Origin of the sequence: Pseudophaeobacter sp. TrK17, assembly GCF_042192375.1 — a bacterium.
Taxonomy (GTDB): Bacteria; Pseudomonadota; Alphaproteobacteria; order Rhodobacterales; family Rhodobacteraceae; genus Pseudophaeobacter.
Genome location: NZ_CP071701.1, coordinates 113,545 through 170,026, shown reverse-complemented (window position 1 = coordinate 170,026; position 56,482 = coordinate 113,545). Strand labels below are relative to the sequence as shown.

Below are 56,482 nucleotides of genomic sequence, written 5' to 3'. Positions count from 1 at the left end.
GTCAGCACCCGACGACGCGCCAAAATCAGCTCTGAAGATACCTCTTGCGTTAGGGGCGGTTACATATGTTGCACAAATGGGTTGATGGGATTCACTGTATGAATCCAGCGTGATAGCTGCAGGGGATGAGCAGCTGGTCCCCTACTAAATATAAGACCAAGAATTGGTCGTCTTACAATGACAGTTTGAAGCGGCGCGGATCGTTGTCGGTCTGGTTTGATCCAGAGATGGTGTGGACGCCGCCGCCAAACGGCAAACGCGGTCGGCAACAGCAATTCAGTGACGCCGCTATTCAAACGTGTCTGATGCTCAAAGTCCTTTTCGGCATGCCGCTCCGCCAGACAACCGGGTTCGTTCAGAGCTTGCTGCAGTTGGTCGGGCTTGATTGGTCAGTGCCGGATTTCAGCACTCTTTGCCGCCGCCAGAAAACGCTGAACGTGAGCCTGCCCTATCGTGGCGGTGCTGGCCCGTTGAATCTTCTTATCGATAGCACGGGGATCAAGGCCGAGGGTGAAGGCGAGTGGAATGCACGTAAGCATGGCGGCTCTAAACGCCGCATATGGCGCAAGATACACATAGGTATCGACGAAGAAACGCTGGAAGTGCGGGCAGTCGAAGTCACGGGCAGCAACATCGGGGATGCTCCCGTGCTGCCCGAACTCCTGAACCAAATCCCGCTTGATCAGGACATCGGCAGCGTCACCGCAGACGGGGCGTATGACACGCGTAAATGTCACGAGGCAATTGCCGCCCGAGGTGCCCATGTAGTGATCCCGCCACGCAAGAATGCAAAGCCCTGGAAGCCCACCAGCGCCGGAGCAATTGCCCGCAACGATGCGGTCAATGCACAACGATATCTGGGCCGCACGGTGTGGCGACACTGGAGCGGATATCTGCGGCCCAATCGGCAGACTTAACACCTCACCCGCCATTTGGCGTGCAAGCGGAAAAGCGTCAGCGGTCATGCACAGCTCTGCATAGGCTTCCTGCATATGCGGAGGGATCGGGTAGTGGATCAAAGTGCCGATATCAGCTGCTCCAAGGCGCTGTTGCAGCGCATCCCGTTCGCTGCTGCGAACGATATACAGATGCCACACAGGATCGGCCCAGTCGGGAACATGGGGCAGGATCAGCCCGCTGTTTTCCAGCCCTTTGGTATAGAAGTCCGCGATCGTCCGGCGACGGTCTGTCCACTCGTCAAGATGTTTTAGCTTCACCCGCAGCACTGCCGCCTGGATCGGATCAAGGCGCGAGTTCACGCCCTGCACCTCGTTCACGTATTTCACGCGGCTGCCGTAGTTGCGGAGCACTTGAACTTTGTCCGCGAGGTCGGCGCGGTTCGTGGTGATGGCACCACCATCGCCCAGGGCGCCAAGGTTCTTGCCGGGGTAAAAGCTCCAGCAGACAATATCGCCATGAGCGCCGATGCGCTGGCCCTTGTAGCGTGCGCCATGCGCTTGTGCTGCATCCTCGACCACGGCGATACCGTGTTCCCGCGCAAGGGTGAGGATCGGATCCATATCGGCGGGCTGGCCATACAGATGGACCGGCAACAGAACCTTTGTCTGCGGTGTGATCGCGGCGGCGATCCGGGCGGGGTCAATGTTATGGGTCGCGGGATCGGGTTCGACCGGCACCGGTGTGGCACCGACTGCGGACACCGCCAGCCATGTAGCGATATAGGTGTTGGACGGTACTATCACCTCGTCGCCTGGACCAACATCCAGCGTGCGCAACGCAAGGATCAGCGCATCCAGCCCATTGGCAAGACCGACAGCATGTTTGGCCTCGCAGTATTCGGCCCATTCAGCCTCAAAGGCATCAACCTCAGGCCCAAGGATGTACCAGCCACTATCCAGCACGCGCATGACGGCTGTATCGATTTCCGGCTTGAGTTCTCGGTAGGATGCGCCAAGGTCGAGGAAAGGGATTTTCAATTTACGCCCTCGTTTACCGCGACGATGAAATCATCATAGTCGCGGAAATAGTCAGCTTCATCATAGGGGTGTGAGGCCAGAACCATGCAAACCGCACCTTGGCTAAAGCTGTCCATTTCGCGCCAGATCAGACGATTGATGTAGAGACCCTTACATCGCCGGTTTGCATGCCCATGTAATTCCGCTCGGCCTTTTGCCCGAGGCAGTCTTCGATGGCGTCGACAAAATCAAGCAAGCGCACCTTGTCGGAATTACCGATGTTCACCACGCGGTAGGGGGCAACAGGCGACAGGCTGTCACCCTCGGGCACCACACCATCGGCCGAACGCACGGGCACCGCATCAATCAGCAGCCGGATTGCGCGGACCAGGTCATCGACATAGGTGAAGTCGCGGTACATATCGCCATTGTTATAAATATCAATCGGACGACCATCGAGCATAGCATCGACGAACTTGTACAGGGCCAAATCTGGCCGACCCCACGGTCCATAGACGGTAAAAAACCGGAACATCGTGGTTGGCAGATCGTAGAGGTGGGCATAGGCATGCCCCATGCTCTCCGAGGCTTTCTTGGTGGCAGCATAAATCGTCAGCTGCGTGTCAGCTTTTTCGGTTTCAATGAATGGCATTTCTACGTTCGCACCATAGACCGAGGACGTCGAAGCCATCATCAGGTGCTGGACTTTGAGGCGACGCGCGGCCTCCATCACATTGAATGTACCGATAATATTGCTGTCGAGATAGGCGCGCGGGTTCTCTAAACTGTAGCGGACGCCAGCCTGGGCAGCGAGGTGGACAATCACGTCTGGTTCAAAATCATCAGCTATCTTGTCGAACAAAACCTGATCTTCCAGCATGCCCTCGGTCGCCGAGAAATTGGCATCCTGCAGTAGCATCTGGTGACGGCGCTGCTTTAGCGTTACGTCGTAATAATCGGTCATCCCGTCATAGCCGTGTACGCGGAAGCCCTCAGAAAGAAGAAGCTTGGCGAGGTGAAAGCCAATGAACCCAGCGGTTCCGGTGATAAGAATACGTTTCATGTTTTACTTCCAATTCGGCTAACGGATACCTTTGATGCGACCTACGAGGTACGTCCAGATTGTGGGGTGGAACCACTGACGGCTAAACACACTGTCTACCTCGAGGGTCTTAGGTAGATGCCCTCGGCTAAGCTCGGTGAGCACACGCTGCAGCGCGCCAAAGGAGGCCGCTTGTTGAAGCACAGGGAAACTCGCGAAATTATCCTTCGTGTCTGGAGTCACTCGTTCGTGTGCCAGAACTGAGCCTGTGTCGACGCCGCGATCAACTAAGTGCAATGTCACTCCAAAGTTAGCAGGGTCATTGCATCTCAGAGCCCAGTATCCTCCATGTACACCTCGATAGTTCGGCGTGATTCCAGCATGAGTATTGATAAAGGGAACTTTCACTGCATCAAGTGTGTTTTTTCCTATAATGCGAGTACCATTCACAAGCACTACGTCCGGTTCTCGTTTCCTTAAAAGACCTTCTACAACGGGGTGGTTAACCTGAGGAACCGCGATGATAGGAGTGGAATGATTGACTTCACTCCGGAGCCCGTATTGTTCAAGGATCTTGCCTTGACGCTCAACAGCGTTCCTGCGCAAAAACGGCATCACGGCCACAATGAATGCAATCTGTCCCACTGTTTCCAAAAATCCTAGGCGATGTAGCCTGTAGCGAAGCATTTTCCCACGGGATACTTTCGACTCAATTATCGCCTCGACGTTTGAATATCCTTGGTCTTCAAGCCAATTCAAGAGGATGTTCGTGGACATGCCAGGACCAGCAAGCACCGAAATCTTCATGACGGATCAGCCATACTATTCGACACCATCCCATACTCATTTTGTAATTGTTGAAAGTGGACAATGATTTGGGAATGATCAGCGTTTCGGAACCGTAAGAGGCTGGGCCAGAACGGGTCAACTGATCGGAACAGGGCTGCCCCAGAGTAGGTCTCAACGTCCCAGTTCGAGGCCGGGGTGAGCTACACTGTGCCAGTGTGGTCATTTTTGAAAATGTGATCACTATCAAAATTCGGATCTCGTTAAACAGGAAAAAACTACCAGAGGGTAGCGGCAAACAAACAGCTCTTGTGTTCGTTGCTCAGGAAAAATCATAGGTCAAAAAGTGCTGCGGAGGTTCCGCTCATCTAAAGGTTAGGGTGTTGAAAAGACAATGTGTTTCTTACTCAGTTGGGTGTCTTTTCTCTCTCCCACACGCATCGATTGCTGTGTCTTAGCTCAAGGAGCCAACGCCAAACACCCGATAACGCACAATAGCGGGCTTGCGGTGCACTCTGTAGCTGTAACAGGGATCGCATTAATTGTCGAGCTGCTAGGGTCAGATACTCCGTAGGTGAAGTGTCTCTCAACTCCAGTTTGGTCAAAGAGCACCATCACATAAGTTAATGATCTGCATAGCTACCGCATCGGAGGTCGCTCTCGCGGTCCGGAAAAGCATCGCAAATACAAATGCGTGTCTGTCCCTAACAGTCTTGAAGTAAAGTTCAAGCGTTGATTACAAGTCTAGGCATTTATCAGCCAACTTCCATGATGCGTCGTCGTGATAGAGGTATGTGGTGCTGCAAGTTTCTGGGTAGGGAAGGTGGCTAAGCATGGCCATGATGCAAAAGTGATCGCGCCGCAGAACCCCGAGGGGCGTTTTGTCGAGCCGAAATTGGACGGTCAGCAGGCCTGCGCTGTTTTGTTCCGGGGTCAGGGCGCGTTTCCTCCGTTCCCGGTATTGAACTTTACTTCGTTTCTCTGAATAGCGAGCCGCTATGGAACGCGCTCTAACCAAACAATGAGGTCTGGTTCTTTAGGCTCTATACTCATTGACTTTCAAAGTCAGTAGATGACGGTGTCCGCGAGAGCGATGGCTGACAGGAAGACCATTGGGCACCTGTCGTAACGGGTCGCAATACGCCTCCAGCCCTTGAGCTTGTCGAACATGATTTCGATCCGGTTACGGCGTTTGTAGTGTCGCCTGTCGTACTTGACGGGCTTCCTACGTTGTCTTCGCCCCGGGGTTCATGCAGGTATCCCTTTGCCTTGTAATGCTTCTCTGAACCAATCAGCGTCATATCTGCGGTCCCGGAGCAGCAGCGTTGCTGAGCAGTTTGCCGGATGCGGAATGGTTGCTCGCCGACCGAGGTTATGATGCTGATTGGTTCAGAGAAGCCTTGTCAGACAGGGGCACAAGGCCCTGCATCCCGGGTCGAAAGTCCCGCAACAAGGTCGTTAGATACCACAAACGCCGTTACCGACGCCGCAATCGTATCGAACGCATGTTTGGTAGGCTCAAAGACTGGCGACGCGTCTCAACCCGCTATGATCGTTGCCCCAAGGTCTTCCTGTCAGCCATCGCTCTCGCGGCCACCGTCATATTTTGGTTATGAGTCCTGAGCCTAGAAGTGCAGCGATAGAATTTCCGCATATTAGCAGCATTTTAGTCTACACTTGAAGGTGGATTTTAACGTTTATAATGACATAAACCGCGCGTCGGCTTGAAACTCTCTTTGACTTGCGGGAATACTTGGGGGCAAAGGTAGATCAAAAATCAATATGGTGTGTTATGCAGCTAGACGCGCAAGACTGGCATGTGGCCCAGATCAAACCCAATGGTTTTCAACTGGCACAACAACATCTTCTCCGCCAAGGCTTCACCTGCTTCGGTCCGACTCAGCGGGAGCGTCGTCACCTAGCTCAGCTCCAAAAGAGCAAGCAAGTTGTGCGCCCTTTGTTCCCCGGTTATCTTTTTGTCCAGTTTTCCGCTGACCAACCGGGTTGGCAGTCCATTAATTCAACACGTGGTGTCTCGCGTTTACTTTTGCAGGGTCGGAACAAACTGCAAGCCTTGCCTTCCCCTTTTATGGCGGGATTGTTGGCGCGGTGTGATGAGGCCGGGATTTTGATCGAGACCGAAGATTTTAAGCCAGGAGACAGGGTGCGTCTTCTTTCTGGCCCCTTCGCAGATTTTGTCACTACGGTTGAAAGTTTTGAATCTCAAGAACGTCTCCGGGTGCTCTTTGATCTAATGGGAAGAGAAATCCGCGTCAGTGTACCTGCGGTATCGGTGGCACGATCACAATAGTACTGGCTAAAAACTCTTGGTTTTTGGAACCCCTATCCCTTCGCTTTTAAGGCTTACCGAAACCAAACGGCGTTAAATCCTCGATCCCCGAGCGGTCTTTCCACCTTTGGCACATTATTCATCAAAGCTCGGGTGCCGATGAAATCGCTGAACTGTTCTGAGGTCACGAACAGGTTCAGAGAGCGTCCCTGGCTATCGCAGATGGCATTCTGGCCAATCAGGCGTTTACGCCCCATTTTTTGATGCCCAAGCGGCGGTCTTTAGGTAGATGGCGTCGATCATCACAGTCTTTTCTTCTCCGTGTTGGGCGGCCAGGCCGGCCATCATACGGGCAAAGATTCCCTTTTCGCTCCTCCGTTTCCAACGGTTGTACAGCGTTCTATGCGGGCCATAAGCTGGGGCATCGCGCCATCGTAAGCCATTGCGGTTTATGTAGATAATGCCGCTCAGCACGGGGCAGTCATCCAGCGTGGCTTTCCATCGGACTTTGGAAAGTAAGGCTCAAGACGCGCCATCTACTCGTCGCTTAACCAAAAAAAGGATCTGGCCTGTTCAGGGTTCGTTTTTCCGATCCCTGAATCACTTCACCACTCTGAAATCAATGGGTCCTTATCCTACGACCACCTCTATCCGTCTCCCTATGGTTCCACGACTGCCAAGCAAAGCGTCTAAGAATCAAGGGGCAACTCAACTTGGAAAAACGAATTGGATAGTTTCATGGTTTCTAATACATGTTCGGTTGAATAGTTTGAGATTTATAGGTGTGTAATGAAGATTGCCGTTGCTGGTATTGGATATGTTGGTCTTTCGAACGCCGTGTTGTTGGCTCAAAATCATCAGGTGACTGCTGTGGACGTGACAAAAGGGCGGGTTGATATGATCAATGCCCGTGAATGTCCTATCGTTGATGCGGAGCTAGAAGCTTTCCTCGCCGACAAGCCCTTGCAGTTGGAAGCAACGCTGGACACAGAGGTGGCCTATCGTGATGCGGAATTTGTGATCATTGCGACACCAACCGACTATGACACCGACAATAACTATTTTGACACCTCTAGTGTTGAGGCGGTGATCAGTCAGGTTTTGCAGGTTAATCCTCAGGCTATGATCGTCATCAAATCCACCATCCCGGTTGGATTTGTTCAGCGATTGCGGGATGAACTTGGTATAAATAATCTGATGTTCTCGCCTGAGTTCCTGCGCGAAGGTCAGGCGCTTTATGACAACCTGCATCCCTCGCGGATCATTGTCGGCTCACAAAGCGAGGCCGCGCGCAGATTTGCCGATCTGTTGATCGAAGGGGCCGTTAAAAAGGATGTTCCGGTTCTCTTTACCGATCCCAGCGAGGCCGAGGCGATCAAGCTTTTTGCCAATACCTACCTTGCCATGCGGGTGGCGTTTTTTAATGAGCTGGACAGCTATGCGATGGCGGGCGGTATGGAGGCACGGCAGATCATCGAGGGCATCGGCTATGACCCTCGTATTGGCAGTCACTACAACAATCCCTCCTTTGGCTATGGCGGCTACTGCTTGCCCAAGGATACCAAGCAGCTCCTGGCGAATTACTCGGAGGTGCCGCAGAACCTGATCCGCGCCATTGTCGATGCCAATCACACGCGCAAGGATTTCCTTGCGGAGCAGATCATCGCCAAGGCGCCCAATGTGGTGGGCATCTACCGTCTGGTGATGAAGGCGGGGTCAGATAATTTCCGCCGCTCCTCGATCCAGGGCATCATGAAGCGGATCAAGGCCAAGGGCATCAAGGTCGTAGTCTATGAGCCGGTCTTGCAAGAGGATGAATTCTTTGGCTCAGCCGTGGTGCGGGATCTGCAGGCCTTTAAGCAGGTGTCGGATGTCATCGTGGCCAACCGGGTGACCGATGACATCCGTGATGTTGAGGCCAAGATCTTTACCCGCGATCTGTCGGGCACCGACTAAGCCCTGCGTAGTTTGGCGTGACTGCCCCAGCACAATGGCTGGGGCAGGTAATTTATTCCACCCATTCAACCGAGAGTTCTTCGCGAAAGGCAAAGCGCACCAGGTGATCCGCGATGACCTTTTTCCAGCGCTCCAGATCGCCGCGTGGTCCCGTGGTGGCGGTGATTTCCAGCCGATCTGCTGAGGCGCTCAGTTCAACCCGGTTGCCACTGTCAAACGTAATGCTGCCCTGGATGGCATCAAAGTCTGTCGTGGCTTTGTGCGACCAGTGGTTGCACAGCTGTTGCAGGTAACGGCTGGCGCTCTCAGTTGTGGCGCTGCCAGTGGCAACGTGGTCCGGCAGCAAAGCCAGTGCCGCCTTCGCCGTGTTGCGCATAGCAGCGGCAAACAAGGTGACATCGATATTGGTGGCGACAAAGGTCGCGCCGACATCAAGGCAGGCCCGCTGCATCTCTGGGTCCAGAGTCAAAATACCGCCTGCCTTGCCCGAAGCGACAATCTTGCCCATGGACTCCATCACGGCGGCCTTGACTTCGGGTGCGCCGGCATTGCCGATGAACCCCATATCGGCGGCCAGATCGGATGGGCCGATAAAGACCCCGTCGACACCCTCGACCTGCAGGATCTCATCCAGCGCTGCCATGCCCGCGCGGTTTTCCACCTGCACCAGCAGGCAGATCTCGGCATCTGCGGTTTGCAGATAGTCGGGAATGGCCGAAAAATTTGAGGCGCGGGCCAGGGCGGAGCCAACGCCGCGCACGCCATGGGGTGGATAGGTGACAGCGCGGACCAGTTCTCGTGCCTGGTCGGCGCTTTCGACCATGGGGATCAGCAGGGTCTGGGCGCCAGCATCCAGATACTGTTTGATCATCCAGGTTTCACCAATAGTGGGGCGGACGATGGCATGGCTGTCAAACCCCGCCAGAACCTGCATCTGCGCGGTGATTGAGCGTAGATCATTGGGGGCATGTTCCGCATCTATCAACAGCCAGTCAAACCCTGCCCCGGCGCTGATCTGGGCCACGTAAGGATCTGCCAGACCCAACCAGCAGCCCATCTGAGGCTTTCCGGCTTTGAGTGCGGCTTTGAACGGGTTGTGGGGTGCGGGCATTGGCTTATGTCCTTATGCGATAAGATGTGATGTAACAGGAGCCTTAGGCGAAGCGAATGTCAACTGAACCAAAGGCGCCAAAGTCAGCGTGAATATCCGTGCCTGACGGGCACTCAACAGGGCGGATAAAACTGCCAGAGAGGATCACCTGACCAGGTTCAATGCTCTGACCATACTGCGCCATGCGCCGCGCCAACCAGACAACGCTTTCCACCGGGTCATTCAGAACGCCTGCGCCCAGACCGGTTTCTTCCACTTCGCCGTTGCGCGATGTGATGGCTCCGACCCAGCGCAGATCATGGGCGTCAACGGCGTGGCGTTCGCGGCCCAGCACGATCCCTGCATTGGCGGCGTTGTCGCTGATGGTGTCAAAGACACTGCGGGTCTGACCGGTTTCAGGATCTGCCCGCCGAATGCGCGTATCCAGGATCTCGATCGAAGGCGTCACGTAGTCGGTGGCGGCAATGACGTCATCACGGGACACATCTCCGCCGCCAATGGAGGCTTTCATCACAAAGGCGATCTCAGCCTCAATGCGGGGCTGAATAAACCGCCCAGCAGGAACGGTTTCACCCGTCTCAAACAGCATGTCATCAAACAGGATGCCGCTGTCAGGGATATCGATATTGAGCGCATATTGCATCGCCTTTGAGGTGAGGCCGATTTTCCAACCGATCACCTTTTGGCCTGCCTCCAGTTTGGCGCGGTAGATTGCGTTTTGCACTGCATAGGCATCATCCATGCCCATTTCGGGATGGCGTTTGGTCAGCAGACCGATCTGCTGACCAGTGGTTTCCGCGTTTAGCAGATCAGCAGCAGCCTGAGCGTGATCCTGAGGCGTCATGGGAGCACCTCGTCTTCAACACCATTGCGCAGGGTGCCGATGCCTTCGACCTCAACCTCGACCACATCGCCGGGTTTCAAATAGCGCGGCGGATCAAAGCGGGCACCGGCCCCGGTAGGGGTGCCGGTGATGATGATATCGCCAGGCTGCAGGGTCATGAATGTGGAGATATATTCAATCTCGCGGCGGATCGGGAACATCATCCGTGACAACACATCGTCCTGACGGACTTCGCCGTTGACTCGGGTGATGATGCGCGCGTCATCCAGCTGTTTGGCGTCGGTAAAGGGCACCAACCAGGGGCCGATGGAACCGGAGCTGTCCCAGTTTTTGCCTTGGGTTACGTTGAATTTGGCATGGCGTACCCAGTCGCGAATGGTGCCCTCATTACAGAGCGTCAGCGCGGCGATATGGTCATAGGCGTCGTCCTGAGCAATGCGGCGGCCGCCTTTGCCGATTACGATGGCAACTTCGCCCTCGTAATCCAGGGTGTGGTTTTCCGGCGGGCGCACCAGATTGCGTTCGTGGCCTGTAAAGCCGCTGGCGAAGCGAGGAAACAGCGACATGTATTTCGGCTGTGCACTGCCGTCTTTATATTCAGCATTGCGATCTGGGAAGTTTACGCCAACACACAGAATGCGTGGGGCATTGGGCAGCACCATCTCATAGATGAAATCGGTATGGCTGACAGGCATGTCTGCCGCCAGTTTCTCAAGCTCTGCCAGGCCACCTGCCGCAATCACTTCGTAAAGCGTTGCCCATTGAGGGCAGGTGTCATTCAGGGCGATCATGCCGGCGTCGGTTACGGCGCCAAAGAAGGTTTTTCCCTCGGCTGTATAGGTTGCAAAACGCATCTGGTTCCTCCTCCACAGGCAGGCCTTGCGGCGCTCCCTTGGGTACTATTGTTGATGAGATGCCCGGTTAGACCGGGAAGATCACATTGGTCTGACCGGTGCCCGATGAGGGGAAGTATTCTGTCAGAACTTCGCATTTGCCATCGTAGTTGTCCCAGCCAAGGGCTCCATAAAGCATTGCCGTGTCATGCATTGAGCCTTCGCCACAGCAGAATTGAGCATATTCGCCGAGCATTTTGAGGAAGGTGGCATGATCGCCCTGCTTCCACATCTCCAGCACATGAAGGTCCATTTGGCGGTTAAACTCGGAGGAGATGGTAAAGGTGCCATTGTTGGCGGCATAGTCTTTATTGGCCCAGATCTTGTGGCTGAGACTGCCCGAAGCGACGAGCAGAACCTTTTCATCTGAAGCTTCAATGGCTTCGCGGATGGCTTCGCCGACGATGCGGCTTTCATCGTGATCATGCACCGTGGCCCAGGCGGCGACGGAGACCACCTTCATATCGTGCTCACGGCTCATGAAGCGCATGGGTACCAGGGTGCCATACTCCAGCTCGAGACTGTCGAGTTGGTGGCACAGCGTATAGGCGCCACGATCGGTGGCGGCTTTGGCAATGGCTTCGCCCAGTTCTGGGTTGCCGTCATAGGCGTAGGGCAAGTTTTGAATGAATTGAGGGAACTCATTCGACGTGAACAGCCCCTCGAAATGTTTGTTGGCGTTAATGTGGAAGCCTGCATTGATCACCCAATGGGTGTCGCAGATCACCACCGTGGTGGCGCCGAGTGCCTTGGCGCGTCGCGCGATTTCGCGGTGGCCATCAATGGCCGCCTGACGTTTGCCTTTGACCGGGCCCTCCTGCTCGGACATGAGCATGGTTGGGACATGGGTCATTTTGGCGGCGAGAACGATTTCTCCCATTGGGATTCCTCCTTAATGTATAACCGGGGAGGGGCCAGCCCCTCGATTTCAAATTGACATTTTAAATCTCACCCCGGGATATTTTTGGCCACAGGAAGCCAGAGTCAGGTGGTGGACCTCAGGCGCCCAGACGGGTGATTTTGTGCTGCCCGGTGGCAAAGCCGATGTGTTTTTGTTCCATGTAGAAATCAAAGCTCCAGTCGCCACCATCGCGGCCGATGCCGCTGGCTTTGACCCCGCCAAAGGGGGTGGGCAGGTGGCGTACGTTTTCTGAGTTTACCCAGATCATGCCCGCCTCCAATTGATCGGTGAATCGCAGGGCGCGGGTGAGGTCGCTGGTCCAGAGATAGCCGGTGAGGCCATATTGGGTGTCATTGGCCAGCTCCAGCGCTTCTTCCTCGGTGCTGAAGGGAATGGAGGTGAGCACGGGGCCAAAGATTTCTTCCTGGGCGATGCGCATCTGATTGTTGGCCTCTGTAAAGAGGGTGGGGCGGACAAAATAGCCCTCGTCGCCCAGTTTGGTTCCGCCAGCGGCCACGGTGGCCCCATCGGCCACTGCGATGTCAAAGTAGGAGGTCACCTTGTTGTAGTGTTCCTCGCTGATCAGGGGGCCAATTTCGTTGGCGGGATCCAGCGGGTGGCCGACTTTGATATTATTGACGCGTTCCACCAGCCTAGCCTCGAACTCTGCGCGGATTGTATCCTGCACCAGCAGCCGCGAGGAGGAGGTGCAGCGTTCGCCGTTGATAGAATAAATCATAAAGATCACCGCATCCAGCGCCCGGTCGAGATCGGCGTCGTCAAAGACGATGACCGGGTTTTTGCCGCCCAGTTCCAGGTGCATGCGCTTGAGCGTATCGGCGCCCTGTTTGGTGATGATCGAGCCGGTGCGGCTCTCGCCGACAAAGGCAATGGCCTTGATGGCGGGATGTTCGGTCAGCCGTTTGCCCGCATCGTGGCCATAGCCGTTGACGGTGTTGAGCACACCAGGGGGCAGACCGGCCTCTTCGGCGATTTCGACCAGCAGACGTGCGGTCAGCGGGCTGTCTTCGGCTGGTTTATGGACCACGGTGCACCCCGCTGCGAGGGCCGGGGCGATCTTCCATGTCGACAGCATGAAGGGGGTGTTCCAGGGCGTGATGACACCAACCGGACCGATGGGTTTGCGGGTGGTGATGTTCATCAAGGTGGGCGATTGTAGGTGTTGGCCATCGCGGGCCTGTACCACCTGGTCGGCAAAGTAGCGGAAGTTTTCGGCGCCACGCAGGGCGGCCTTTGACATGAATTTCAGGGTCTGGCCGGTGTCCCAGCATTCGCACAGCGCGATTTCTTCGGCGCGGGCCTCGATGCCTTCGGCGACGCGGATCAGGATCTTTTTGCGCTCTATTGCTGGCATGTCACGCCAGGCAGGGAAGGCGGCTTTGGCGGCTTCTGCGGCCATGTCGATATCCGCGTCAGAGCCACGGGCCACATCGCAGATGATCGACTTGTCTACGGGTGAAATCGACTGGAAGATACCAGCCGAGCCGGAATGGTCTTCTCCGGCGATACGGTTCTGGATGCCGGTTTCTTGGAAGCGGGCCAGAAAGCCACTTAGCTTTGTGATATTGTTGTTCAGGGCAGTCATGAGGATACCTCCAGCGAAGGGCGACCAAGATGGGCGCGAATTGAGCCGGTTTTGGGGGAAAGATCGGGGTCGATGTCGCGCATTTCCAGCGAAAGGGCGATGGAATGGGTGGCGATGGCGGGGGATAGAAAACTTTGTGCGGCGTCAAAAATGCGCTGTGTGGCATCTTGCTTGACCTCAGGCGTACGACCGGCGCGCAGGCGGATTGAGATATCTACAAAGCCGTGTTTGGGGTCGCCGTCCGCAATGGCATAGTGATCCGCGCGGATGGCGCGCACCCGGACGCCAGCCAGGGGGAATGTGTCGATTTCAACTGCGGTGGCGCGAATATGTTCGCACAGCGCCGTGACATCCACAATCTGTTCCAGATTTCCTGAGTATTCGATCTGAAAATGGGGCATCCCGCAACCTTTACATGTTAAGCAAAGGCACCATAGCCAGTGATGCTTTGAGTTGTCAATAATAATTAACATCGCAACTAAAATGACAAAGCAGCTTCGGTGTCATCACCCGCCGTTTCATCCCTGGGGGTGGTGATGTGAGTCTTTGGTTGCACAGACAAACCAACATCATGTTGTGGTCTTATTATTGTGGTTCTGGGGTATCGGAGGGTATGGAAGTGAGAATGCTGATGAAACGATCAGGCGATGAGTTGGGCTGTGGCACAGATACCTGTATCCTGGCGCATCTCGGCGGACCAACTTTGATCAAGCTGGGTATAAATCTTGATCATACTTTCGCTTGGTTTTTGCGGCAGGATGCTGATGATCAGCACAGCAGGCGGTTTTGAAGGACGGATCTATGATTACACCAATTTTGCTTTGCGGTGGTTCCGGCACCCGGCTTTGGCCTTTGTCGCGCAAGAGCTATCCAAAACAATTTGTGCCTCTGGTGGGGGAAACAACTCTGTTTCAGGCCTCGGCGCAGCGGCTTTCGGGGGCAGAGTTTGGTGCCCCGATGGTGCTGACCAATTCCGATTTTCGCTTTATTGTGACCGAACAACTGGCCAGCGTTGGCATTGATCCCGGCGCCATCCTGATTGAACCCGCCGGGCGCAACACGGCTCCTGCGGTTCTGGCGGCGGCACTGTATCTGGCTCAATCTGACCCCGAGGCGCTGATGTTGGTGGCACCTTCGGATCATGTGGTGCCCGATGACGCGGCCTTTCGTGCTGCGGTGGCTGCTGGGGCAGATGCGGCCAAACAGGGCCAGATCGTCACCTTTGGGATCAAGCCCACCCATGCTGAAACCGGCTATGGCTATCTTGAACTCACCGGCGATCCCGGCGATTTTTCCCCTCGCGCTATTGGTCTTAAACGTTTTGTCGAGAAACCCGATGCAGCGACAGCTGAGGCAATGCTGGCCTCTGGCAATTTCTTGTGGAATGCCGGGATCTTTTTGTTTTCGGTCAAGACCATGCTTGCGGCCTTTGCTGCCCATGCTGCTGATCTGGTGGCCCCGGTTGAGGCGGCGATTAAAGCGGGCGAAAATGACCTTGGCTTTTTCCGGCTGGACCCTGCCGCCTGGGAGGCGCTGGACGATATCTCGATCGACTATGCAGTGATGGAGAAAGCCGACAATCTGACGGTGGTGCCCTTTGCGGCAGGCTGGTCTGACCTGGGCGGCTGGGATGCGGTCTGGCGCGAAAGCCAGGCCGATGCCAATGGCGTGGTTGCCAGCGGCAATGCTACGGCGATTGACTGTCGCGACAGCCTGCTGCGGTCAGAAGATGACAGCCTGGCAGTTGTGGGCATTGGCTTGCAGGATGTGATTGCAGTGGCGATGCCGGATGCGGTGCTGGTGGCGGATGCCTCTCGTGCGCAGGATGTGAAGCTGGCCGTGGCCGCGCTGAAGGAAAAAGGCGCAAAACAGGCCACCGAGTTCCCGATGGATCATCGCCCCTGGGGCTGGTTTGAGAGCCTGGTTGTGGGCGAACGGTTCCAGGTGAAACGTATCCATGTGCACCCCGGCGCGGCGCTGTCCTTGCAAAGCCATCATCACCGCTCAGAGCATTGGATTGTGGTGGAGGGCACCGCCAAGGTGACGGTGGATGATGAGGTGAAACTGGTGACAGAGAACCAATCGATCTATATCCCGCTGGGGTCTGTACACCGGATGGAGAACCCCGGAAAACTGCCGATGGTTCTGATCGAAGTACAGACCGGCAGCTACCTTGGTGAAGATGACATCATCCGCTACGAGGATGTCTACGCCCGTGGCCAAGGAGCCAAAGGGTAATTCAATAATGCGGCGCATCTGCGGGACTGGTGCCCATTGCCTTGAGATGCAGCGCTAACCTGAAAGTTCAGCGACAGGCCCCCAAAACTGGATCCCGTCGCTGTGCAGTTCTTATGGCAGGCTAAAAGTTCTGCCAGGGTTCAATTTCTGCGTTGCCACGGTGCTTAGTGCAGCGGCAAAAACCTCGCCTCCCGCGTCTCCTTCGTCTGTCCAGCTTTCGGGTTCTGGTGCCGGGGAGGAGGGAGCTGTCGTGACCTCAAGCGGAACGCCTGCGGTTGCCCCAAGCGCGATTTCTGAGACCAGTTGCGAAATATGGCCGACCTGGCTGACAATGGAGTGCAAGGCCTCGCCAGCCCGGCCGACCAGGTCCACGCCCTGTTCCACCTGCCGCGAACTGTCTCCGATCAGGGTTTTGATCTCCATGGCGGCGTCCGAAGAGCGCTGAGCCAGCGCCTGCACCTCGGATGCGACCACCGCAAAGCCTCGTCCGGTTTCACCTGCGCGGGCGGCTAGTGGTCGGGTGCCTCAGCAGCCAGTCCCGTCATGATCCTTGCGAACACACCTATGTCGCTCCACCGTTTCCAGCGATTGTAAAGCGTCTTGGGAGGCCCATACTCCTTGGGGGCATCACACCACCACAATCCAATGCGATTGATGAAAATAACACGACTGAGCACGCGCCGGTCATCATCGCGTGGCACACCATGGCTCTTCGGAAAATGGGGCCGGAGCCGCGCCATCTGTTCTTCGCTCAGCCAGTAAAGACTGCTCATAAAGCTCCTCAGTTTGGGGAACTTGAATCATGCAGGCATGACATCATCAAGCAGCTGGCAAATCATTTTTGTGCGCTCTGCGATGTGGGAATCCTGAACGACGGCCTGATCACGTTGACAGTCGTTGCTGAGAACACGAAAGCGGCAACTATTCGCCAAAATCGGTGAGTGATAACTCGTGTTTCAGCGACGACTGGCGCGTCCAGTTTTTTTAACATGCCTCCCATCCTCAGGTGATAGGCAAGCTGCTTACGAACTCGATTGAGAATTTGCTGACGTAGATCACGACGGCAACTTCATGTGCGCGGTGAAACAACGATTGAATATACTTGAACATAATGAGCATCCTCCGTGTGAATTTCGAAACTATCACTTAATATTGTTTATTGTCAATGACTTGGCAGGATATGAATTTTCATTCATGTTGGGAAGGTCGGCGAAAAGAACCGAAAAGGGACTCTCAAATTGCTTTCTTAAAATGAGACCTCGGTGGGGATTTTTCCTTAGAACTTCTAAGAGTTGCGTTTTGCTTTCCATTTACTGTCTTGAAACAGCTCCCAATCAACCAGGCCACTTTGGGGGCGCAAAGCAATTTGTGAAAGCCTATCTCGATCTGGCGGTACACCGCTCCAGGCTGATCAATTTTGCCGCATGCATTGGGTAATCCATCGACAGATCGATTGTCTCCATCTCCTCAAATGCGCATGCTCAAACAGGGTGTGATCCGTCAGAGCAGGGAGCGAAAAAATCCGACTGAGGGATGTTGACTTCAGCGCGCCAGCAACAATATGTAAAAGCATGGCTTCGTTTCACCATCAAACTGCGTCCATCCGAATAACTGCCTAAGCAGTTATTGAACCCACTATTTGTGGGAGGGCGCAGGTGCGGCGATGGGTGTTATATCCCCTTTTTCTGGCGCTAGATGTGCGTATTTAGTGAGGGTTCGAGTCCCTCCCCTCCTACCATTTCCCAGGAGGAATTCAGATGCCCAGAGAATGCAAAGACAGCCCAGATCAAGAAGAAAACCGGGATGATATTGGAACCGTCGATTTTGAGAGTTTGGACGCCGTGTTTCAGGCCGGGCTATTGGGTACTGTTGTACCAGAGAGGTTGAAGTATGTGTCAAAGCCTAAGGCGGAACTTACGCGCAGCGTCAAATCTAACTTAACACCTCATTTGGCGCGTGTATTTGATGTTCATACACTAAAGCGCATGCACAATTTGGATCTGATTTTGCAAGTTGAAGAGCTTGCCGCCACGATCCCAAATGCGTCTGGAGCAATCTTTTCAATTGCAAACCAGCTCCGACGCGGCTGGCACTTCGGCCAAGATGTTATTCAGATTAAGCCAGTCATCTTGACGGGCCCGCCCGGTGTGGGGAAAACACGCCTGCTCCGCAAAATCAGCGCAACGCTTGGTCTCCATGCCAGCATCATCAATGTTGGCGGGATGGTGGATGCGAATGTGTTTGGCGTATCAAACGGTTGGGGAGGGGCATCACCCAGTTGTGTGACGACGGCAATTGCCGACGCAACTGTTCTCAACCCGCTGATCGTTGTCGATGAGTTGGACAAGGTTCGGCCGGGTCAAAATGGGGATATCTATGCTGAGTTGCTGCCGCTACTCGAACCTTCTGAAAGCCATCGCTGGTACGAAAAATTCCTCGCGGCTGAAGTGAATGCTTCCCATGTCTCTTGGGTCTTTACGGCCAATTCGCTGGCTCCCATTCCATCTGCGCTGTTGAGCCGCTGCGTCGTCTATGAGGTGCAAGCTCCCGATCAATCACAGGTTCGAACCATTTTGAGCAGCATCGTTGGCGATTATGCAACTGAGATGAATGTCGATGTCCGGTTCTTGATGCTGACTTCAACAGATTTCGAAGAGCTGGAAGCCACTTGGCCAATGCATCGATCTATTCGTATCCTGACGGAACTCACGCGTCAGGTTGTTGACGAGCGCCAAAATGCGATGCCTTGCGCGTGATCCGGTGAACTGGGCGCCACAAAATAGGCGAGGGGTGCGCCTTGTGGATGTCAGCTTTTGTAACCTTCCTCAGGGACATCACTTGGATGATGATGACCTTTAAGGAGACCGTCTTTGCTTCGCCTGCGCTGCCGAACTCTTGATCCGGTCGTTTGCCCATTAGAAACAGACGAGGCCGCCACATTTCGTTGGATGAGGAGGGCCATAGGCAGGCGTGCGTTGCTGATGTCGATGCAGAGTTCATCAGCAATTGCGTTCAACTTGCGATCCTGTGTGTGCAATTTCTTGTCGGAGTAGGGGGCTCGCACACGTACGTCCAGCCACCGATCTGCATCCATGGCGACCTCGCTTGCAGCCTGGCGCAAGATGATTTCAAAGCAACTTAGATCCAATTCAGGGCGCTCGTTTTGAATGGCCTTGAACACCCCCTTGTTGAAACGCCCAAGCACGATCCGATGGTTCAACCTGAGCTCTACCAGCCGCGAAATCTTTTCATTGCGCATTTTGTAGAATGAACTGCTGAGCGTCGTTAGAGTTTCTGCATCCGTTTCAGGAACAGCAAGATGCCAGTGAATTTCGTTATCAGCTCCAGAAGCGCGGTATTTTGTATGCTGCACGATGGCGATGCGATTTCGGGATCGTTGCAAGATATTGTATTCATTGCAGATTTCGTCGAGAACCATGCTTAGATCATCGCGCGACATGTGCTGGCTCGGAGACACCGTGAAATGGCGCACCGCAAACTTCTTGCCCGCAAGTTTTGAGATTTCGGCAAAGATGGACAAATCGGCGGGGCGCCCACGTAACCAAGAGATGGATTCGTTGCTCCCGCGCTGAGACAGGTATTCGACTAGCTTACTCGCTTGCCGTGCAGGAACCCGCGTTGATTTAATGATCATGTTGGCGACCCCAACAGAAATGACCGGACCGCTGCCAAGTCATTATGCATGATCCGCAAGAGCATTATTGATGCACATAAATCTTGGTCATGGGTTGCAGCGCTTAAGTTTAGCTGCTCGCAATGACTTGAAAGCGCGTCTAGATTTGTTCGAATGTCGAGGAGAACTGCAAGAACTTGGATCGCTTCTTTCAATTCGGGAGAAACTCGTTTCTTCGCCGGTGTTTGACGAGGTGGTCGCTCGGGTAGGTTTGCCGTGTAGTCGAGTGAGCTATGCGGGAGTTTGGGTGATGGCGTGATTTGAAGGGCGGCGTATTGTGGCGGTGTAAAAGCCAGCCAGAACCTCACAAGGAGCAATACGCCATGAAGAACGATACAGACATTCTGCCATTTCGCCAATCGGATTCGATCACAGATCCATTGACCGAGCTTGCGCGGGAAGGGGCGCGGCGCATGCTGGCGGAGGCATTGAAAGCCGAAGCTGATGCTTTTGTCGCCAGTTTCGCCGATGACCGACTGGAGGATGGCCGCCAACGGATTGTGCGGCATGGATTTGGACCAGAACGTCAGATCCAGACGGGGATTGGCGCACTGGATGTGCAGCGACCGAAGGTGCGCGACCGGAAGGCGACCCCTGATGCAGCCTCAAAAGTCCGCTTCACGTCGAACATATTGCCCAAATGGGCGCGCCGCTCGGTCAGTCTGGATGCGCTTTTGCCGGTGCTTTACCTGAAAGGTATCTCAACCGGCGATTTCCAGGAGGCGCTGTCAGCCATTTTAGGGGCTGATGCACCCAACCTGTCGCCCAGCGTACTGGCCCGCCTGACAGCGGGTTGGCAGACAGATTATGACAGCTGGGCGCAGCGAGATCTATCGGCTCGTCACTACGTCTACATCTGGGCGGATGGTGTCTATCTTCAGGCGCGGATGGAAGAAAATGCCGAGTGTATGTTGGTGATCATTGGCGCGACACCGGAGGGTAAGAAGGAACTGCTCGGCTTTCAGGTCGGCCTTCGAGAGAGCACGCAGAGCTGGCACGAGTTGCTGACTGACATCAAGAAGCGCGGACTGTCCGTCGCGCCCGAGATCGCGGTTGGCGATGGGGCCATGGGCTTCTGGAACGCGCTGGATAAGGCGTTTCCAAGCACAAAACACCAGAGATGCTGGGTACATAAGGTGAAAAATGTGCTGAACTATTTTCCCAAGCAAATGGGACCCGGCGTGAAGTCGGATCTGGACAACATTCAGCACGCCGACACCCGTGCTGCCGCAATATTTGCCTTGGATACTTTCAAAGACAAATATGGCGTGAAATACGAAAAAGGTGTGGCCTGTCTGATCAAGGACAAGGACGCGATGCTGGCATTCTTCGACTTCCCGGCCGAGCATTGGGGCCATCTGCGCACCTCGAATCCCATCGAGAGCGTCTTCGCAACGGTGCGGCATAGAACGGTGCGCACCAAAGGCGCACTCTCGCAAAAGACCGCAAAACTGATGGTCTTCACCCTCATCCAGTCCGCATCGAAAACATGGCTGCGCCTCAAAGGCAGAAATCAGTTGCCAAAAGTCATCGAAGGAATCAAATTCAACGACGGCGTCGAAGTGAAGAATGACGCCAAAAACCGCGCCGCCTGATGACGCGCGTCACCCAAATTCAAGCATAGCTCTAGTCGAGTGCTTGGGCGACCAATTGCCTGACGCAAGATGTCGGTGAAGTACTGAGCTCAGAAGCACGTCGACTTATCTCCTTGAACAGATCGGGATCGACTCTCAACCCGACCATCTGTGTTTGCTTTTTGTGTGTCATGGCGACCTTTCCATTGTTTTCTGCTTTCTGCACGACTGGCTATGCGTCATTTCCAATGTGTAAGTGAGCGAATGCCTGCAAGAGACAAGCGGGGAGGGGGCGCACGCGGTCTTTGTTGTTTGCATCCATCAGCTTATCTGTTTTCCACATGCTGGAGGGAAAGAAGATGATTGAGGTAGGACAACTTACGCTGATAAAATCAGATCTGATGAATAAGAAAGGGCGACCAGCCTTTCTCGGTACGATGAAAATTGGCACACTGCTATTGACCGCGATTGCTGAAATCAAAATTTTGCGCAACGCTGAGGCGGCGGTTCTTTTGGAACTTCACGCGGCTACAGAGGGTGGCAACGAAGTGTTCAAGTGCCAGCTGGATGTAATCTCTCAGAAGACTCAGACCGACCCAGGAATGGCTGGCAACGTGAAGATCTTTGGAAAGAGTTTTCTCGCCCAACTCTGGGTATCCAAAGAGAGCTTGAGCCGCAAAACACTCAAGTTGGTGTTCGTCGAGGCCGCCGAGCAAAACCAGTGCCTGCAGCATCATGCCCCGCGGATGCGAAGAAGGGTGTTCAAAGCACATAGGTGAATTCGTCAACGAGTTGGTGGGAAACAGTGAACTGAACTTCGCCTGACAGAAGCCGCCGGAAAAACGGTCAACTGTCAGATCACATCTGAACCACTACATCTGAAGGAAGGCGTCAGCTTTGCCTTCGGCAGCGCAAGCCCGCACCGCTACCGGAACCCCTCACAGGACGAAACCGTAGTGATCTGGGCGGTTGTCGGTTAACGGCTATATGCCTGGGCAGACCATCCAGATGAATGTGCGCGATGCTAGCATCGGTCGACTACATCGGCTTGGCGTCGAGATGCTTCCCTACATGCGACTATTCGGCGTGGACGAGGACAGCGTCTATCTGCAGCATATCATGAGCAACGAGGCCGTAATCTGCGAAGATGTCGAAACGCTGGTTCTGTGTCAGGGCCATACCCCTTCGAATGCGGTCGAGGATATGGCCCGCCAGATGGGTCTGGGACACCATCTGGTCGGCGACTGCATCGCGCCGCGTACTGCAGAAGAAGCCGTTCTTGAAGGATTGCGGTAAGCGACGTCTGCACCTCACCCTGGATCAGCTTGACGGCATGTAGTTCCAGGGCAGGAGCTCGTCGATCCGGCTGGCGGGATGACCTGCAGCGATGGCCTCGAGGGTGGCCTTGAGGTAAGCGAAGGGCTCGACGCCGTTGATTTTCGCCGTGGCGATGAGCGAAGCGATGCGGCCCCAAGTGCGGCCGCCTTCGTCGTGGCCGGCAAAAAGCGCATTCTTCCTCGTCAATGCGATCGGACGGATCAGGTTCTCGACAGCATTGGAGTCAATCTCGACGCGGCCGTCGCGGAGGAAGGTCTGCAGCCCGTCCCATTGACGATGGATATAGGTCAGCTTCTCTCCGAGGCGTGACTTCGAGGAGATCCGGCAGCGCTGGTTTTGCAGCCATTCTCCGAATGAGGCGACCAGCGGCGCGGTGCGGGCCCGCCGGGCCGACAGCCGCTGGCCGGGGCCCATGCCGCGGATCTCACCCTCAATGCGGTAGAGCTCCGCAATCTGGCGCAGTCCCTCGGCGGCGATCTCTGAGCCGTCGCGGTCGAAGACCTCCTTCAGCTTCCTGCGGGCATGCGCCCAGCAATGCGCGACGGTGACCGGCGCGCCGCCTTTCCGCGACGGGCGCGTCAGCCGGTTGTAGCCGGTATAGCCGTCCAGCTGCAGGATGCCATCGAAGCCCTGCAGGATCTGTTCCGCGTTCTGCCCGGCGCGGCCGGGAGCATAGGTGAACACCACACCGGGCGGGTCATCGCCGCCCCATCCGCGGTCGTCCCGGGCCAGCGCCCAGAGATACCCGGTCTTTGTCCGGCCGCGGCCCGGGTCCAGAACCGGCGCCGTGGTCTCGTCCATGAATAGCTTGCCCGATCCTTTCAGGTGCTCAGCCAGCCGGTCGACTACGGGACCGAGGTGGAAGGCGGCTGTCCCCACCCAATCGGCGAGCGTGCTGCGGTGCAGGTCGATCCCGGAGCGGGTCAGGATCTGGCTCTGCCGATACAACGGCAAATGGTCCGAGAACTTGCTGACCAGCACATGCGCGATGGCGCCCTCGGTCGGCAGACCGCCCTCGATCAGGTGCGCGGGAGCTGGTGCCTGGGTGACGCCCTCGGCGCAGGCGCGGCAGGCATACTTGGGCCGGACGGTGACGATGACGCGGATCTGCGCGGGAATAATATCCAGCCGCTCGGTGCGATCCGCGCCGATCCGGTGCATCTCGCCGCACCCGCATGGGCAGTCCAAGCTGTCCGGCTCGATCACCTTCTCGATCCGCGGCAGGTCCTTGGGCAGATTGCCCCGGTTGCGCCGGACCGCCCGGCGCGGGGACGCTTGCGGCGGAGGCTGTTCGTCCTGCTGGGTCTCGACCTCGGCGACTGCGGCCTCAAGATCCTCGAACGCCAGCTGCCGCTCGTCTTCGCTCAGCTTCTCCGACCGTTTGCCATGCACGGCCTGGTTCAGCTCGGCAATGAGGTGCTCCAGGCGTTTGTTGGCCTCCCGCAGCGCATCCCGCTCGCGCAGCACTGCCAGAACAGCGTCACGCTGGTCTTCGGGAATGGCAGAAAGGTCGATGGGCGGGGCACTGGACATGGCCGGAGCATAGCTCGATCCGCACCTTGATGGGCAGGCTTTCCGGGCGCCCGAGTCACTCTGCCGCAGCCGGTCGGCGCGCTTCAAGGGACCGCACCCGCCGCCAATCCAACCCGGCAAACAGCGCCTCGAATTGGGCGCGGTTCAAGGTCATCGCCCCGTCGCTTATGGCAGGCCAGGTGAAGCTGCTCTCCTCCAGCCGCTTGTAGGCCATGACCAAGCCACTGCCGTCCCAGAACAGGATCTTCATCCTGTCCGCCCGCTTGGCCCTGAATACGAAGACCGTGCCCGTGAACGGATCTTCCGCCAGTGCTGACTGCACGAGCGCTGCCAAGCCGTCATGGCCTTTGCGGAAATCCACCGGCTTCGTCGCCACCAGGATCCGGACGCCCTGCGACGGCATCAGCATGGCGAGGTCCCGATCGCATGCACGATCTCGGCGATCCGGGCTGCGGGCGTGCCGGGTGCCAGCTCAATCCTGACTTTGCCCGAGAGGATCCGGATCACCTCTTCCGATGCCGGAATGTCCGGTTCCCGCGGCGCCTCCGGCACATCGCAGACCACCAGCGGAGCGAAGACCGGTTCATCCAACTCCGCCGCTGGCAACACCAGCTTCCCCTGCTTCGCCAGCCGGCGCCAAGCCGACAGCTGGTTTGGCAAGACCCCATACCGCGCCGCCACGGCATTCACTGTCGCGCCCGGCTCAAGCGTATCCGCAACGGCCTGCGCCTTCACTGCATCCGGCCACCGCCGGTGACCCGACGCGTAGATCTCGACGCCCAACGATTTGAGAAACGAATTTGTAGCGCACATTGCGAAACGCACTCCCCACTATGAGATGGGTATGATCTCGCAGGCGAGCCCCGCCCCTACAACGTGGGGCCAGGACACCGTTTACGGATTGCGTACAGGACTTGCCGTATAGCCTATGAACCACTACATGTCAGTTTACGTTTTTTTTGACATAGTCAGATATCAATCAGTGCAGCGCCATAGCGTTCCTTCAGGGAACGAATGAACGTGATATCAGGTTTGGCTAGCTTGCGCCGGTTGATGTGACGCCAATTGCGGTCATAGATCTGAAGCGCGTCCTGTTCATCTATCTCACCATGCTGCTTGCGAAACCAGCACAGCGCCTGAAGCTGAGGATAGTCCGAAATCTCGATCTTCATCACTGCTCCCTTCTAGCTACCAGAATGGATACTAATCTGAACAAGCTGGCTGGGGAAGGTTGGAATAAAAAGTGCCCTTAAAACACCATTTTTGAACGCATTATGGCGCATTGAGTACCCTTGAAACAGTACTTTATGTAGATCTCTTTTTCTGGATCCGGCCCAGCTTCTTCAGCAGCTTTGCCTTCGCATCTGCGTTGCTCATCTTCAGCTCCTTGAAGGGGAAATCGGAGGCTTCCTGCCCCTGATTTTTGAGGGCCCAGTCAGGAACAATTTGAAAATGAAACCACCCATCATTTTCAGTGTCCTTTTCAATTATGATGGGCACATCTGGAAATCCTGAGACTCTGAATGCATCGAATACGTTTTCTAGTACATACTGACACAACCTGTTTTTGGGGTCATATGAATTGCCTACGATTTTGTGTGCAAAACGAGAAACCATACCCTCACAGGCTATCACCCGCGGCTGGAACGACCTATTCTCAGGGATGTCTTCAATCAATAATCCAGCAGAAATTAGAACATGTTTTGGTGCCGTTTTTAGAGGTGGAAAGCGATCTGGATACGTTTCACTGATGTCTTCATACTCCGTCTTAGTTTGGGGGCGACCTTGGTCATCAACGACAAAATTTGGAAAATCAGAAACTGTGAAATGTTGACCAGATTTTATTTCCATCTCTGGATTCCCGCGCTCAGCAAGCCAGGCATCTAGTTCACGCATAGTTGTTTTCATTTCATCCTCACCTGGCAGCACAACGCGTCCGCGACCGATGTCCGCTGGAAACCAGTCTTCCTCGACCTCGTCTTCAGTGATCAATGCATCAAGTGCAGATGGCGCCATAACGGTGCTCTCAGGGGTGGTAGGCATAGGAGTGACGGTAACCTCTGCGATGTCTTCCTTGATGGCCTCCTGAACCGGCTTTGGCACTCTCTTGGTCGTCGTCAGTGACGCTGTAACAAGATGTTTTTGTGTCAGCCTGGCCCAGAATTTCTTGAGCTCGTTTTCTTCTACTTCAGTGATCTCATCTAGTTCACCAGTCATTCTGAAATTGGCAATGATTTCGTTGCTGAAATCGACGTAGTGACTGCCAATAGATCTATCAAAAATTGAACTTTGGTGAGTATGCAGATACCGGATCCATTCTGAATGGATCATGTCTGATACCCTTGGCTCAGATGGATCAAAACCCATATTTTTGACAGTGCTGGCAAACAGATTGCTGCTGATGAAGAGGTATTCCGGCGCTTTCAGGTCAAACTTTCGGTCATACAGGCGAGCGTGACATGTGTACTCAAACGGCTGCTCAGGTGTCTTGAAGAGGTATGAGAAAACCTTGAATTGCTTTGTTTTTCCGCTTTCAACTTTGATTTCATCATTGATCGGTTTGTCGTCATCATCAAAAAACTGTCCAAAAATCTCGAGTTTAAGGGGGCTGTTTGCTCCCAGGTCTCGCTCCAGGCTATCTGCGGCGCGTTCAAGATTACGCATTATCGATGAAGCCGCCGTTGATTTTGAACCGGTCCAGGCCGCGATCTCATATGCGTTTGAGGGAAAACCTTGTGCGAGATCGAGGGGGGCCGGCGCGTCAGGGTTGCCATCAGGATTGATGACAGAGAGCGAAGACATCAGCTGCACTTTGTTTTTAGCTGACCGCGACTGAAGCCGACAAATTGATGCTGGAAACAGGAACAGTGCTGGCGCAGAGCTGATCTTATTGACTGAGCTCAGACTGATGAACGAGTACAGCTGTTTGAATTTTTTCAGCTCAAAGAAAACCCATTTATCGAGTTCGAAGAAAGCGTGTCGACTGCCCTTCTGAGCCCGTATTTTGCTGAAGAGCTTAGTCTTCTTCGGAAGAGATTTATTCGTCATACTTGTTGCGTGAAACGTGAACTCTGGTGTGTCCAGTTTGTGAATTGTATCTACTATGCGTTCGGCATTATACTGTCCATCAGATGTAAATTTCCCAATGCTTGCGATTTTCAGTTTCACACTAGAGGATCCAGACCAGCAGGCCGTTGCGAAGACTAAATGCATCAGCTTGCAAGCAGTTTTTGTCAGACCTGTGGGTGGTCTCATGTCTGCCAAGCATGTTGGTATCGCATAGAACGGTGGAGTTCTGTCACCCATTCCAGCGGAAATCCAGTCTTCCGGGCTCTGTAAATATGAACGCTGCTGTTTATCATCGAACTGTTGAGCAGCATGATAAATCTGACATTCCCCAAGTGGAACGTCCTCCCGCCCACCTTGCCGCTGTTCTGCGCTCCTATCAAGCCTCTTGGACCCATGGTGCCGTTGTTCGGGCATCTGACGCGCGAACTGAGCACGATTTCCGGTCTCGGGGGCGAGGTTGATCCGGATATTGGTCTGACCGACCCCCGTATGGATAGACCGGTTGAGCCGCTTTTGTTCAGGTTTTATGATTAACGATGTTGTCATTAGGGAACCGGCGGTGCGCGCAGCCGATGTATGGCCGCAAGGATGCGGTTGAACAGATCGCCGCTGACAGCCACCTCGGCCAGTTGGAAGGTGATTGCACGGGCGTGACGCACAACCCTCGCACCAATCTTGATCAATCGCGTCTGCAGGCTTGTCAGTGACCAGTCGGCTATCTCATCAGGTAGATCAGTGCCCTGTAGGAAGGCACCGATATTGTAAGCCAGTGCATGGAGTTGCAGCCGCACCTCGTTCTGCGCCATGCCTTTGCAGGACAAACGGGTCCAGTTGATCGCCTGCTTGCCTTCCTTGATGTATTGCTCGGCGGTGCCGCGTTGGTTGTAGAAGCGGATGATCCAGTCGGGTTCCATCGGCATGTTGGTGACCACGAAGCCCACGCGCGGGAACAACTCGCTGGGATGCCATTCCACCTTGGCGATGACACGACGAGGTTTGTCCCAAGATGCCGCCTGATATTGGAAGTCGCCGTAGATGCGCTTCACGCCTTTTGGCGGACGACCCACAGGGCGCTTGAGCAGATGCGCAATCTTGCCCTGAAGAACGCGATTGGCCCGAAGGCGGATGGCGTAGAAATAGTTTTCCAGTTCCAGAGTTTTGTATAGCTCCGGGATGGCGAACGCAGCATCCCCCCGGAAGAACCGCATCAGGTGACGATCCGCATATCGCGCGATGACGGGCTTCAGAACCTCTTCCCACCCATCTGCGCTGTGAACATTGCCGGGGCGCAGGGCGCAGCGTTCCAAATGGCCAAACTGGTTGAAGACGAACAGCGGGTGATAGCACATGCAGCCGAAATGCCCGTTCCAAGCGGTGCCTTCTTGCGCGCCGTGGGTGGGACTGACTGAACTGTCCATGTCGAGCGTGATCCACTTGGGCGGTTTGCGATTGTGAACCCGGTCGATCCAGTGTCCTGATAAATCCGCCAGCACAGTGCGATTGTCGGTTGCCGCCAACACCTCGGTCTCGAACCGTCCCATCTGGCTCGCAGACGCGGCCTTGGCCTCAACGGCACGCCCTCCAACGACCTGCCGCATCACCGGATCAAGCGATAAACGGTCCGCGTCATTAACATCATCATATCCGGCCAGCCGCCCAAAGACCGACTGGCGCAACAAGCCGACCAGTGAGTGCAGGCGATTGTGGCCAGTTCGCGTGTCTCTCAGAAATCCGCCCGCAATGTCGTGCAGGCCGAGCACTTCATCCAATTCCCTGAACAACAGTAATCCACCGTCCGAGCTGATCTTGGAACCATGAAACTCCAGCCGGACCCGGCGGTCAAAACTGAGCCGCCCATCACCCGTTTCGCGTGCACCCTCTGGGTGATCCATAATCCACCACCTTCAGCCAAATTAACATACTGAAATATAACACATTAGTGGCCGTTGGAGGCGCGAAAACGTCAAGTTACTTGGGAAATGCGGGTAAATAGTTCTTTTGCTACGCTGCCGAGGTTCTTCATAGTCATTTGTGTACGAAATCGGATCGCGGTCACTCAAAGCAGATGCTTGTAGTGATTTTTGACGCAGTTCGCCTGTATTTGCATGACTATTCATTCGATTTCTTTCACTGTCGCGGCAATTATTTTGCCTATTCTTTTAGTTTTTCTTATGTTCAATTGTTAATTTACGAGATTGAATACAAAAGACAAGTGCTAGTATCAGGTAAGTCGAAGAAAACAGTACCTCCTGACAAACTTTGAAACTCAGAAATCATACATCTTGACAAACCTTTTCTCCGATTTTGACTTATTAAGGTGTTGTTTTTGCCTCACTCTTAGGTATTTCGATATGGCTCCATAAAAAATATAAATACATTATAAGGATCAAGGAGTCAGTTTCCCTCTTATAGTAAGCTTGCACCTCTTAAGGAATCTGGCTTCTTGAGCCTATTAGAAAGCTTGCCACTCCTCACGACATGAATAGATGAAATTTTTCTTTCACGGCCAGACTTACGTATAATTCAATGGAGAAAACAATGGCTGATAAAGTCAAAATTGTAGTAGAGTTGCTGAAAAACCAAAGGCCGGACTATGCTTCGGAAAACTATGACTATGCTTGAATCATAAAACACAGATCCAGGAGGTGCATTCTAGAGTTTGAGCCTCCCCCAATGAAGTGGTCCGCCCCTATGATTAGGAAAGCGGAGGACCAGAGATGGCCATTAAGAGACCCAAGCCCGAAGAGATTGGCGCGAAGTTGCGGCAAGTTGAAGTTCTGATGGGGCAAGGCATGCCCCGGGTTGATGCGATCAGACAGATCGGTGTGACTGAACAAACCTATTCCCGCTGGAAGAAAAAGTACGGAGGAATGGGCACAGAACAACTCAAGGAGCTGAAGCGCCTTCAGAAAGAGAACGAGCGCCTTCGGCGTGCGGTTTCCGACCCGACATTGGACAAACTGATTTTGAAGGAGGCCGCAACGGGAAACTTCTGAGCCCCTCGCGTCGAGGTGCCTGCATTGATCAAGTGCGCAGTCAGGTGAAGGTTTCTGAGCGTGGTGTATGTCGTGCCTTGGACCAGCACCGATCCACACAGCGTCGAGTGCCACAGGGGCGTGCCGATGAAGCCCGCCTGGTTGCAGACATGATCGAGCTGACGCGCCAGTACGGTCGATATGGCTACCGCCGGGTTGCTGCCTTGTTGCGAGACGCGGGTTGGCAGGTGAATGACAAGCGCGTCGAGCGTTTGTGAAAACGTGAGGGGCTCAAAGTGCTTATGAAGCAACCAAAGAAGGGGCTGCTTATATTCATTCGATTTCTTTCACTGCCAAGGCAATTATTTTTCCTATTCTTGTAATTTTCCGTCTGTTCAATTGTTGATTTACGCTATTCGAATACAAAAGGCAGGTGCTGGTATCAAGAAAGTCGAAGAAAACAATACCTTCTGATAAACCTTTTCTCCGCTTTGGATCTATTAAGGCACAGTTTTTGCATATCTTTTAGGTGTTTTGATGTAGCTCCATAATAATTATAAATACATTGTAAGGCTCAAGGAGTCAGATTCCCTCTTATAGTAATATTACACCTCTTAGGGTCAGGATTTATAACCAGAACATGACGACGGCAGCCAATGCGCATGCCGACAGGAAGACCTTGGGGCACCTGTCGTAGCGTGTTGCAACCCGCCGCCAGTCCCTGAGCCGGGCGAAGCTGTTCTCGATTTTGTGGCGCTTGCGGTATCGGGCTTCGTCATGGGGGATCTGCACCTTGCGGTTCTTTCGGGACGGGATGCATGGTGTGATCCCCTTGTCTGCAAGGGCTTCTCGATACCAATCCGCATCGTATCCACGGTCCGCTAGCATGTGTTCGGCGGCAGGAAGGCCGTCCAGTAGGGCCCGGGCACCGATGTAATCGCTCCGCTGGCCAGCCGTCAGAAACATTCGCAGCGGGCGGCCAGACGCGTCTGTAACCGCGTGCAGTTTCGAGTTCATCCCGCCCTTGGTGCGCCCGATCAGGCGACCACGCCCCCTTTTTTCAACCCCAGGCTTGAGGCTGTGCGGTGCGTCTTCAGATGCGTCGCATCGATCATCAGCGTGTCAGTCCCGCCGCCCTGATCGGCCAGCTCCAGAAGCATCCGGGCGAAAATGCCTTTTTCGCTCCACCGCTTCCATCGGCTATAAAGGGTTTTGTGCGGCCCATACTCTGCGGGGCGCATCGCGCCACCGCAAGCCATTGCGGTTAATGAATATAATGCCGCTCAGCACCCGCCTGTCGTCCACACGGGGCTTGCCGTGGGACTTGGGGAAAAAGGGTTCCAGCTTGGCCATCTGCGTGTCGCTCAACCAGTAAAGATCGCTCATGTCACCGCTCCGTTTCAGAGCCGTGAATCACGCAGCGAAGCGGAAATCAATGCATCCTGACCCTAGAAGCCATGCATGCGTTTGGCCCATTGATAGGCAACCACAAGACCCTTCATCCGCGGGAGCAGCAAAAGTGAGGCGGATATGGTCACCAGAGACATAATCAAAGCCAGGGTCAAGGGGGCAGGGCGAAACTGTATGTAGGTGATGTGCAGCGCAAAGCCGAGCAGGTGTCCGACCAGCAAAATGGTCAGGTAGGCAGGGCCATCGTCGGCGCGATTGTGATAAAGCTCCTGACCGCAGTTGTCGCAGCTGTGTTTTACTTTGAGATAGCTCTTCAGCAACTTGCCTTCGCCGCAGTTGGGGCAGCGCAGTCGCAGCCCGCGCAGCGCGGCTGGTTTCCAGGGGCGGTGTTCTGTCTGAGCGGACGGATCAGCCTGCTCTGGGGCGGCTGGTGTTGTGGTGTCGTCCTGGGGCATCTCGGGTATCACCATGTCTGATTCCTATCGTCGCTATCCTCTATGGTGTTTCTAAATTGATTGCAATCAATCATGCGATCAATCTGGTTGCAATTATGCGGAGCTTGGGGGTATTGCTGCGTAACGCCCGTGTTGGCCGGCCTTTTGGAGCTGGAAAAAAAGGAAAGACTGCTGTGGGGAGAGACCCTTTGAAGCACTGGAGCCCGACGCTGCCGGTTTCGGACAAGCCGCGCTATCTGGAGATTGCCGATGCGATTCGGGCAGATATTGATGCAGGCCTGCTGTTGCCGGGCGACCGGCTGCCACCACAGCGCGGGGTTGCACAGGATCTGGGGGTAGATTTTTCCACGGTATCAAGAGGGTACGCAGAGTCGGTTCGACGCGGAGATATTGAGAGCTTTGTTGGCCGTGGGACATTTGTCCGGACACCCGACGTGCAGGCGCTGCTTGACGGGGCCAATGCGGCGCCGGATCCACGCCGGATCCTGGAGGAAGATCCGATGATGAACATGCCACCGGAACCGGATGATCCGGCCCTGGTGGCCCGCATGGCCAGTGGCCTGGGCCATGTGGCGGCCAATCTGGTGCCATTGTTGCGCTATCAATCGGTGCGCGGCAGCGCTGCAGACCGGGAGATTGCCCGGACCTGGATGCAGGCAAACGGGCTGGATTTTGCCGCCGACCGCTTTGCCATCACACCAGGCGCCCATGCTAGTATATATGCGATCCTGACCCTGCTGAGCGAGCCGGGGCAGACCCTGCTGTGTGAGACTTTGACCTATCCCGGTATTCGCTCCATTGCCGCCCGTCTTGGCCTGCGGCTGGTCGGGGTGCCCAGCGACCGGGAGGGGCTGCGTCCCGAGGCTTTGGAGAGGGCCATCACCGAGCATTGGCCTGCCGCGCTATATCTGAATCCAACGCTGCAGAATCCGACCACCAAAACCATGTCCGAGACCCGCCGCCGCGAGATTGCAGAGGTGCTGACCCAGCACGACATTCAGCTGATCGAGGATGACGCCTACCGGTTTGTCGCCGCAGACGCGCCGCCGCCGATTGCCAGCCACCTGCCGGATCTGGCCTGGCATGTGGCCGGGATCTCCAAATGTTTTGGCGCTGGCCTGCGGCTGGCCTATACCACCGGGCCACAACGGGCCGAGATGGGAGGGTTTTCCCAGGCGTTGCGCAGTATCAACGTGATGGCCTCACCGCTGAGCCTGGCCCTGTTGGGTCACTGGATCGAAGACGGCACCGCCGCTCAGATCCAGGCTTTTGTGCGGCGCGCAGCGGCCCAGCGGCAGGAGTTGGCGCGGGGCATTCTATGTGGGTGTTTTGTGACCAGTGCGCCCGAGGCCTTTAACCTGTGGGTGGAGCTGCCCCGTGGCACCAGCCGGGCCGAGGTCATGGGGCGCATGGCAAACCGGCAGATTGGCATCATGCCCAGCGATGCCTTTACCGTGGTGGGCCAGCCCAGCGAGGCGCTGCGGGTCTGCCTGGGCGGGCCGATCAGCCTGGAGCAACTGCGCGAGGATCTGATTGCGTTGCGCGATGCAATTCTGCGCAAAGATTGGCTGGGCTGATGCAGATGAACCTGACCGCCTGCACCGGAGTGACCTGATGAAACACAATATCCCTTTGGGCATGCTTGGCACCGTGGTCCTGGCCATGACACTGATCGTGATTGGCGATACCGCCGGCAAGGCGCTGACGGTCTCTGGCGCCAGCCCCTTCTTTGTTGCCTGGTCTCGCTTTACCGTGGCGGCGGTGGTGCTGTTGCCCTTTGCCGGTCTGCGCAGCGCTGAGCTGCGCGGCTTTCTGGACTGGCGGATTATTCTGCGGTCGGTGCTGATTGCAACGGGGATCCTGTGCATCCTCACCGCGTTGCGGACCGAACCCATCGCCAATGTCTTTGGCGGCTTCTTTGTTGGGCCCATTGTGGCCTTTGCGCTCTCGGCGCTGTTGCTGAAAGAAAAGGCGGATCCGGGCCGGGTGGCGCTGTTGCTGGTCAGTTTTGTCGGTGTGCTTTTGGTGGTGAAGCCTGGGTTTGGGATGCAGATCGGTATGGGGTTTGCCCTGTTGGCGGGCTGTTTTCATGGCTCTTACCTGGTGGCGACGCGCAGCCTGGCTGGGCGGTATCGGCCAAAGTTTCTGCTGATCTCCCAATTGATCATCGGCTCTGTGGTGCTGTTGCCCTTTAGCTATGATGAGATGCCGCAAAGCATTGATATCACAGGGGGGAGCCTGATCCTCATCAGTGCGTTGGGATCTGCGGCGGGAAATTTTCTGTTGGTGATGGTCAACCGCACCACCCCTGCCAATGTAGTGGCCCCCTTGATCTACAGCCAGCTTTTGGCGGCAACGGCTCTGGGGGTGCTTGTGTTTGGCACCTGGCCCGATGGGCTGGCGCTTTTGGGCTTGGGGGTGATTGTCCTCTCCGGGCTGTCCTCGCTCTGGCTGGCGGGGCGTCGCATGCCCCAGGTCTAGCCTTTTGGGAGCAGCAAACCGGGGAACATCAGGCCGAACAGTGCGCGTGTCAGGATTTGCGCAGCAGATAGATGTCCATGATCCAGCCGTGATCGGCGCGGGCCTGGGCGCGGGTTTGAATGATCTGCTCGGCGGTCTCAGCCAAGGGACCAGACAGGCTGATCTGGTTTTCCATGCCGGCATAGGCCGACCACCAGATACTCACCCCAGTAGGGTCGACCGCCTGAAACGAGCATTCCCCATCCAGCATGATCACCAGGGTATCAGCACTCTCAGGCCAGCCGTTTTCCCGTAGCTGGCGCCCGGTGGTGACGGTAAAAGGCGCGCCAATCTCGTTGAGTGGAATTGCATGGGCAGCGGTCAGGGCCTGAATGGAGGTCACCCCCGGAATAACCGTAAGGCTCACCTCCTGCGTGGCCTTGAGCCGCTCGGCAATGCGCATGGTGCTATCATAAAGCGAAGGGTCGCCCCAGACCAGAAAGCCAACCTTTGCCGCAGCCGCAGTTGCAGGCAGTTGGGCGTGAATGGTCTCAATCCAGACGCGGGCGATGGCATCATGCCAATGGTCAACCCGCGCGGTGTAATCGGCGATTGCCGGATCGCGGACAGGCAGGTCGAACTCGACGATACGAGGGCCAGAGGCGGCATCGGCAATGACCTGGGCGCAGATCTCCTGGCGCAGGGCAGCCAGATCATCTTTGCCTTTGCCCTTGTTGGGGATCAGGATCAGATCACAGGCGCGGATGGCTTCGGCGGCCTGCAGGGTCAGATGCGTTGGGTTGCCGGTGCCGATGCCAATCAGGGAGAGTTCGATCATACTTCTGCTCATGTGAAGAGGCCCTGTCGAAGACACCAAAACGGGCCTGTCAAAAAGAAACACGGCCCGATGGGGGCCGTGTCGATGTTTGCTGATCTCTTGCTCAGGCGCGAGGCCCGATCAGGCCGCTTTGTACAGGCGCGGCGTTACCAGGCCGCTGCCTTCGAGACCGCGCAGGGCCTTGGCAGTGGCGAGAATGGCCAGATCGGCCAGAGGCTCAACCAGAACCACCAGCATATAGGCCCCACCAAAGGTCAGGACCGAGGCCATGGTTTCGGCACCAAAGCCCTGGCCGTAGAAGACCCAGAAGGCAACCCAGGCAACAACACCAGCCTGATAGGCAACAGACAGGGCCAGGGCCTGGCTGTATTTGAGATCCACATAGGCGGTTCCGGCCGGGATGATGCGGCTTGCCAACGCGTGCAGTGCAAACAGCGGCACCAGCAGGGTGGTCAGGTTGACAAAATACATCGGCAGATCGGTGGGCGCAAAGAACGCGCCTTGCACCAGCAGGCCAAGGGCCAGACCAAAGGCAGCAGGCGCCGCACCCAGGATCAGGAACAGGGTCGAGCCAAGGATGAAGTGCACCTCAGAGACGCCAACCGGGAAATGGGGCAGCACTTCAAAGAACAGGAAGACACCCAGCGCGGCAATCGCCGACCGGCCCGCGTAGGATGCAATGCCACTGCTGCGCAGATCGCTGAAGGTTTCTTTGGCGGCATAGGCCACTGCACCGGCAGCTGTGCCATAGGCGAGGGTCATTTTTGCAGCGTCGACGACGCCGGGTTCGATATGCATAATTCTGTCTCCCTGTCGCCTCCCCGGCGACATGTGTACGGTTCGCAGTTAAGCCAGCCACTACTGGCCAGCACGAGATGGCAGGTCTCCTGACTCGCGGGTCTGGGCCGGGCCGGGGCCTTCCCAATCTGATAATCAGATCAGTGGCTTTTCCCGGTGGCTCACCGCTCACAGTTGCGGGGGCAGTTTCGGATTTGGCGCCTTTTGGCTACACCACACCGAATTCCCTTTTCATCCAGAAGCCTTGGGCGTCTTTGGAACCATCAATAGATTATAGGTCTCACGTTTCAGCTCGTTCTGTCAATCGGGCAGCAGCGGCAGTCACGGTCCAAAAGCGGCATAATTGCAGCCTTTACCCTGATTTGCAGCGCGCAGCCCGGTGCAGAGATTCGGCGGGCTTAGGGCGTTTCAGCTGATGTGACCTCTGGCAGGTCACTATCCGCCAGCGGGCCATAAAGGATCAGCACCGGCGCCGTTGTCTGCATCTGTCGCAATACCTGCGGTAATTCGCCAACGGTGTGGCAGCTGAGCTCTTGCTGGGGCGTCGACACACCCAGGGCCACCAGGGCATGGGTTTCAGGCGGCAGGCCGGCCTCAATCAGCTTTTCCGCCAGGGCGGCAAAGGTGCGTTTGCCCATATAGACAACCGTGGTGGCATCCGGGTCGGCCAGGGCGGCCATGTTAAGGCTATCCGGCAGCCCACCAGTGACGTCATGGCCGGTGATGAACTGCATGCGGCGCGCAGTCAGCCGCCGGGTCAGTGGGATATTGGCCGCTGCCGCTGCGGCGGAGGCTGCGGTGACTCCGGGGACGATCTCAAACGGAATATTTGCGCCGCGCAGAGCCGCGATCTCTTCTTCCAGCCGACCAAAGACGCCGCTGTCGCCGGATTTCAGCCGCACCACTTTGAGGCCGCTTTTGGCATAGTCCACCAGCAGCTGGCTGACGTGGTCCTGCTTGGGCGAGGGCCGTCCGGCGCGTTTGCCCACGCCCACCAGATCGGCCTCTGGGTTGGCATGGGTCAGGATTGGCCCGGCGGAAAGATCGTCAAACAGCACCGCATCAGCGGTTTCCAGTCTCTTGACCGCCTTGACGGTCAGCAGCTCCGGGTCGCCGGGGCCGGAGGACACAAAACTGACAAAGCCGCTCATGCGCCTTCTCCGGTGATCAGATGGAAAAAGGTCCCGGTGACATGGCCCTTGATGGATCCGGTTTCGGGAACCGGATTGCCGTCGGCGTCCATCACATGGGCCAGCGGCGCGTCGGGTTCATCCAAAATGGTGGAATAGTGGAACTCATGGCCGCGCAGGGCCGCGCCTGTTGCAAAACCCGGCATCGGCGCCTGTAGCTCGGCGCGGCGATAGCCCAAATGGAATTTGCGTTTCTCATAAGACGTGACCAGCCCCAGCAGCCCGGCCATCTGGTGGCGGTTGCCCTCTTTGTCGATCAGCGCAGCGCCGAGCGCCATATAGCCCCCACATTCCCCATGTACCGGCTTGGTCTCGGCGTGTTTGCGCAGGCCCGCGCGGAATGTCTCGGCAGCGGCTAGGGTGCCACCGTGCAGCTCCGGGTAGCCGCCGGGCAGCCAGACCAGATCGGCGTCCGGGGCCGGGGCCTCATCCGCGAGGGGGGAAAACGGCAGGATTTCTGCGCCAGCGGCACGCCAGCCGGTCAGAAGGTGGGGGTAAGTAAAAGAAAACGCCGCATCCCGGGCTAGGGCGATGCGCTGCGCCGGAGGCTTTGGCAGCGTGCTAGGTGCGGGTGCGGCGGCGCCCATGGCGGCCGCTTTGATGGCGTCCAGGTCCACATGGTCACGCAGGAATGTGGCATAGCCTGCAATGGCGGCTTCAAGATCGGGGTGTTCCACCGCCTGAATAAGGCCCAGATGGCGCTCGGGCAGGGCCAGATCACCACGACGGGGCAGGGAGCCCAGGACCTTGACCCCGGCGCGTTCCATCCCCAACCGGGTCAGGCGTTCGTGGCGGGGGCTGGCGACTCGGTTCAGGATCACCCCGGCAAAGGGCACCTCGGGGTCATAGGATTTGAACCCCAAAGCGGTGGCGGCAGCCGACTGCGCCTGACCGCCCACGTCAATCACCAGCACCACCGGCCAGCCCATGCGTTTGGCGGTTTCCGCCGAGGATCCAAAGCCGCTCTGCCCGCGGGTGGCAACCCCGTCAAACAGCCCCATTGAGCCTTCGCCAATGCAGATCTCAGCCCCTGTCGCCTGACCGGCAACCGCATCCAGCAGCCTCGCGTCCATTGCCCAGGTATCCAGGTTAAAACTGGGGCGCTTGGCTGCAGCAAAGTGAAAGGCCGGGTCGATATAGTCGGGGCCGCTCTTATAGGGCTGTACCGCCAGGCCATCTTCGGCCAGGGCGCGCAGCAGGCCCAGCATCACCGTGGTCTTGCCGGTGCCAGAGGCCGGCGCGGAGATCATCAGGCCTTTGGGGAAATCAGTCATCACCTTCGCTCCAGTTGGCCCATTGGCTATCGGCGCTTTGTGGCCGGTAGCGGCGGTCGTAATCTTGCGCGTAAAGGCAGCTTTCGTCAAAATCTTCATTGCCAAGCGCTGGTCCGACCAGAATCAGCGCAGTACGCCCACGCATCCCGTCCGTCGCTTCTTCTAGGGTGCCAAGCGTTGCCTTGACCACCTTTTGATCCGGCCAGGTGGCGCGCCAGACCACGGCCACCGGGCACTCGGCGCCATAGCTGGGCGTCAGTCGGGCAATCACATCCTCCAGCACATGCACCGAGAGGTGAATGGCCAGGGTTGCCCCGGTGCGGGCAAAGTTCTCCAGGGTTTCGCCTTCGGGCATCGCCGAGGCCTTGCCAGAGGTTCGAGTCAGCACCAGCGATTGCGCCACACCGGGCAGGGTCAGCTCTGATCCCAGCGCCGCCGCCGCCGCCGCAAAGGCGGGCACGCCGGGGGTGATGTCATAGGGAATGCCCAGTGCGCGCAAGCGGCGCAGTTGCTCGCCCAGGGCGGACCAGACCGACAGATCGCCGGAATGCAGACGGGCGATATCATGACCCGCCGCGTGGGCCTCTTTGATATGGGCGATGATCTCATCCAGTGACAGGGCTGCGGTATTGATCACCTTGGCGTCCTTGGGGCAGTGCTGCAACAGCGCCTCGGGGACCAGCGAGCCGGCATAGAGACAGACCGGGCAGGCGGCGATCAGGTCGCGCCCGCGCAGAGTGATAAGATCGGCGGCGCCGGGGCCGGCACCAATGAAATGAACGGTCATGGCTCAAGTCTTTCTGCAAGGGCCGCGGTGGCCATCCCATCCGCGGTGATAAGTCTAGGGGTGATCAGGCGGGACCGGGCCGGGCCTGGGCCTTGGCGGGCTGCCACCAGGGCGCAGGCCTCGGCAACGGAGCCGGTGCCAAATCGGGATTGTATGCGGGGCGAACAGGTCAGGGTGGGTTCGCCGGTGATGTCCTCTTCGCGCAGGGCAATCAGCGGCAGCGCGAGCTCTGCTGCAAGATCAATCAGCGCCGGTTGCGCCGCCTTTGCCGCCAGGCTGGCCAGGGCATCGGGGCGCGCCCCTGTCAGCGCCAGCACGCTGCGCAGATCTGCCAGCGTCGCATTGGCGCGAAATCCTATCCCTGCCACCTTCATCGTGTGACACTCCACTGGATCACCGGGCGGGCGCGTTGCCAGTCGCGCATCGACCCCAACGGTCCGGCCTCGGCGATTTCTGCCTTCAGCAGATGGCCGCCCCATTGTGCATGGGCCTGCATCAGCAGGGTTTCGGTCTCCAGGGTGACGCCATTGGCCACCAGACGGGTGCCCGGCGGCAGGATCTGCCAAAGCTGATCGAGCAGGGTTTGCGAACCGCCGCCGCCGATAAAGACGCAGTCGGGCAGCGCATGTCCCGTCAGCACCTCGGGGGCCTTACCCTGCATTGCCGCCATACGGTGGCTCAGGCCAAAACGCGCGGCATTGGCGCGGATATTTTCCAGTCGCTCCCTGCGGGGTTCAAAACTGATGGCCCGGGCGCCGGGGGCTGCCAGACACCATTCAACCGAGACAGAGCCAGAGCCGCCGCCGATATCCCACAGCAGCTCGCCTCTGCGGGGTGCCAGCGCCGACAGGGTCAGGGCGCGGATGGGGCGTTTGGTGATCTGGCCATCGCTCACGAAATGCGAATCCGCCAGCCCCGCAGCCTGCGGCAGCCCGGGCCGCATGGCCTCGATGGCCATAAGGACCGGAGCCCCCCCTTGCGGTAGATCCCAGTCCTGAGCAAGGGCATGCTGCAGTTGTTCCTTGGGGCCGCCAAGCCGTTCCATCACATGCAGCTTTGCATCTGGTTGCCCGTTTTCAACCAGCCAGCTGGCCAGTTCAGCCGGGGCCACGCCGTCGCGCAGGGTGCAGATCACCCGTGTGCCCCGGCCCAAGAGCGGCAGGAGCTTGGCATAAGGCGCTGCATGCAGCCCAAGGCAGAGGGTGTCTTCCAGTTTCCAGCCCAGGCGGTTAGCCGCCAGGGCAAAGCAGGAGGGCACCGGGTAAGAAACCCATTCCTCTGCTGCCAGATCCTTCATCAAAGAGCCGCCGGCGCCGTGCCAGAAGGGATCGCCCGAGGCAAGCACCACCACTGGGCTGCCGCGCAGTTCCAACACGGGCTGAGTGGAAAAAGGCACCGGCCAGGGCCGTGCTTTGGTCCCGGCATTCACCAAGTCCAGATGACGTGGTCCGCCAAAAATGACCTCCGCCGCCTGCAGTGCATTCTGGCTTGCCTCCGAGAGGCCTGCCAGTCCATCCTCCCCAAGACCAATCACCGTCAGCCACGGCGGGGCAACAGATGTGATAACAGGATCAGACATGACACGGACCCTTGTGTTGGGCGGCACCACAGAGGCCAGCAAACTGGCCAAAGCCCTGGCTGAGGCGGGCATGGATGCGGTGTTTTCCTACGCTGGCCGCACTGCCAACCCGGTGGCGCAGCCCCTGCCCCTGCGGGTGGGTGGCTTTGGCGGTGTTGACGGGCTGCTGCGCTACCTCAGAGAGGAGGAGATCAGTCATGTGGTGGATGCCACCCATCCCTTTGCCGCCCAGATGAGCCGCAATGTGGTGCAGGCCTGCGCCGAAGCAAAAGTGCCGCTCTGTGCCTATGAGCGTCCGCCCTGGCGCCCGGCGGCGGGGGATAACTGGATCCATGTTGGCGATATGGACGCGGCGGTGCAGGCGCTGCCGGAGACGCCGGCGCGGGTGTTCCTGGCGATTGGCAAACAGAACCTGGCGGGCTTTGCCGCCAAGCCGCAGCATCACTATCTGTTGCGTCTGGTGGACCCGCCCGAGGCGGAGCTGCCGCTGCCCAATTGCAGCGTCGAGATTGCCCGTGGTCCCTTTGATGAGGCCGGGGATCTGGCCTTGATGCAGCACTATGGCATCACTCATGTGGTGTCGAAAAATGCCGGCGGTCGCGGCGCCTCGGCCAAACTTGCCGCCGCGCGCGCCCTCGCCCTGCCGATCATCATGATCGACAGACCTCAGGTGCCGTCCCGTATGACCTACGGGGATGTGGCAGAAGTGATGGACTGGCTGTTTCATACCCCTGCTCAGCCCGCGTCGGGCGCATAGCGCGGGGTGTAGACATGGGCACCGACGCGGCGGGTGTCCTTGTTTCCGACAATCACCACGGTGCGCATATCCGCCATCTCAGGTGTCGCCTCGTTGAGGCTCACGGTGGTGATGGTTTCATCGGGTTTGGAGACATCGCGGGCAAAGGAAATCAGCGTCTCACCGCCACAGGCCTCCCGCAGGATTTCCAGCGCACGGGCAAACTGATGGGGCCGCGATTTTGAACGGGGATTGTAAAACCCCATGGCAAAGCCCGCCTCGCCCGCCAGACGCAGGCGTTTTTCAATCAGGCTCCAGGGCTTCAGATTGTCGCTGAGGTTGATGGCGGCAAAATCATGCCCCATAGGGGCGCCAATCCGGGCCGATGCTGCCAGCATTGCGGTGATACCGGGCAAGACCTGAATGTCCAGATCCAGCCAGGCGGGCTTACTTGCCGCCTCCAGCGCCTCAAACACAGCAGAGGCCATGGCAAAGACGCCGGGATCACCCGAGGAGACCACCGCCACGCGCTTGCCGCTTGCCGCCATCTCCAGCGCATGGGTGGCACGCTCAATCTCGACCCGGTTGTCCGTGGCGTGCAGGGTCAGGCCGGGGCGTTCGGGGATGCGTTTGACATAGGGAATGTAGCCGACAATATCCGTGGCCTCACTGATCACCTGCTGGACCTGGGTTGTCACCATGGTTTCATCGCCAGGACCCAGCCCGACAATTTTCACCCAGCCTGTTTTTGTCCGGTCTGTTGTTGCTGTTTCTGTCATGGTCGGCGCCCCTGTCCATGCACCAGAACAATCGAAAAATATGGCACCTCGCCCTCGATCTCAGAGAGTTTCTGCACCGTCTGGCTGGGCATGGTGCCCCGTTCCACCAGCCAGGCCTCTTGTGTTTTGCCTGCGGCCTGCAGCGCCCGGCGCAGTTTTGGCAGGTTGCGGCCAATCTTCATCACCACCAGCGCATCGGTCTCCTGGATGCGGCGGGTCAGTTCCGCCTCGGACAGGGTGGCCATGGCCACGGTCAAGACGTCATCGCCCCAGGTGATGGGCTGGCCGGTGGCTGTCCAGCAGCCGGACATGCCGGTGATGCCGGGAATGATTTCCTGCGCCGCGCGGCCCTTGAGCCGGGTGTAGAGATGCATGTAGGAGCCATAAAAGAACGGGTCGCCTTCGCAGAGCACCACGACATTCTCTGTCTTGGCAATCTCGGCCAGAGTATCGGCCCAGCTATCATAGAATGCAGCCATCATTCGGTTGTATTCGGGATCTGAAAAATGGATCTCGGTGGTGACCGGGTATTCCATTGCGTGTTCTACGACTCCCTCGGGCAACAGACCCTCCACCAGGCTGCGGGCCTGACCCTTGCGGCCTTCCTTGCGGAAGTAGGCCACATGGCGGGCGCCTTGAATGGCGCGCCAGGATTTGACGCTCATCAATTCGGGATCGCCCGGCCCCAGGCCGGCACAGATGACTTTGCCCGCGGTTTCGCTGGTCATGGTCACTCTTTCCAACTGGCCAGCGCGTTGACGGCCGCCACGGTAATGGCGGAGCCGCCCAGGCGACCTTTGACGATCATCGCGGGGACCGGCAAGTCCTGCATCAGGGCCTCTTTGGATTCCACGGCGCCGACAAAGCCAACCGGGCAGCCGATGATGGCGGCGGGGCGCGGGCAGGCGGGGTCTTTGAGCATGTTCAGCAGGTGAAACAGCGCCGTGGGGGCATTGCCGATGGCCACAACCGCACCGTCGAGCTTGGGTCGCCAGAGCTCTAGCGCCGCGGCGGAGCGGGTATTGCCCATCTCCTTGGCCATCCCAGGCACCTTGGGGTCGCGCAGGGTGCAGATGACCTCATTGTTGGCGGCGAGCCTTGGACGGGTGATACCTTCGCTGACCATATGGGCATCGCAGAGGATCGGTGCCCCGGCAGCGAGGGCGGCGCGGGCGGTTTCAGCCATGCCGGGGGAGAAGCGGATGTGGTCTTCCAGACCAACCATGCCAGCGGCGTGGATCATGCGCACCGCAACGCTTTCCTCATCCTTGTTGAACCGGGCGAGGTCCGCCTCGGCGCGGATGGTGGCAAAGCTTTCAGCGTAGATTGAAGCGCCGTTGGTTTCATAGGTGTGGAGCATGTTAGCTGCCCTCTGTCAGAATTTTTGGCGCAGCACGGAGTGCGCTGGCACTAAGGGTTTTTATGGATGGCTGATCACTGGCCTTGCCATGGTGGATCAGATCGAAGGTATCGGTGGCCGTGGCGGTAAGCGCCAGGGGGGCCGGGCCGGGATGGGCACAGCCCTTGGCGCAGCCGGAGATGTGCAAGACCTGCCCCTTTGGCACAAAGGGCGCCAGATCGCGGGCCAGATCGCGGGTTGGCGATAGCGCCTGCAGGCAACCGGGCGCTCCGGTGCAAACACGCACCTGCAGGCGGGGATCCGTTGCATCAAGGATCACACCGGGCAGGGTGGCAAGCTCGGGGGCACCTTCGACCAGGATCATTCGCCAGGGGGTCAAACGCAGGGGACCATGGTCGGCCAGCCTGGCAAAGGCCTCTGCCGTGATCTGGCCGAATTCTAGGGCCACAAGCGGGCCGAAGGCGGTCATGCCCGGGCTTGGATCGGGGGCGCTGGAGCTGCGCGGAGAGGAATGTGAAGGGGGTGCTGCGCGGCGCGCAATCAGGGCTTGCATCCTGCCACGTCCCACCGACGCGCCGCCTTGGTCCAGAAACCAGCGGGCCAGATCAAGGGCGGCTTCGGCTGCGGTCTCGACCTCCACGGGGCAGCCTGTCTGCGCTCCATCCGCGATAAGGAGGAGCTTGTCGCCGCTGCGCTCGATCCGGATATCGGCGGCACAGCTTTGCAGCTGGGGCTCTGGCCCGGCATCAACCACAAAGCCAAATTTGCCGGGCAGCAGCAGATCTTCTGCCGCTTTTAAGGCGCGTTCCAGGCTGCGGGCAATTGTGTGATTGGCATCGCCGGGCTGCCAAAAGGGAGATAGCAGAATATTGCGGCGGCTTTCTGTTGCCGCGTCCTGATCCAGAAGACCCATGTCCTGAAGGCCCGCGATCACGGCAGCATGACTTTGGTTTGAGATCCCGCGCAGTTGCAGATTTGCCCGCGCCGAAAGGTCTATCAGCCCGTTGCCATGTTGCTGCGACAAACCGGCAATCGCCCTTGCCTGTTCTTGGCTCAACCGGCCCAGAGGCGCGCGGATGCGCACAACCAACCCGTCGCCGGACATCATCGGGCGCAGGGCACCTGGGCACCAGCCATAGACTTTGGGAGCGGGAGAGGAGCTGCTACGGCTCATGCGGCGCCCTCCAGCGTGGCGATAATCGAGTTGCGCCGGGTGGCCCAGAGGCCTGCCTCGGCCAGGGCGCGAAAGCGATCGCGCATGGCCTGCAGCGCCGCCGGGTTTTCCGCCTGCATGAATTCCACCAGATCTTCGCGGCCCAGGGTTGCCTCAAAGTAGAGATCAAACAGATGGGCGGGCACCACCTGGGCCAGATGGGCAAAGGCGGCCATGTGATCCAATGTGGCGGCAATTTCGGCGCCGCCGCGAAAGCCATGGCGCATCATGGAGCTGGCCCAATCCGGGTTGCTGGCGCGGGAGCGGGTCACCCGGGCGATTTCTTCCCCCAATGAGCGCGCCTGAGGGCGGTCGGGGCGGGTTGCATCCATGTGGTACAGCGCCGGAGCCGGCGAGCCCAGCCGCGCCATGGCCGCCGCAAAGCCAGCTTCATGGGCGGCATAGTCCGAAGCCACCAAAAGATCGGTTTCTGGCAGATCCTGCAGATGCACAAAGCTGTCGGCGGTTTTTAGGCGCTCTTCCAGTGCCGAGCGGGCCTCGGAGATGTCGCCCTTGGCGTCGATGGCATGGGAGGAGGCGCTCAGCCAGGCCTCGCCCGCTGCGGCGCGCGATGAGTCGCTGTAGCTGTCGATATGGGGCCCCATGGAAAGGCCGTATTGACCCGGTTTGGGCCCAAAGACTCGCGGGGACTGCGACAGGTAGGGATTGTCTGTTTTGCTTTCTTCGCGCGCAGCCAGGGCGGCGGCGGCGGCTTCGAACATCTGCGCCAGACCTGGAAAGACATCACGGAACAGGCCCGAGACCCGCAGGGTCACGTCGATACGCGGCCGGCCCAGCATCGAAAGCGGCAGCACTTCGAAGCCGGAAACGCGCTCGGAATCTTTGTCCCATTGCGGCGCCAGACCAGCCAGATGCAGGGCCATGGCAAATTCTTCTCCGGCGGTGCGCATGGTGGCTGAGCCCCAGAGGTCAATCACCAGCCCCTGCGGCCAGTCGCCATGGTCCTGAAGGTGGCGGCGCAGCAGCTCTTCCGCCAGCTTGACCCCCTGCGCATGCGCCGCCCGTGACGGCACCGAGCGTGGGTCGGTGGTAAAGAGGTTGCGCCCGGTGGGCAGCACATCAGAGCGGCCGCGAAACGGCGAGCCAGAGGGGCCGGGGGCGACCATCCTGCCCGCCAGCGCCGCCACAAGCCCGGCGCGTTCTTCGCTGCCACAGGTACCCGCGCCAAAGATATGCAGCCCCTCGCCATACTGGCTTTCCTTGATGTCGCAGACAAAGGCATCAAGTCTGGTGATTGCCTCGGCGGCGGAACAGTCAGGGGTGAGGCCCAGATCAGCTTCGACGCCGGTGCCCTGGGCCTCGGCGCGGATGTCCTCTAGCAGCCGGTCACGTCGGGCCGGGTCCAACCCATCAGCGGTGGAATACTCATCCAGCAGGTGTTCCAGCCGGGCCATGCCCTCGGGCAGGCTGCTCTGAGCCAGGGGCGGCGGCAAGTGGCCAAGGGTCACGGCGCCAATGCGGCGCTTAGCCTGCGCCGCCTCGCCGGGATCGTTGACAATAAAGGGATAGGCCACCGGCAGGTCGCCTGTCAGCGCCTCGGGCCAGCAGCTGTCGGACAGCGCCACGGATTTGCCGGGCAGCCATTCCAGCGTGCCATGGGCGCCGATATGGACCAGGGCGTCGCTGCGCTGGCGCAGCCAGAGATAGAAGGCGACATAGGCATGGCGCGGGGTGCGCTCCAGATCGTGGTAGTCCTCGACGCGGGCTTGTACCTCGCCCCGTTCTGGCTGCAGCGCGATCAGCGCCTTGCCGGCCTGGATTGCCTTGAAATGAAAGGCGCCGTCGCGACAGTCCGGGTCGTCCTCAGGCCCGCCCCAGGCGGCTGTCAGGGTCTGGCGCAGCGCTTCAGGGAGCGTTTCCAGAGCCGTCACATAGTCGGCCAGGGAATAGCTAAGGGTTTGCGACCCCAGCCGTTGACCAAGATCCTTCTGGGGCTTGATGTCATAGCCCTGGGCGGCGAGCTCGGTTGTGATTTCGCTACAGGAGGCCAGGGCGTCCAGCCCCACAGCATGGGCCAGGTTATGCGCCTTGCCAGGGTAGGTCGACAGGATCAGGCAGGGCCGTTTTTGCTCATTGGGCAGGGTCGCGAGGCGCAGCCAGCCCTCCACCCGGTCGATGACAGCGGCAACGCGATCGGGCACGGGACGATGGGCAAACCGCGAGTATTGCAGCGCTGGATCCTGCTTGCCGGGAGATTTGAAACTGATCACCCCGGCAAGGATGCGCCCGTCTACTTCGGGCAGCACCACATGCATGGCCAGATCGGCTGGCGACAACCCGCGGGCCGCCTCTGACCAGTCCTTTTTGCGGGCCGTCGATAGCGCCACCTGAAACACCGGGCAGCCACTGGTATTGAGCGGCGAGGCGCTGCCATCGCTGCCCTGGGCCGAAAAGGCGGTGGCGTTGATGATGGCGGCAGGGTCCAACGCGGGCAGCGCATCACGCAGCCAGTTTGCCGTGTCAGGAGATTTGAGGCTGGCGGCAAAGACCCCATAGGCGGCATAACCACGGACGCGCAGCTCGGCAATCAGTGCATCCACTGGAGCAGTATCCGCCGCCGTCAGATAGGAACGGTAAAAGCTGACCAGAACCAAAGGTTTGTCGGTTCGGGTGGGGATGGGAATGACGCCTTTTTCGGGGTCATAAAACCCATACTCAGGCGTGGATTTGAGCCCCAGGACCGGTCCGGCATAAAGCCCCGCTGCCAAAGAAAGCTGGGCCAGCGCTGCCTGAGCCGCCACAGCCCCGCCCGCATCACAAAGCGCCTGCAACCGACGCAGGGTTGAGACCGGCAGGGTGGAGAGTTCGTCGAGACGGGGGTCATCGCGACCATCTGCTGGCAGCAGGGCGAGGGCGATGCCCTTGCGGCGGGCCAGATCCTGCAGAGTGGCCAGACCATAGGGCCAATAGCTTTCGCCACCGATGAGGCGCACCAGAATGCCCTTGGTGCCTTCCAGCGTTTGTTCCGCATAGGTATCCACCGACAGGGGATGTTTCAGCGCAACCAAATTGGCCAGCCGTAGGCTGGGCAGGTTTCCATTTGCGCGATGCCAGCCTGCCGCAAAAGCGCCAAGGTCACTGTCAGAGAAGGACAGCACCACCAGATCCGCAGGGGTCTGCCCCAGATCCTGCGGTGTGTCGGTCTGATCCAACCCGTGGCTTTCGCGAAAGACGACATGCATCAGCTATTGCCTCGCGCAAATGGAGAAAAGTATTGGCCTGCATTCAGGCCCTGTATTGCGCTCGCGCGCACATCTGATCCAGCCCCAAGGCGGGCGTGAGCGCGCTCCCCCTGGGAGGGGCGCGATCCTTTCCGCAGCAGAGCCGGACAGATGAAGCGCAGGGCCATGGGGATCAGGCCCCCAATTCGGCGCGAATCGCGGCGCCGTCGATATTGTCGTGTTCTGCAATCACCACCAGCTGGGTGCGACGTGGCGCGTCGCCCCAGGGCTGGTCATACTGGGCCCGCAGGCGCTCGCCCACGGCCTGAACCAACATGCGCATCGGTTTTCCCTCCACCGCAACATAGCCTTTGACGCGCAGTATATTGCGGGTGCGGGCAAGTTTCACGATGGCATTTTGCAACGCTTCTGGGTCGGCGACTTCGCCCATATCGACAACAATGCTCTCAAAATCGTCGTGTTCGTGATCGTGGTGGCCATCGTGATGGCTGGGGCGAGCCTCCAGATCGTCTTCGGCGGCGGCATTCAGGCCCAGAATGATACGCGGATCAATCACCCCTTCGCTCATGGGCAGGATCGGCAGCTGGCGGGGTGCTTCGGCTTGGATGACCTTGCGGGCGGCCTCCAGACCGGCCTCGCCCGCCAGATCGGCTTTGGACAGCAAGACGATGTCGGCGCAGGAGATCTGATCCTCAAACACCTCGGAGAGTGGTGTTTCGTGGTCGAGGCTGTCGTCGGCCTCGCGTTGGGCGGCAACGGCGGCCAGGTCGGGAGCAAATTGCCCGGCGGCCACGGCCTCGGCATCGGCCAGGGCAATGACACCATCCACGGTGATCCGCGAGCGGATCGCGGGCCAGTCAAAGGCCTTGAGCAGGGGTTTGGGCAGAGCCAGACCGGAGGTTTCGATCAGGATATGCTCGGGCTGTTCCGGCAGCGCCATCAGGGCCTCGATGGTGGGGATGAAATCATCCGCCACGGTGCAGCAGATGCAGCCATTGGCAAGTTCTACGATGTTGTTTTCCGGGCAGTTTTCATCGGCGCAGGACTTCAGGATGTCGCCATCGACACCGGCGGTGCCAAATTCATTGACCAGAACCGCCAGACGTTTGCCCTGGGGGTTCTGCATCAGGTGGCGGATTAGGGTGGTTTTCCCCGCGCCCAAAAAGCCGGTGATAACGGTGACGGGGATCTTGTTGAGGTCGCTCATGGAGATTTAATCCTTGGAAGGCAGGGTGATCGGAGGGATGCGGGCGATAGATTGTTTGCGGAACACCTGGGGGCGCTCACGCCATGGCACCAGCCCATCTGTCGTAGAGGCATAGGCGGCGGCGCCCGCCAGGATGTCGTCCACATGGGCGTCAGGGTCGAGATCGCCGTAGATGTAGCTCCAGCGGGCTTCTCCGCCAGTCAATACCATGGCGCAGCCGCGTTTGCAGGCCGACAGGCATTCAACACCGCGCACCGTGACACCTGCAGGCAGGCTGGCATCGGACAGGGCGGCCATCAGCAGCGCGCCGGGGCGGGTGGCCTCGGGGTCGACGCCGTCGCGTTTGCAGGTGGTGCAGATGGTCAAAGTAACCTCTGCGGTATCTTCAGTGGCGGGGAGTGCCATATCTTCTGCCATCAGCGCGCGCGTCCTTTGTGTGTGAGGGACCGGGGGCTGGGCCAGTGGAGAGAGGGCAGAGGGTGCACTCCCACAACCAGTCGCGACACACCCCGTCCGCTCGTTGTCTCATCCGTTGGCAGGTCTCCCGGCTTGCGGATTCCAACAGGCCAGGGCCTGTCTGCGGTGCTCTTGCCTTCCCGACGATGTGCAAAACACACGGGCCAGTGGCATCAGAGACCTCTCCGGTCACGGTCGCGGGGGCGGCTGTGCTTGAAAGCCGATACCAAAGCCAGGTATCAGCCTGTCACATTCCCTCTTCGCCTGCAATTTGCAGGAACCAACGAAAACCCCTTGCGCTATCGAGGCCTTCCTTGTCAAGACTTGGGCAAACAGCAGGAGTGAACACCGTGAGTGATACGTCCGAAACCGGCATTTCAGAAGAGGAAGCGGCACGTCACGCGTCCAAGATGGCCAAGAAGAAGGCCGCGCGTGATCGCATGATGAAAACCAAGGATGGGGAAAAGGGGCTGATCATCGTCCACACCGGCCCCGGCAAGGGCAAATCCAGCTCGGGATTCGGCATGATCATGCGCTGTATTGCCCATGGGATGCCCTCGGCTGTGGTGCAGTTCATCAAGGGCGCCTGGCAGACCGGCGAGCGCACATTGATCGAAGAGAATTTTAGCGATCTGTGCCAGTTTTACGCCATGGGTGAGGGCTTTACCTGGGAAACCCAAGACAAGGCGCGTGACATTGCTGCGGCAAAGAAGGGCTGGGAAAAGGCCAAGGAGATGATTCGCGACGAGCGCAATACCATGGTGCTGCTTGATGAGATCAACATCGCCCTGCGCTATGATTATCTGGATCTGGAAGAGGTGCTGGAATTCCTGGTGGAAGAAAAGCCCCCAATGACCCATGTGGTTTTGACCGGGCGTAATGCCAAGGAAGAACTGATCGAGATTGCCGATCTGGTCACCGAAATGGGCCAGATCAAGCACCCGTTCCGCGCTGGTGTTAAGGCGCAAAAAGGCGTGGAATTTTAAGTTCATATCAGCCCAGGGGGTGCTCTGGGCTGATACTGCCAATTGGTGTGGTTGCGGCGCTTAGGTCAGTTTGTTGCGAATGTAGGTGTCCACCGCTGCGCGCTGATCAGGATCCAGGCGCAGGTTCAGCTTGGTGCGGCGCAGCAGGAAATCGTCGCCTGTGCGCACCCATTCGTTTTTGATTACCCAGTCCAGCTCGCGCGCGGTGATGGTTGCGCCAAACTCCTGGCCCAGATCCTGCGCGGTTTTAGCATCGCCCAACACCTCCCAGGCCTCCAGGCCATAGGCGCGCATCAGGCGGCGGCTGGCATAGGCGGACAGGAAGGGATAATCGCTGGCCAGTTTTGCCGTCAGCCTGGCCACATCCGCGACCAAAAAATTGCCACCGGGCATCGCCACGCCGGCGGTCCAGTTGTCCGAGAGCCCCGGCAGGGCCTCGCCAATCTTGGCCAGGGCGGCCTCGGCCAGTTTGCGGTACGTGGTGATCTTGCCGCCAAAAACATTGAGCAGCGGCGCCTGGGTTTGGTCCAGCGTCAGCACATATTCGCGCGTTGCCGCCGTGGCCGAGCTTGCCCCGTCATCATAGAGCGGGCGCACCCCGGAATACGTCCAGACCACATCCGCGCGGCTGATCGGTTTGTCAAAATACTGCGAGGCAAATTTGACCAGATAATCCTGCTCTTCCGGGGTGCATTCCGGTGCGACCTGTGGGTTCGGGTGGTCCGCATCGGTGGTGCCGATGAGGGTAAAGTCTTCCTCATAGGGGATGGCAAAGATAATCCGGCCGTCCTCACCCTGAAAGAAATAGCAGCGGCCGTGGTCAAACAGTTTTGGCACCACGATATGGCTGCCACGCACCAGGCGCACGGTTTCGCGGCTGTTTTGGCCCAGGGTCTGGCGCAGCAGGTCGGCAACCCATGGCCCGCCTGCATTGACCAGCATCTTGGCGTGATGCTCTGCGGTTTCGCCGCTGGCGTGATCCTTGACGGTGATGACCCAGTGATCGGCACGACGCTCTGCATGCAAGACTTCGGTACGGGTCATGATCGTGGCGCCACGGGCCTGCGCATCGCGGGCGTTGAGCACCACCAGCCGGGCGTCTTCGACCCAGCAATCGGAGTATTCAAAGGCCTTTTTGAATTTCGATTTCAGCGGCCGGCCCGCCTCATCCGTGGTCAGATCCACCGTGCTGGTGCCCGGCAGGATGCCGCGCTTGCCCAGGGAATCATACAGGAACAATCCCAGGCGGATCAGCCAGGCTGGACGCCGCCCTTTCATCCAGGGCATAAAGGTGGTCAGCAGTTTTGAGGTCGGCGTGTCATTGTCAAACCGCATGTCCTTGTGGAAGGGCAGCACAAAGCGCATCGGCCAGGAAATATGCGGCATCGCCTGCAGCAGAACTTCGCGTTCGATCAGGGCTTCGCGCACCAGCCGGAACTCAAAATACTCCAGATAACGCAAGCCGCCGTGAAACAGCTTGGTTGAGGCGGAAGAGGTGGCCGAGGCCAGGTCGTTCATCTCGGCCAGGGTGACAGTGAGGCCACGCCCGGCGGCGTCGCGGGCGATACCGCAGCCATTGATGCCGCCGCCAATGATAAAGAGATCGGTGATTTTGGGCTCAGTCATTTTGGATCCGGTCATTTTCGCTGCTTTCGTTTTTGATCTCCTGCGATTCCGTGCACAGGATTTGCGTGCCTGCCGCACGGGCGGCTTCGCAGAAGGGGGCGGGGGGCCGTTGATCGGTGATCACCACATCTAGGTCGGCCAGACCGCAGATCCGCACGGGCGCGGAGCGGGAAAATTTGCTGCCATCGCAGAGCAGGATGGTGCGACGTGCGTTTTTCAGGATGGCGCGGGCGACGGAGACTTCACGGGCGTCATGGTCCAGCACGGCGCCGTCCTCATCCAGCGCTGAGGCACCGATGATGGCGTAATCGACCTTGTAGCGAGAGATGAATTCAACCGCATCTTCGCCGATGATCGCCCCGTCGCTTTGCCGGACAGTGCCGCCAACCAGGATCAGCTCTTTTGCCTCGCCACCCATCATCAGATTTATAATGTTGATATTGTTTGATAATACGGTAAGGTCGCGATGGTTTTCCAGGGCCCGTGCCGCCTGTTCGGTCGAGGTGCCGATGTTGATAGCCAGCGAACAATTGTCGGGGATAAACTCGGCCAGGATGGCTGCCATGGTTTGTTTTGCGGTGGCGTTTTGCTTGCGTCGGTCGGCATAGGCGCGATTGGCGGCAGAGCTAACCCGCACCGCGCCGCCATGCACCCGCGACAACACCCCGCGCGCAGATAGATCCCGCAGGTCGGTGCGAACCGTCTGCAAAGACACCCCAAAGCGCGCCGCGAGGTCCTCAACCTCCACCCGTTCCTGGCTGTTCAGCAGGTCTAGAATCTTGCTGTGGCGACTCGTGGCGTCCATGGGCTTTCCTTTTTGTGGGAATGCCTATCGGATCATGTCGGTTTTGTCACCACATGTTTTCGTTTGACTTGCGATATATGAAATATCGAAAACACATGCGTGTGTATCCCTGCTTTCAGGCGGGGGCATCAGGTCAGGCGGATCAGGTGGTTGTCCCAGGCCAGATCGTGGTACTGCAGTGGTTTTGCTGTGCCTTTGGTCAACGCCAAGATCTGGCCCAGCCCGGTGCTGGCGATCAACCCAGTGCTGGCGGTGGCCAGGCCGCAGACATCTTGCAGCATATGTTCGCGAATGATTTCACCGCTGTGGGTGTCCAGCACCTGCACCAGCCCGCCCCTGGGAGAGGACACCGCGATGGATTGGTCGTCGGCGGCAAAGGCAACAGAGCCGCCATAGCCGCGCATATTGCGCAGCCGGGGGTCGCCCTCTGCCAAAAGCTGCGGTGCAGCGCCGGGTTGATAAAGCCCCAGCAGTGGCAGCTCCGCACCGGGATCTCCCTGCCATTGCATGGCAAAACCCAGGATGCCCGTTGATGACAGGGCAAGGTGGCGGATCGAGTTTAGATGCAACTCTTGATTCAGCTCCATCACGTCCAGCACCTCCCCCTCATGGGACAATAAGCTGAGGTTCGGGCGCATCTGTGGTAGGTTCAGCTTGGCGCGGCCGCTGTCTGGGTGGGTTTCAATGCCGCCATTGGCAATGGCCAGCTGGTCACCGCCCTGGCTGTGGCGCAGCAGCATGTCATGGGGGCCGATCCCACCGGAGCCAAAACTGCCAATGCGACGGTACCCCTGCGTGACCACCCAAATGCCGATCACGCCACGGGTATTTTCATAGTCGTTCTCAGTGGTGAACAGGCGGCTGCCATCCCGCGAGAACAAGCCATGACCATAAAAGTGGTGCCCCTGTGGCGGCTCCAGACGGGCCAGATGGGTGCCATCCCGGCAGTCGATGACATCGGCAAAGCGCCCAGGGCGGCGGGCAAAGGCTACGGCCTCGGGGCGGAGGGGATGGGCGGCGGCGGCATGGCCGCGCCCCGGCAGCGGGCAGGTAAAGCGCAGCGCCCCGGTTTCAGACAGTCCGGCCAGCAGGTAGCGCCCACCGGGATCTTTGGCAGCCGCCAAAAAGGCCGGGCCGCCAAGGTCAGCCCAACTGGGGGCGGGGGCCAGGCCAGTGGCCAATAGGCCGGCGATAAAACCGCGTCGAGAGGTCATGGGCTGTCCTTTGTGCCGTGTGCTGTTCCGTGTTGACGGCTGTCAGTCGCCGTCCAGTGCGTTGAAGCCGGCCAAAACCCCCAGCGCGGGCCCTAGATCGCTCTCAATCAGCGCCCGCAGATCGTTGACCTCTTGCTGTAGCGCCTCGATGCGGAACCGTTTGGCCGGATCAGCAACCCCTGCGAGGCTGGGATCTTCCAGACGCAGGGCGCGCAGGATCGGTTTTTGAAAGGCGGCTTCCAGTCGCGCCACCAAATCGTCGTCATCCTGCGCCAGCGCGACGGCCAGCGGCTGCAGCGCTTGCAGAGCCAGGACGATATGGTGCTGGCTGCGGCCTGAGCGCCAGGCCTCGGCGCGTTTGGGGCGGGGTTTGTCAAAACTGCCCAAGGGGCGGCCCAAACGCATATCCGCCAGCATCTGCAACCCTGTGTTCAGCGACTTGAAAAGCTCTTGCTTGACCTCGGTTTTATCCTGATAGCGCCCGGTGGCACTGCGCATCTGCGCCGCATAGGATTGTTGCCAATCCTGCTGAATGGCCTCAGCCGTGGTGGCAATATCACCGGCCATGGTGGCAATCAGGGCGCAGCGATACTCCGCGGGTTCGGCGCTGGTAAAACTGGCATCGTAGAGCATGAATTCCAGCGCATAAAAACCGCGACCGGCAATTGAGGATTGAGCAAAAACCTGCGGCGTCAGCAGGGCAGGATCGGCGTCACGCAGGTGTTTGGCCAGGGTTTTGGGTGTCTTGCCGCGACTGTCGGGCCAAAAAGCCAGTGCAAAGGCGCGATTGTCCGTCTCAGTAGGGCCAAAGCGCAGGTGGCTGACCCGAGTCCAGTCGTCAAAGGCCTGGCTGTAGGCGTTTTGCAGTGGGGCGGCATCGGGCTGGCATGTGCGACCGGCGGTTTCGGCCAGATCCTGGCTGCTGTCGACCAGGGCCTGCATGGCGGGCAGGATCTGATCGTCGAGGATTTCATCCACCACATCCGCGTGCGCGGCAGTGGTGACAAGCGCGAGGCTGGCGGCAAGCGCAAACAGAAGATGTTTCAAATCAGAGGCTCTCCAGAAAACGAATGAGGGTGGCGCGGTCATCGGGTGACAGCGAGATAACATGATCACGTGCGGGTTTTGCCTCGCCGCCATGCCATAGAATAGCCTCCAGCAGGCTGCGGGCGCGGCCGTCATGCAGATAGGTCGCGTCCGGGTTTACCTGCTTGGTCAACCCGATCCCCCAAAGCGGGGCGGTGCGCCACTCGCGACCCGTGGCGCGGCCTTCGGGGCGGTTATCGGCCAGCCCTTCGCCCATGTCATGTAGCAGCAGGTCACTATAGGGCCAGATCAGTTGAAAGCTGTTCTCGGGCCGATCCGCCAATCGCTGGGTGACAAATTTGGGCGTGTGGCAGCTGGTGCAGCCGCTGGCGTAAAACAGCTCCTTGCCGCGTAGTACCTGAGCATCATCGCTGTCGCGGCGCGCAGGTACGGCCAGGTTGCGGGAATAGAAGGTCACCAGATCCATATTGGCCTGGTCAATTTCGCTGCCACGGATATCGCCATCCCCATGGGGGGCGCTGAGGCAGCGGGTTTGCGCGGCGGTGCAATCGCCCGCTGGGCTGGGGAACAGCGGTGTCGAGATGCCGATATCACCGGAAAAGGCCGCTGCCGATTGCTGGTGCAGGGTTGGCATGCCGGCCTTATAGCCAAAGCGCCCCAGCATGATCTGCTGATATTCGCGCGACCAACTGAGGTTGGCACGCCCGGATATGCCGTCATCATTGCTGTCACCCTCATCGACATTGGCGAGGATATCCGCTGTCGAGATCGCCTCCAGCAATCCCAGACCAATCATTGGCGGTGCCATGCGGGGCGATAACATGGCGTCTGGGTGCAGTGGGCCATAGCCAAGTTCCGCGGCGCTGTAGCTGGGGATGCGCAGCTCAGCCGTTTCGCCACCTGTCAGGGGAATGGTCGATGGGGTGTAGTCCACCCCCAGCCGGTATTCCGGCGCGATGCCGGGTGGGGAAAAATCCTGCAACTGGCCGCCATAGGTGGGGTCAGGGGCAGTGCCGATGTAATCTGTCACCGCCTGCAGATTCTGCGGCGTCTCGCCGGGGATGGAAATGCGCAAAAACATCGAGGCCGAGCGATAGTCCGGGCCTTTGGGAGTCGCGCCGCGGCCATCCTTGATGTGGCAGCGCTGGCAGCTGCGGGCATTATACAGGGGTCCCAGCCCGTCGGAGGCCAGGGTAGAGGCAGGCGCGAACACCCAGATCTTTTTGAACAAGCCGTTGCCGAGCTTGAATTCCAGCTCTTGTTCAAAGGAGAGATTGGCGCTGTGCTGGGAAA

General features: G+C 58.2%; 47 protein-coding genes, 10 pseudogenes and 2 riboswitches (1 of these 59 cut by a window edge). Of the genes and pseudogenes, 15 read left to right on the top strand and 42 right to left on the bottom strand.

Going from position 1 to position 56,482, the window contains the following annotated elements; translation table 11 throughout:
* Positions 1-125 precede the first annotated feature (125 nt).
* Positions 126-908, top strand: a pseudogene (locus JZI28_RS21565) (IS5 family transposase); the annotation flags it as partial.
* On the opposite strand, the pseudogene JZI28_RS21560 reads toward JZI28_RS21565, so the two are convergent.
* The 5 genes and pseudogenes from JZI28_RS21560 to JZI28_RS21540 form a co-directional block, all read right to left on the bottom strand.
* A pseudogene (locus JZI28_RS21560) lies at positions 888-1,937 on the bottom strand (DegT/DnrJ/EryC1/StrS family aminotransferase); the annotation flags it as partial. The pseudogenes JZI28_RS21565 and JZI28_RS21560 overlap by 21 nt on opposite strands.
* Positions 1,934-2,053, bottom strand: a complete 120-nt coding sequence (locus JZI28_RS21555; protein ID WP_375700194.1) for a WxcM-like domain-containing protein — start codon at positions 2,051-2,053, stop codon at positions 1,934-1,936. The gene JZI28_RS21555 and the pseudogene JZI28_RS21560, both read right to left, overlap by 4 nt.
* Before the next feature lie 11 nt (positions 2,054-2,064).
* The gene (locus JZI28_RS21550; RefSeq protein WP_375700193.1) at positions 2,065-2,979 is read right to left on the bottom strand and encodes an SDR family NAD(P)-dependent oxidoreductase; all 915 of its coding nucleotides are present in this window, start codon (positions 2,977-2,979) and stop codon (positions 2,065-2,067) included.
* Positions 2,980-2,997: 18 nt separating this feature from the next.
* Positions 2,998-3,765: a formyl transferase gene (locus JZI28_RS21545; protein ID WP_375700192.1), complete on the bottom strand. Its 768-nt coding sequence runs from the start codon at positions 3,763-3,765 to the stop codon at positions 2,998-3,000.
* A gap of 1,044 nt (positions 3,766-4,809) precedes the next feature.
* Positions 4,810-5,064, bottom strand: a pseudogene (locus JZI28_RS21540) (transposase); the annotation flags it as partial.
* On the opposite strand from JZI28_RS21540, the pseudogene JZI28_RS21535 reads away from it, so the two are divergent.
* Together JZI28_RS21535 and JZI28_RS21530 are read left to right on the top strand one after the other, a co-directional pair.
* Positions 5,058-5,360 (top strand): annotated as a pseudogene (locus tag JZI28_RS21535) (transposase); the annotation flags it as partial. The pseudogenes JZI28_RS21540 and JZI28_RS21535 overlap by 7 nt on opposite strands.
* A 203-nt stretch (positions 5,361-5,563) precedes the next feature.
* Positions 5,564-6,055, top strand: coding sequence for a transcription termination/antitermination protein NusG (locus JZI28_RS21530; protein WP_375700191.1), 492 nt, complete (start codon positions 5,564-5,566; stop codon positions 6,053-6,055).
* A gap of 56 nt (positions 6,056-6,111) precedes the next feature.
* Here JZI28_RS21530 and JZI28_RS21525 read toward each other — a convergent pair.
* A pseudogene (locus tag JZI28_RS21525) lies at positions 6,112-6,570 on the bottom strand (transposase); the annotation flags it as partial.
* A 253-nt stretch (positions 6,571-6,823) separates the two neighbouring features.
* On the opposite strand from JZI28_RS21525, the gene JZI28_RS21520 reads away from it, so the two are divergent.
* On the top strand, positions 6,824-7,990 hold the full coding sequence (locus JZI28_RS21520) for a nucleotide sugar dehydrogenase (RefSeq protein WP_375700190.1): 1,167 nt from the start codon (positions 6,824-6,826) through the stop codon (positions 7,988-7,990).
* Positions 7,991-8,042: 52 nt separating this feature from the next.
* Here JZI28_RS21520 and JZI28_RS21515 read toward each other — a convergent pair whose 3' ends face one another.
* From JZI28_RS21515 to JZI28_RS21490, 6 genes are all read right to left on the bottom strand, one after another.
* Complete coding sequence (locus tag JZI28_RS21515) at positions 8,043-9,101, bottom strand: aldolase/citrate lyase family protein (RefSeq protein WP_375700189.1); 1,059 nt, start codon at positions 9,099-9,101, stop codon at positions 8,043-8,045.
* Between the two features lie 43 nt (positions 9,102-9,144).
* The gene (hpaH, locus tag JZI28_RS21510) at positions 9,145-9,945 is read right to left on the bottom strand and encodes a 2-oxo-hept-4-ene-1,7-dioate hydratase (protein WP_375700188.1); all 801 of its coding nucleotides are present in this window, start codon (positions 9,943-9,945) and stop codon (positions 9,145-9,147) included.
* Positions 9,942-10,799: a fumarylacetoacetate hydrolase family protein gene (locus JZI28_RS21505; protein ID WP_375700187.1), complete on the bottom strand. Its 858-nt coding sequence runs from the start codon at positions 10,797-10,799 to the stop codon at positions 9,942-9,944. Before JZI28_RS21505 ends, hpaH begins: the two co-directional genes overlap by 4 nt.
* A gap of 67 nt (positions 10,800-10,866) precedes the next feature.
* A complete protein-coding gene (hpaD, locus tag JZI28_RS21500; RefSeq protein WP_375700186.1) occupies positions 10,867-11,718 on the bottom strand; it encodes a 3,4-dihydroxyphenylacetate 2,3-dioxygenase in 852 nt (283 codons plus the stop codon).
* A 118-nt stretch (positions 11,719-11,836) separates the two neighbouring features.
* Positions 11,837-13,345, bottom strand: coding sequence for a 5-carboxymethyl-2-hydroxymuconate semialdehyde dehydrogenase (hpaE, locus tag JZI28_RS21495; protein ID WP_375700185.1), 1,509 nt, complete (start codon positions 13,343-13,345; stop codon positions 11,837-11,839).
* Complete coding sequence (locus JZI28_RS21490) at positions 13,342-13,746, bottom strand: 5-carboxymethyl-2-hydroxymuconate Delta-isomerase (protein WP_375700184.1); 405 nt, start codon at positions 13,744-13,746, stop codon at positions 13,342-13,344. The genes hpaE and JZI28_RS21490 overlap by 4 nt, the downstream gene beginning before the upstream one ends.
* Positions 13,747-14,146: 400 nt before the next feature.
* Between JZI28_RS21490 and JZI28_RS21485 the strand changes: the two genes are divergently transcribed.
* On the top strand, positions 14,147-15,583 hold the full coding sequence (locus tag JZI28_RS21485; RefSeq protein ID WP_375700183.1) for a mannose-1-phosphate guanylyltransferase/mannose-6-phosphate isomerase: 1,437 nt from the start codon (positions 14,147-14,149) through the stop codon (positions 15,581-15,583).
* Positions 15,584-15,859: 276 nt separating this feature from the next.
* Here the strand turns inward: JZI28_RS21485 and JZI28_RS21480 are convergent.
* A pseudogene (locus JZI28_RS21480) lies at positions 15,860-16,093 on the bottom strand (methyl-accepting chemotaxis protein); the annotation flags it as partial.
* A gap of 5 nt (positions 16,094-16,098) precedes the next feature.
* Positions 16,099-16,356: pseudogene (locus tag JZI28_RS21475) on the bottom strand (transposase); the annotation flags it as partial.
* Positions 16,357-17,340: 984 nt separating this feature from the next.
* Between JZI28_RS21475 and JZI28_RS21470 the strand changes: the two are divergent.
* Positions 17,341-18,339 carry an AAA family ATPase gene (locus JZI28_RS21470; RefSeq protein WP_375700182.1) on the top strand — a complete coding sequence of 333 codons (999 nt, stop codon included), beginning with the start codon at positions 17,341-17,343 and terminating at the stop codon, positions 18,337-18,339.
* 50 nt (positions 18,340-18,389) lie between these two features.
* On the opposite strand, the gene JZI28_RS21465 is transcribed toward JZI28_RS21470, so the two are convergent.
* Positions 18,390-19,238 (bottom strand): hypothetical protein, encoded by an 849-nt coding sequence (locus tag JZI28_RS21465; protein ID WP_375700181.1) that lies wholly within the window; start codon positions 19,236-19,238, stop codon positions 18,390-18,392.
* Positions 19,239-19,559: 321 nt separating this feature from the next.
* On the opposite strand from JZI28_RS21465, the pseudogene JZI28_RS21460 reads away from it, so the two are divergent.
* The 3 genes and pseudogenes from JZI28_RS21460 to JZI28_RS21450 form a co-directional block, all read left to right on the top strand.
* Positions 19,560-20,872, top strand: a pseudogene (locus JZI28_RS21460) (IS256 family transposase); the annotation flags it as partial.
* A 338-nt stretch (positions 20,873-21,210) separates the two neighbouring features.
* Positions 21,211-21,630 (top strand): hypothetical protein, encoded by a 420-nt coding sequence (locus JZI28_RS21455; protein WP_375700180.1) that lies wholly within the window; start codon positions 21,211-21,213, stop codon positions 21,628-21,630.
* Between the two features lie 208 nt (positions 21,631-21,838).
* A complete protein-coding gene (locus JZI28_RS21450) occupies positions 21,839-22,147 on the top strand; it encodes a hypothetical protein (protein WP_375700179.1) in 309 nt (102 codons plus the stop codon).
* A gap of 24 nt (positions 22,148-22,171) precedes the next feature.
* On the opposite strand, the gene JZI28_RS21445 is transcribed toward JZI28_RS21450, so the two are convergent.
* The 5 genes from JZI28_RS21445 to JZI28_RS21425 all read right to left on the bottom strand — a co-directional run bounded on the left by JZI28_RS21445 (position 22,172) and on the right by JZI28_RS21425 (position 26,890).
* Positions 22,172-23,722 carry an IS66 family transposase gene (locus JZI28_RS21445; RefSeq protein WP_375700178.1) on the bottom strand — a complete coding sequence of 517 codons (1,551 nt, stop codon included), beginning with the start codon at positions 23,720-23,722 and terminating at the stop codon, positions 22,172-22,174.
* A gap of 55 nt (positions 23,723-23,777) precedes the next feature.
* The gene (gene tnpB, locus JZI28_RS21440; protein ID WP_074840688.1) at positions 23,778-24,131 is read right to left on the bottom strand and encodes an IS66 family insertion sequence element accessory protein TnpB; all 354 of its coding nucleotides are present in this window, start codon (positions 24,129-24,131) and stop codon (positions 23,778-23,780) included.
* A complete protein-coding gene (locus JZI28_RS21435; RefSeq protein WP_375700177.1) occupies positions 24,125-24,535 on the bottom strand; it encodes a transposase in 411 nt (136 codons plus the stop codon). Before JZI28_RS21435 ends, tnpB begins: the two co-directional genes overlap by 7 nt.
* 155 nt (positions 24,536-24,690) lie before the next feature.
* A complete protein-coding gene (locus JZI28_RS21430) occupies positions 24,691-24,894 on the bottom strand; it encodes a hypothetical protein (protein ID WP_375700176.1) in 204 nt (67 codons plus the stop codon).
* Between the two features lie 133 nt (positions 24,895-25,027).
* Entirely contained in the window at positions 25,028-26,890 is a 1,863-nt protein-coding gene (locus JZI28_RS21425; RefSeq protein ID WP_375700175.1) for a hypothetical protein, read from the bottom strand.
* A gap of 294 nt (positions 26,891-27,184) precedes the next feature.
* Between JZI28_RS21425 and JZI28_RS21420 the strand changes: the two genes are divergently transcribed.
* On the top strand, positions 27,185-27,325 hold the full coding sequence (locus JZI28_RS21420) for a hypothetical protein (RefSeq protein ID WP_158441640.1): 141 nt from the start codon (positions 27,185-27,187) through the stop codon (positions 27,323-27,325).
* An 11-nt stretch (positions 27,326-27,336) separates the two neighbouring features.
* Here the strand turns inward: JZI28_RS21420 and JZI28_RS21415 are convergent, their stop codons facing one another.
* Positions 27,337-28,683: an IS1380 family transposase gene (locus JZI28_RS21415; protein ID WP_040176196.1), complete on the bottom strand. Its 1,347-nt coding sequence runs from the start codon at positions 28,681-28,683 to the stop codon at positions 27,337-27,339.
* Positions 28,684-29,508: 825 nt separating this feature from the next.
* Between JZI28_RS21415 and JZI28_RS21410 the strand changes: the two are divergent.
* Positions 29,509-30,041 (top strand): annotated as a pseudogene (locus JZI28_RS21410) (transposase); the annotation flags it as partial.
* A 352-nt stretch (positions 30,042-30,393) separates the two neighbouring features.
* Here the strand turns inward: JZI28_RS21410 and JZI28_RS21405 are convergent.
* Together JZI28_RS21405 and JZI28_RS21400 are read right to left on the bottom strand one after the other, a co-directional pair.
* Positions 30,394-31,152, bottom strand: a pseudogene (locus JZI28_RS21405) (IS5 family transposase).
* A gap of 62 nt (positions 31,153-31,214) precedes the next feature.
* Positions 31,215-31,646, bottom strand: a complete 432-nt coding sequence (locus JZI28_RS21400) for a DUF983 domain-containing protein (protein WP_375700174.1) — start codon at positions 31,644-31,646, stop codon at positions 31,215-31,217.
* Positions 31,647-31,819: 173 nt separating this feature from the next.
* Between JZI28_RS21400 and JZI28_RS21395 the strand changes: the two genes are divergently transcribed.
* Positions 31,820-33,208, top strand: a complete 1,389-nt coding sequence (locus tag JZI28_RS21395) for a PLP-dependent aminotransferase family protein (protein WP_375700173.1) — start codon at positions 31,820-31,822, stop codon at positions 33,206-33,208.
* Between the two features lie 37 nt (positions 33,209-33,245).
* Complete coding sequence (locus tag JZI28_RS21390) at positions 33,246-34,112, top strand: DMT family transporter (RefSeq protein WP_375700172.1); 867 nt, start codon at positions 33,246-33,248, stop codon at positions 34,110-34,112.
* Between the two features lie 49 nt (positions 34,113-34,161).
* On the opposite strand, the gene cobF is transcribed toward JZI28_RS21390, so the two are convergent.
* The 7 genes from cobF to cbiE form a co-directional block, all read right to left on the bottom strand.
* Positions 34,162-34,929 (bottom strand): precorrin-6A synthase (deacetylating), encoded by a 768-nt coding sequence (gene cobF / locus JZI28_RS21385; RefSeq protein WP_375700263.1) that lies wholly within the window; start codon positions 34,927-34,929, stop codon positions 34,162-34,164.
* A gap of 120 nt (positions 34,930-35,049) precedes the next feature.
* Positions 35,050-35,727, bottom strand: a complete 678-nt coding sequence (locus tag JZI28_RS21380; RefSeq protein ID WP_348158528.1) for an energy-coupling factor ABC transporter permease — start codon at positions 35,725-35,727, stop codon at positions 35,050-35,052.
* Positions 35,728-35,788: 61 nt separating this feature from the next.
* A riboswitch (cobalamin riboswitch) is annotated at positions 35,789-36,007 on the bottom strand.
* Positions 36,008-36,125: 118 nt separating this feature from the next.
* Complete coding sequence (gene cobA / locus JZI28_RS21375) at positions 36,126-36,878, bottom strand: uroporphyrinogen-III C-methyltransferase (RefSeq protein ID WP_375700171.1); 753 nt, start codon at positions 36,876-36,878, stop codon at positions 36,126-36,128.
* Entirely contained in the window at positions 36,875-38,191 is a 1,317-nt protein-coding gene (locus tag JZI28_RS21370) for a cobyrinate a,c-diamide synthase (protein WP_375700170.1), read from the bottom strand. Before JZI28_RS21370 ends, cobA begins: the two co-directional genes overlap by 4 nt.
* A complete protein-coding gene (cobM, locus tag JZI28_RS21365; RefSeq protein WP_348158537.1) occupies positions 38,184-38,978 on the bottom strand; it encodes a precorrin-4 C(11)-methyltransferase in 795 nt (264 codons plus the stop codon). The genes JZI28_RS21370 and cobM overlap by 8 nt, the downstream gene beginning before the upstream one ends.
* Complete coding sequence (locus JZI28_RS21360; protein ID WP_375700169.1) at positions 38,975-39,352, bottom strand: cobalamin biosynthesis protein; 378 nt, start codon at positions 39,350-39,352, stop codon at positions 38,975-38,977. Before JZI28_RS21360 ends, cobM begins: the two co-directional genes overlap by 4 nt.
* Positions 39,349-40,557 carry a precorrin-6y C5,15-methyltransferase (decarboxylating) subunit CbiE gene (gene cbiE / locus JZI28_RS21355; RefSeq protein ID WP_375700168.1) on the bottom strand — a complete coding sequence of 403 codons (1,209 nt, stop codon included), beginning with the start codon at positions 40,555-40,557 and terminating at the stop codon, positions 39,349-39,351. Before cbiE ends, JZI28_RS21360 begins: the two co-directional genes overlap by 4 nt.
* Here cbiE and JZI28_RS21350 point away from each other — a divergent pair.
* The gene (locus JZI28_RS21350; protein WP_375700167.1) at positions 40,556-41,314 is read left to right on the top strand and encodes a cobalt-precorrin-6A reductase; all 759 of its coding nucleotides are present in this window, start codon (positions 40,556-40,558) and stop codon (positions 41,312-41,314) included. The two genes, cbiE and JZI28_RS21350, sit on opposite strands and share 2 nt — an antisense overlap.
* Here the strand turns inward: JZI28_RS21350 and cobJ are convergent.
* The 7 genes from cobJ to JZI28_RS21315 form a co-directional block, all read right to left on the bottom strand.
* Entirely contained in the window at positions 41,293-42,072 is a 780-nt protein-coding gene (gene cobJ, locus JZI28_RS21345; protein ID WP_375700166.1) for a precorrin-3B C(17)-methyltransferase, read from the bottom strand. The genes JZI28_RS21350 and cobJ overlap by 22 nt on opposite strands.
* Positions 42,069-42,800, bottom strand: coding sequence for a precorrin-2 C(20)-methyltransferase (locus JZI28_RS21340; protein ID WP_375700165.1), 732 nt, complete (start codon positions 42,798-42,800; stop codon positions 42,069-42,071). Before JZI28_RS21340 ends, cobJ begins: the two co-directional genes overlap by 4 nt.
* Before the next feature lie 2 nt (positions 42,801-42,802).
* Positions 42,803-43,432: a precorrin-8X methylmutase gene (locus tag JZI28_RS21335; RefSeq protein ID WP_375700164.1), complete on the bottom strand. Its 630-nt coding sequence runs from the start codon at positions 43,430-43,432 to the stop codon at positions 42,803-42,805.
* A 1-nt stretch (position 43,433) separates the two neighbouring features.
* Entirely contained in the window at positions 43,434-44,606 is a 1,173-nt protein-coding gene (gene cobG, locus JZI28_RS21330) for a precorrin-3B synthase (protein ID WP_375700163.1), read from the bottom strand.
* Positions 44,603-47,848, bottom strand: a complete 3,246-nt coding sequence (gene cobN / locus JZI28_RS21325) for a cobaltochelatase subunit CobN (protein WP_375700162.1) — start codon at positions 47,846-47,848, stop codon at positions 44,603-44,605. The genes cobG and cobN overlap by 4 nt, the downstream gene beginning before the upstream one ends.
* Before the next feature lie 172 nt (positions 47,849-48,020).
* Positions 48,021-49,055 (bottom strand): cobalamin biosynthesis protein CobW, encoded by a 1,035-nt coding sequence (gene cobW, locus JZI28_RS21320; protein WP_375700161.1) that lies wholly within the window; start codon positions 49,053-49,055, stop codon positions 48,021-48,023.
* A 6-nt stretch (positions 49,056-49,061) separates the two neighbouring features.
* Positions 49,062-49,472 (bottom strand): DUF1636 family protein, encoded by a 411-nt coding sequence (locus JZI28_RS21315; protein ID WP_375700160.1) that lies wholly within the window; start codon positions 49,470-49,472, stop codon positions 49,062-49,064.
* Between the two features lie 99 nt (positions 49,473-49,571).
* Positions 49,572-49,811, bottom strand: a riboswitch (cobalamin riboswitch).
* 50 nt (positions 49,812-49,861) lie between these two features.
* Between JZI28_RS21315 and cobO the strand changes: the two genes are divergently transcribed.
* On the top strand, positions 49,862-50,497 hold the full coding sequence (cobO, locus tag JZI28_RS21310; RefSeq protein WP_375700159.1) for a cob(I)yrinic acid a,c-diamide adenosyltransferase: 636 nt from the start codon (positions 49,862-49,864) through the stop codon (positions 50,495-50,497).
* A 60-nt stretch (positions 50,498-50,557) separates the two neighbouring features.
* Here the strand turns inward: cobO and glpD are convergent, their stop codons facing one another.
* From glpD to JZI28_RS21285, 5 genes are all read right to left on the bottom strand, one after another.
* Positions 50,558-52,123 carry a glycerol-3-phosphate dehydrogenase gene (glpD, locus tag JZI28_RS21305; RefSeq protein ID WP_375700158.1) on the bottom strand — a complete coding sequence of 522 codons (1,566 nt, stop codon included), beginning with the start codon at positions 52,121-52,123 and terminating at the stop codon, positions 50,558-50,560.
* Positions 52,116-52,928: a DeoR/GlpR family DNA-binding transcription regulator gene (locus JZI28_RS21300; protein ID WP_375700157.1), complete on the bottom strand. Its 813-nt coding sequence runs from the start codon at positions 52,926-52,928 to the stop codon at positions 52,116-52,118. The genes glpD and JZI28_RS21300 overlap by 8 nt, the downstream gene beginning before the upstream one ends.
* 128 nt (positions 52,929-53,056) lie before the next feature.
* Positions 53,057-54,142 carry a DUF1513 domain-containing protein gene (locus JZI28_RS21295; protein ID WP_375700156.1) on the bottom strand — a complete coding sequence of 362 codons (1,086 nt, stop codon included), beginning with the start codon at positions 54,140-54,142 and terminating at the stop codon, positions 53,057-53,059.
* Between the two features lie 42 nt (positions 54,143-54,184).
* Positions 54,185-55,189 (bottom strand): imelysin family protein, encoded by a 1,005-nt coding sequence (locus JZI28_RS21290; protein WP_375700155.1) that lies wholly within the window; start codon positions 55,187-55,189, stop codon positions 54,185-54,187.
* A gap of 1 nt (position 55,190) precedes the next feature.
* Positions 55,191-56,482, bottom strand: the 3' portion of a protein-coding gene (locus JZI28_RS21285; protein ID WP_375700154.1) for a di-heme oxidoredictase family protein. It continues 295 nt past the right edge of the window; only the last 1,292 of its 1,587 coding nucleotides appear in the window; the start codon falls outside the window, past its right edge — the gene reads right to left on this strand; the stop codon is at positions 55,191-55,193.

What these genes read in the sequence shown, in the direction of transcription:
- JZI28_RS21555 (WP_375700194.1), bottom strand. Translation starts at nt 2,053, where the DNA reads ATGGACAGCTTTAGCCAAGGTGCGGTTTGCATGGTTCTGGCCTCACAC.
- JZI28_RS21550 (WP_375700193.1), bottom strand. Translation starts at nt 2,979, where the DNA reads ATGAAACGTATTCTTATCACCGGAACCGCTGGGTTCATTGGCTTTCAC.
- JZI28_RS21545 (WP_375700192.1), bottom strand. Translation starts at nt 3,765, where the DNA reads ATGAAGATTTCGGTGCTTGCTGGTCCTGGCATGTCCACGAACATCCTC.
- JZI28_RS21520 (WP_375700190.1), top strand. Translation starts at nt 6,824, where the DNA reads ATGAAGATTGCCGTTGCTGGTATTGGATATGTTGGTCTTTCGAACGCC.
- JZI28_RS21515 (WP_375700189.1), bottom strand. Translation starts at nt 9,101, where the DNA reads ATGCCCGCACCCCACAACCCGTTCAAAGCCGCACTCAAAGCCGGAAAG.
- hpaH (WP_375700188.1), bottom strand. Translation starts at nt 9,945, where the DNA reads ATGACGCCTCAGGATCACGCTCAGGCTGCTGCTGATCTGCTAAACGCG.
- JZI28_RS21505 (WP_375700187.1), bottom strand. Translation starts at nt 10,799, where the DNA reads ATGCGTTTTGCAACCTATACAGCCGAGGGAAAAACCTTCTTTGGCGCC.
- hpaD (WP_375700186.1), bottom strand. Translation starts at nt 11,718, where the DNA reads ATGGGAGAAATCGTTCTCGCCGCCAAAATGACCCATGTCCCAACCATG.
- hpaE (WP_375700185.1), bottom strand. Translation starts at nt 13,345, where the DNA reads ATGACTGCCCTGAACAACAATATCACAAAGCTAAGTGGCTTTCTGGCC.
- JZI28_RS21490 (WP_375700184.1), bottom strand. Translation starts at nt 13,746, where the DNA reads ATGCCCCATTTTCAGATCGAATACTCAGGAAATCTGGAACAGATTGTG.
- JZI28_RS21485 (WP_375700183.1), top strand. Translation starts at nt 14,147, where the DNA reads ATGATTACACCAATTTTGCTTTGCGGTGGTTCCGGCACCCGGCTTTGG.
- JZI28_RS21470 (WP_375700182.1), top strand. Translation starts at nt 17,341, where the DNA reads ATGCCCAGAGAATGCAAAGACAGCCCAGATCAAGAAGAAAACCGGGAT.
- JZI28_RS21465 (WP_375700181.1), bottom strand. Translation starts at nt 19,238, where the DNA reads ATGATCATTAAATCAACGCGGGTTCCTGCACGGCAAGCGAGTAAGCTA.
- JZI28_RS21455 (WP_375700180.1), top strand. Translation starts at nt 21,211, where the DNA reads ATGATTGAGGTAGGACAACTTACGCTGATAAAATCAGATCTGATGAAT.
- JZI28_RS21450 (WP_375700179.1), top strand. Translation starts at nt 21,839, where the DNA reads ATGCCTGGGCAGACCATCCAGATGAATGTGCGCGATGCTAGCATCGGT.
- JZI28_RS21445 (WP_375700178.1), bottom strand. Translation starts at nt 23,722, where the DNA reads ATGTCCAGTGCCCCGCCCATCGACCTTTCTGCCATTCCCGAAGACCAG.
- tnpB (WP_074840688.1), bottom strand. Translation starts at nt 24,131, where the DNA reads ATGCTGATGCCGTCGCAGGGCGTCCGGATCCTGGTGGCGACGAAGCCG.
- JZI28_RS21435 (WP_375700177.1), bottom strand. Translation starts at nt 24,535, where the DNA reads ATGTGCGCTACAAATTCGTTTCTCAAATCGTTGGGCGTCGAGATCTAC.
- JZI28_RS21430 (WP_375700176.1), bottom strand. Translation starts at nt 24,894, where the DNA reads ATGAAGATCGAGATTTCGGACTATCCTCAGCTTCAGGCGCTGTGCTGG.
- JZI28_RS21420 (WP_158441640.1), top strand. Translation starts at nt 27,185, where the DNA reads ATGGTGCCGTTGTTCGGGCATCTGACGCGCGAACTGAGCACGATTTCC.
- JZI28_RS21415 (WP_040176196.1), bottom strand. Translation starts at nt 28,683, where the DNA reads ATGGATCACCCAGAGGGTGCACGCGAAACGGGTGATGGGCGGCTCAGT.
- JZI28_RS21400 (WP_375700174.1), bottom strand. Translation starts at nt 31,646, where the DNA reads ATGGTGATACCCGAGATGCCCCAGGACGACACCACAACACCAGCCGCC.
- JZI28_RS21390 (WP_375700172.1), top strand. Translation starts at nt 33,246, where the DNA reads ATGAAACACAATATCCCTTTGGGCATGCTTGGCACCGTGGTCCTGGCC.
- cobF (WP_375700263.1), bottom strand. Translation starts at nt 34,929, where the DNA reads ATGATCGAACTCTCCCTGATTGGCATCGGCACCGGCAACCCAACGCAT.
- JZI28_RS21380 (WP_348158528.1), bottom strand. Translation starts at nt 35,727, where the DNA reads ATGCATATCGAACCCGGCGTCGTCGACGCTGCAAAAATGACCCTCGCC.
- cobA (WP_375700171.1), bottom strand. Translation starts at nt 36,878, where the DNA reads ATGAGCGGCTTTGTCAGTTTTGTGTCCTCCGGCCCCGGCGACCCGGAG.
- JZI28_RS21370 (WP_375700170.1), bottom strand. Translation starts at nt 38,191, where the DNA reads ATGACTGATTTCCCCAAAGGCCTGATGATCTCCGCGCCGGCCTCTGGC.
- cobM (WP_348158537.1), bottom strand. Translation starts at nt 38,978, where the DNA reads ATGACCGTTCATTTCATTGGTGCCGGCCCCGGCGCCGCCGATCTTATC.
- JZI28_RS21360 (WP_375700169.1), bottom strand. Translation starts at nt 39,352, where the DNA reads ATGAAGGTGGCAGGGATAGGATTTCGCGCCAATGCGACGCTGGCAGAT.
- JZI28_RS21350 (WP_375700167.1), top strand. Translation starts at nt 40,556, where the DNA reads ATGACACGGACCCTTGTGTTGGGCGGCACCACAGAGGCCAGCAAACTG.
- cbiE (WP_375700168.1), bottom strand. Translation starts at nt 40,557, where the DNA reads ATGTCTGATCCTGTTATCACATCTGTTGCCCCGCCGTGGCTGACGGTG.
- cobJ (WP_375700166.1), bottom strand. Translation starts at nt 42,072, where the DNA reads ATGACAGAAACAGCAACAACAGACCGGACAAAAACAGGCTGGGTGAAA.
- JZI28_RS21340 (WP_375700165.1), bottom strand. Translation starts at nt 42,800, where the DNA reads ATGACCAGCGAAACCGCGGGCAAAGTCATCTGTGCCGGCCTGGGGCCG.
- JZI28_RS21335 (WP_375700164.1), bottom strand. Translation starts at nt 43,432, where the DNA reads ATGCTCCACACCTATGAAACCAACGGCGCTTCAATCTACGCTGAAAGC.
- cobG (WP_375700163.1), bottom strand. Translation starts at nt 44,606, where the DNA reads ATGAGCCGTAGCAGCTCCTCTCCCGCTCCCAAAGTCTATGGCTGGTGC.
- cobN (WP_375700162.1), bottom strand. Translation starts at nt 47,848, where the DNA reads ATGCATGTCGTCTTTCGCGAAAGCCACGGGTTGGATCAGACCGACACA.
- cobW (WP_375700161.1), bottom strand. Translation starts at nt 49,055, where the DNA reads ATGAGCGACCTCAACAAGATCCCCGTCACCGTTATCACCGGCTTTTTG.
- JZI28_RS21315 (WP_375700160.1), bottom strand. Translation starts at nt 49,472, where the DNA reads ATGGCAGAAGATATGGCACTCCCCGCCACTGAAGATACCGCAGAGGTT.
- glpD (WP_375700158.1), bottom strand. Translation starts at nt 52,123, where the DNA reads ATGACTGAGCCCAAAATCACCGATCTCTTTATCATTGGCGGCGGCATC.
- JZI28_RS21300 (WP_375700157.1), bottom strand. Translation starts at nt 52,928, where the DNA reads ATGGACGCCACGAGTCGCCACAGCAAGATTCTAGACCTGCTGAACAGC.
- JZI28_RS21295 (WP_375700156.1), bottom strand. Translation starts at nt 54,142, where the DNA reads ATGACCTCTCGACGCGGTTTTATCGCCGGCCTATTGGCCACTGGCCTG.